The organism is Nocardiopsis rhodophaea, assembly GCF_039530945.1.
Lineage (GTDB): Bacteria > Actinomycetota > Actinomycetes > Streptosporangiales > Streptosporangiaceae > Nocardiopsis_C > Nocardiopsis_C rhodophaea.
Genome location: NZ_BAAAPC010000013.1, coordinates 115,343 through 173,013 on the forward strand (window position 1 = coordinate 115,343; position 57,671 = coordinate 173,013).

A 57,671-nucleotide genomic window follows, 5' to 3' on the forward strand; every position below is an offset into this window, starting at 1 on the left:
CGGCGCCGCGGGGCGGGCGACCGAGTGCGCGGCATCCCGGGCGAGGTCCAGGATCCGATCGACGTCGCCCTTGCCGATCTCCTCTCCCAGCTCCAGCTCGGCACTGACGAGCTCTGCCCATTCGACGAGGGTCATGCGGCGCTCCTGAATCCGTGGACGCGTGATTGGCGACAGCTCGCGATCCTACGGCCATCAGTGCCCCAACACCTCCACTCACGCGACATCGGCCGGAAGCAGGGCGGCCCGCGCTTCGCATAGCCGGAGGAAGATCGTCAATCGGACGACCACCGCAGGTCCGGAGAGGTTCACACGGGGTACCTAGCGTGCCGGGGAGGAGCCCACCGCCGTTGGGAGATACACCGTGTCTGCGTCTGTGTCCGCGTCCGTTCCCCCACCTCCCGCCGCCTCGGGACCCGCGTCCCCCCTCCGCGTCGCGATCATCAGCGAGTCCTTCCTTCCCCAGGTCAACGGCGTCACCAACTCGGTCTGCCGGGTCGCCGAACACCTCTCCTCCCGGGGCCACCAGGCCCTCATCCTCGCCCCGGGCGCCGGCCCCGCCCACTACGCCGGATTCCCCGTGGTGCGCCTGCCGGGCGTACCCCTGCCCTTCTACCGCGGTTTCACCGGCGGGCTGCCGTCGCGGCGGCTCGTTACCGCCGCGCTGCGCTCCTTCGGCCCCGACGTCCTCCACCTGGCCTCCCCCGCGCTGCTGGGGCACACCGCGGTCGACATCGCGCGCCGCTGGGCGCTGCCCACGGTCGCCGTCTACCAGACCGACCTGCCCGGATTCACCGCCCGCTACGGCCTTCCCGCGGGCAGCCTGCTATGGCCCTTCCTGCGCCGTGTCCACGCCGCGGTGGACCGCACCCTGGTGCCCTCGTCTGCGACCCTGCGCGAACTGGCCGGTCAGGACTTCCCGCGACTGAGCCTGTGGCGGCGCGGCGTGGACACCGCGCGCTTCGACCCGCGCCACCGCGACGCCGCGCTGCGCCGTCAGCTGGCCCCCAACGGCGAGGTCATCGTCGGATACGTCGGCCGCCTGGCCCGGGACAAGCGCGTCGACCTGCTGGCCCACGTGGCGAAGCTGCGCGGGGTGCGGCTGGTGATCGTGGGGGACGGCCCGGACCGGGCGCGGCTCCGGCGGCGGTTGCGCGGCACAGCGCCGGTCGCGTTTCTCGGCCAGCGTACGGGCGAGGAGCTGTCCCGGCTCTACGCCTCCTTCGACGTCTTCGTGCACACGGGCGCCGACGAGACGTTCTGCCAAGCCGTGCAGGAGGCCCTGGCCTCGGGGGTGCCGGTGGTGGCCCCGGCGTCCGGCGGCCCGCTGGACCTGGTGGTCCCCGAGCGCAACGGTCTGCTCTACGCCCCCGATTCGGTGCGCGAGCTGCGCCTGGCCACCGGACGCCTGGCGCACAACGCCGCGCTGCGCGAACAGATGGCCGCCGAGGCCCGGAGGACGGTCGAGGAGCGGACCTGGGAGGTGATCGGCGACCAGCTCCTGGGGCACTACCGGGAGGTGATCGCCCCGACGGGTGCCCAGCCCCTGGGGGCCCAAGCGGAGTCGGGCGCCCCCGGCGGCGCTCCCGCCGGCGCCGGCCTGCTGGCCCGCCGCTGACCGCCCCGCGCCCCGGCGGACCGGGACGGCAGAAGGAACGACCACGGTGGCCTCAACGGCCCCGCAGACGACGTGGAGGAGCGGGACCGGCCCCTCTCCGGTCCCGCTCCTCGCCCCCGTTGCCGCCGCGGGTCATGCGCACAGGGTGGTGCTCACTTGGTGGGTCGTCGTCTCTCCTCCCGGCCGCTCACCCGACCTCGCCGCAGGGCACTCGTTCGCGGCAGAGCAGCTGGTCGAGCACGCCGTCGAGGCGGTCCAGGTGCGCGCGGATCCAGGGCAGGGCCAGCGGGTCGTCGGCCGCGAGGGCGGAGTAGCGCTGGGCCTCGGTCTCTCCGTAGAGGAGGCTGGTCGCCACGCGCATCCGGAGCGCCCCCGCGTCCTCGCCGAACTCCGCGGCGGGCAGGGTTCCCATGCCGTAGGAGTCCAGCAGCAGGGCGCACAGCTCAGGGCCGGTGGTGACGCCGTGGTCAGCGGCCAGCGATTCCTTCAGGCCCTCGAAGTCGGGGTAAAGGTAGAACCCCCCCTGCGGCGGGGCCACCAGGGCGCCGACGCTCACGAACCGGTCGGCGACGGCGCGGGCGACCAGGCCGTGCAGCCGTCGGCTGCGGGCGATGTGGTCGGTGATCTCGGCGGGCTCGCCGAAGGCGTAGGTGGCGGCCTGCTGGACCGGCGTGGCCGGGGTGGACCAGATCTCGCTGGCCACGCCCAGCAGGTCGCTGTGGAGCCGGTGCCCGATGTCGCTGTCGGGAAGCCGGGTGACGCCGAGGCGCCAGCCGCCCAGGGCGAGGTTCTTGCTGAGCCCGGTGGTGACGACCGTGCGCTCCGGGGCGAACTCGGCGGGGCTGCGCACCACGGTGCCGGGCTCGTGTACGAGGTCGCGGTAGATCTCGTCGGAGATGATCACCAGGTCGAGCGCCCGCGCCGCGTCGGCCAGCCGCCGGATCGTCCCACGCGAGGGCACGGTCCCGGTGGGGTTGTCGGGCGTGGTCACGACGACCGCGCGGACGTCGCGGCCGCGCCTGCGGGCCCGGACCACCGCGTCGATCAGCAGGTCGGGCTGGGGCGCTCCGCCTTGGGCGGGCGCGGTCGGGACGAAGACGACGTCGTGCCCGGCCAGATGCGTCTGCGCGGCGTAGCTGACCCAGCTCGGCGCGGCGACGGCGACGTCGCCGCCGATACTCAGCAGCAGGCTGTAGAGCAGCGGCTTGCTGCCGGGCCCCGCGACCACCAGGTCGGGGTCGGTGGGCAGTCCGCGGCGGTCCCAGTACCCGGCGGCGGCCGTCCGCAGCGACTCCAGTCCGGCGACCGGACCGTAGGCGTTGGTGTCGCCCCCCGCTGCCAGCGCGTCGCGCATCGCCGGGTGCACCGGGAGCCCGGCCTCGCCGAAGCCCAGCGGAAGTACGGGCAGCCCCTGGCGCCGCCGCTCGGCGAGCGCTTCGTTGACGGCGAGTGTCGCCGACACGCTGACAGACATGAAGCGATCAACTCCGCATACGTCCGGTGACGGGTGTGCGGGCTGGGATGTGTGTTCCTCCCGCGTCCACTCTCACCCTGCCTCCCGTCATCCATCACCACAAGCGAGTCTTTTCGATGGCCAGCGTAAGATGAACTGATGCTCGATCTCCGACGGCTCAAGATCCTCCGAGAATTCACCGAGCACGGCACCATATCTGGCACTGCGCAGGCACTCGGCTACACAGCGTCAGCAGTTTCCCAGCAGCTGTCCGCCTTGGAGCGCGAAGTCGGCGCCCCCTTATTGGACCGGACCGCCCGCAGCGCCGAGTTGACCGATACCGGACGACTCCTGGCAGAGCAGGCGGAACAGATCCTGGCCCTGGTCGAAGCCGCGGAGTCGGCCCTGGCCGCGCAGACCGACGTCCCCCGCGGCCGCGTCACGGTGACGGCGTTCCCCACCGCCGCGGTCGCCTTCGCCCCGAAGCTGGCCCAGATCCTGCGTCGGCACGAGCGCATGCAGCTGGTGCTGCGCCAGGCGACGGAGGGCACGGGGGCGCACAAAGTGAGCGCCGGAGAGATCGACGTCGCCGTGGTCGACGACTGGAGCGGCCTCGCCCCTGACACCCGCTCGGGCAAGCTCCGCTACATCCACCTGCTGCGCGACCCCATGGTGCTGGCGCTTCCGGCGGACCACCCCCTGGCCGACCCGCGCCGGCCGGTGGACCTGCACCGCCTGCGCGACGCGGCGTGGATCGCCGCCCCGCACGGCGAACCCTCCCGCCAGGGCACCGACCGGCTGCTGGCCGACATCGGCGGCGCCCCCTCGGCGGCCTGGGAATTCGAGGGGCTGGGCACCATCCTCAGCCTGGTGGCGCGGGGCATCGGCATCGCGGCGGTCCCCGCCCTCGCCCTGGTGTCGGGGAGCAGCGGACTGGCCTACCGCCGCTTCCCCGAGGACGCGCCTTCGCGCGACATCTACGCCGTCATCCGGGCGTCGAGCCTGCGCCGCCCGTCGATCGACGTGACGCTGCGCGCGCTGCTCACCGCCGCCGCGGAGACGGGCGAGACACTGAGCGACACCCTGGAGAGCGACGGCCACGGCGGGATCCTCCCGCGTCCGGCCCTACCCACCGCCGACGGCGGGGATCAGCCCTCGGCATAGCCGTCGATGGGGCGCAGACGACGGCGCCGGGCCCGTTCGAGGCGGCGCCGCAGCCGCCGCGCGATGTGCAGGGCCCGGTCGCGGTCCTCGCGGGTGTTCCACCAGCGCGCGTACGCCTCTATGCGCTGCCTGCGCAGGTCTTCCAGCTCGCCCTCCAGCCGCCTCACCCGCAGGTCGAGGGCGGTGTGGTCGCGCTCGAAGACGGCCATGTCGGCCTCGTGCTCCTGGGCCTTGAGCTCGACGCTACGAAGCCGGGCGGCGACGGACTCGACGTCCCCGCGTGTTCGGCCTGCCCCCAGGAACCACACACTAGGTGTGTATCCCGATACAGGGAGCCAGCATCGAAATGTGATGCAAAAATCACGGAAAGTAGCCGTGTATGCGGGGATGAATAGGCCTATGCCCGAGTTCGCGGTGAGCTGTCCGCAACCCGCGGCCGCGAGCCCGCGGTAGGCGGCCAGGCAACGCGGCCCGAGAGCGTAGCGCCCGAGACCGGCGGCCGGGGCCCATCAGGCGGCCACCCCCTGGCGCCGCCGCGCGTCGGTCCGGCCGACCACCGAGAAGCGGCGCGCGGCGCGCGGCACCGGTCTCGGCCGGATCCCGGCGTAGATCTCCTCGAAGCGGTCGAGAGAGCGGCGGTGGTCGTGGGTCTGGGCGATCTCCCGGCTGGCCGCGCCCATGGCGGCGCGCCGGTCGTCCGACCCCAGCACGTCGAGCAGCCGACCGGCCAGCTCCTCGCTGTCCCCCGGAGGGTAGAGGTAGCCGTTGCGACCCCGGTCCACCAGGTGCGGCAGCGCGAGCGCGTCGGCGGCTACCACCGGCAGGCCGGTCGACATGGCCTCCAGCGTGGCGATGCTCTGCAGCTCCGCCACGCTGCCGATGGCGAACACGTCGGCGGCGACGTAGACCAGCGGCAGGTCGTCGTCGGGGACGAAGCCGAGGAAGTGGACGCGGTCGGCCACGCCCAGCCGCCGCGCGAGATCCAGCAGCTCCGCCTGGCGCTGCCCGGTGCCCGCGAGCGCCAGCTGCAGATCGCGCTCCCTGACCACCCGCGCCAGCGCGCGGATCAGGTCGTCGATGCGCTTCTCCTCGTCCAGGCGCCCGACGAACACCATGGTGTCGCGGTCGGGCAGGCCGAACCGGTCGCGCGCGGCCCGGCGCTCGTCCGGTCGGGGGTGGAAGCGGTCCAGGTCGATACCGCAGGACACGGCCTCCACCGGGCGGGTGAAGCCCTTCTCGCGGAGCAGCCCGGCCGCCCGTTCGGTGGGCGTGGTGACGTAGTCGGCCTCGTAGGCCACCCGGATCATGTCGCGCCAGGCCAGCGCTCCGACCGTGTCGTGCAGGCGCTCGGGTATGTGGGCGTGGGCGAACAGGTTGTCGGGCATGAAGTGGTTGGTGAGCAGCACCGGGGTACCGGAGAGGCGGCCGCAGCGGATCGCGGCGCGGCTGACGGTGAAGTGGCTCTGGGAGTGCACCACGTGCGGGGCGAGGCGGTCGATCAGGCGGGCCACATGCCCGGTCACGCCCAGCGGCACCGCGGTGCGCATCGTCGGATGGACCAGGAGGGGCGCGGAGCGCAGCCGGTGCAGCGTCACCCCGGAGTCGTGGTCGATCCCCGGCCGGCCCGTGTCCGACGCGCACACCACGTGCACGTCGTGTCCCCGATCGGCGAGGCCGGCGGCGAGCCGATAGGTGAAGTACCCGGCGCCGTTGACGTCGGCCGGATAGGTGTCGGTCCCGATCACGACGCGCATCGGGGAGTCACCGTCCCGGCCCGCTCGGCTCGCGTGAGGAAAGGGAAGGTCGTTCGACGGTGTCATGCGGCTTCTCCTGAACTGATGGTGACAACAGCGTGTCCGGACGGCCGGTACCGAAGCGCCGGGCGGCCTCGGGGTTGCGTGTCTTGGCACGGGCCAGGACTGCCGTTCCGACGATCGCCACGACGGCGGAGATCGCGGCGAGCACCTGGGCCAGCGGGGTTCCCGGCAGTCCTTCGCCGAGCAGTAGTGAACCGATGCCGACACCGGTGATGGGGTCGGCGATAAGGAGCATGGCGTAGGCGGCGGCGAAATGGCCGGTGCGGTAGGCGTTCTGCATCAGCATCCCGCCGAACAGCGCGAGCGCGACAGCGAGCAGCGTCAGCAGGCTGAAGACCGCGGCGACGTCGACGACGGTCTGCGCCGCGACCACCCGGGCGATCCCCGAGGTGGTGCCCAGCGCGGTGCCGCCGGCACCCGCGAGGAGCAGGGCGCGCAGGCCGGGCGGGACCCAGTGGGCGCACAGGTAGGTGACGACGCCGACCGCCATGACGGACCCGGCCAGGATCATGGCGGTGGTGTCGGACATGACCGGGGCATCCCGGCCGTGGGGGAAGAGCGACAGCACGCCCACCAGCCCGACCATCACGGCGACCCCCGCGAGGATCTGGCTGCGGCGCACGCGCGACCGGTTGAAGAGCGCGGAGAGCACGATCGCGAACACGAGGCCGGTCACGCCGATCGGCTGGATGATCGTGAGGGGGGCACCGCTGAGCGCGATCAGGTGGAGGGTGGCCCCCGCGCCCGCCGCCACTGTGCCGATCAGCCAGCGCGGCCGTTGGGCCAGGTGAACGAGGAAGTCCATGCGCGCGACACCGCGGCCGGGCGCGCGGACGGCGTCACGCTCCTGCAGGGCGGACCCGAGAGCCAGGCAGAACGCCCCCGCGAGCGCGATCGCGACGGACACGTAGATCACGCCGACCACGCCCTCTGGGGCCGACCGGCCGACCTCCGGTGATCCGGCACGATACTCCCCCCTCCAGGTCGTCCCGGCGCCACGGGGACGCCGTCCATGGTGTGGACGATACGGACCAGCCATTCACCCGGGCGATATGGCCAGCACCCGGATGATGGTGGTGGCGACCGCACCCTCGATTGGCGGCGTCCACCTCCTACAGCAGCCGCGCTCCTTCCTTCTTCTCTTCCGTACCCGGCGGCGGTTCCCCGGTTGACACCCCCACCGTAGATAACGCGGCTATCGGTCCGCGTCCGTCAAGAGATCGAGGAGTACGCGGAAACATTCGGTCAATAGTCGGTGGCGGACACCCACCATCGTGGGCATTGCACATGACCGGAACCGATCATCCCCCGTGCGCCACAGTTGGGGCATACCCCACCAAACACGCACGTCACAGCATGCATACATGCGATGTGACACGACATGACGGCCGACGGGCGGTGCCTCCGCGCCCATCGGGGAATCCTCCGCGGGTATGAGGGGCCGGATACGCCGGAGTAGTGCCACGCGGATTGTCAAGTCGACGTCCCGGCGGCTTCGAAGAGGACGAAAGCGATATTGGGCAGAATGAGCCGAAATCCCCCGAACGAGGTAGGTGACGATGGAGCTCGACGCCATTGATGCGGCGATCGTCCGTGAACTGCGCATCGACGGACGACTGCCCTTCGAGACCCTGGCGGGGCGCATCGGGCTGTCCCGCGCGGCCGCCCGGCTGCGGGTCCGGCGCCTCCTCGACTCCGGAAGCCTGCGCATCATCGGCGTCGCCCACCCGACCGTTCGCGGCATCGGTAGCCTGGCCCACCTGGCGATCCGCGTCCGCGGCGGCGCCGCACCGGTCGCCGAAGCCGTGGCCCGGATGCCCGAGGCGCGCGAGGTGCGACTGACCACGGGGCGCTTTCCCCTCTCCGTCGAGGTCCAGGGGAGCGACCTGCCGCGGCTCAGCGCCGCGGTCGACCGGATCCGGTCACTTTCCGGTGTCCGGGAGATCGACACCACGGTGTACACGCACGTCCTCAAGGATCCCGTGCTCGCCGCCGCCGAACCCCCGGGCATCGAGCCCGACGACGTGGACCGGCTCCTCATCGACCTGCTCGAACGCGACGGCCGCCTGTCGTTCGCCGAGCTGGCCGGGCACGTCGGGCTCTCCCCCGGCGCGGTGCGCGGCCGGGTCATGCGGATGATGCGCGAACGCGTGCTGCGCGTGACGGCGCTGCTCGACCCCTCCGCCGTCGGCCTGATCCGGCGGGGCGGCTTCGCGCTCCGGCTGGAATCCGACGGACACGACGCCGTCACGGAGGTCTCCACCTGGGAACACACCCGATTCCTCACCCGCTGCCTGGGCAACGCCGACCTCATGGGCACCGTGGCCGCCGAGTCGGTGACCATCCTGCACACCGTCTACGAGCGGTTGCGCGCGCTGCCCGGCGTACACGTCACCGAGACCTGGATCCATCTCGACGATGTCCGGCCGCCCCGCGGCCGCAACGGCGGGTCGCTCATTGGCCAGTAGTGGCCGCCTTCGTGCCCTCCCGGCGAACGCTCGGGGACATCCGGTCCGGCTCGCGGACCGGTCCGCGACGGAGTGGATCCCGGCCAAGGGCCCGCCGTCGAGACCCGCCCAGATGGGCAGCCTCTCCGTGCTCGCCCCGCCGCGCTCGAACGAATGGCAGGTCACAGGCGGCACCACGATGCGCCCGGAGTGGATCAGCGTCCCCTCTCACCCGGCCACCGCCGGGATGACGGAGCGGGGGCGGTCCGCTCCGACCGAAAGTCCCTGTTCCATTTCGGCCGCGGCGTGGCACGATGGCACCCCCCTGAACGTGACCGAATGGGAGCCCCCGCGTGCCCGACATCGCGCTCGTGCCACAGCCCGTCGAACTCACCGCGGGCCAGGAGGACGGCTTGACGCTGACCACCGCCACCCGCATCAGCGCCGCCCCCGAGCTATGGGACACGGAGGCCTGGCTGCGCGCCGAGGTCGGCGCGGCGACGGGGCTTCCCCTGCCACCCGGGGACGACGACGCGGGAATCCGGCTCCGCGTGGACCCCGCGGCGGGTCTCGGGGCGGAGGGCTACCAGCTGACCATCGACGGCGCTGGTGCGCTGATCGTCGGACACGACCCCGCCGGCGTCTTCTACGGCGCGCAGACACTGCGCCAGCTACTGCCGCCGGCGGCCTACCGCCGCGCCGCAACGCCATCGGCCGACTGGACGCTTCCCGCCGTGCGCGTCACCGACCGGCCGAGGTTCGGCTGGCGCGGCTGCATGCTCGACGTCGCCCGGCACTTCCTGCCCAAGCACGACCTGCTGCGCTTCATCGACCTGCTGGCCCTGCACAAGATCAACGTGCTGCACCTGCACCTCACCGACGACCAGGGGTGGCGGATCGAGATCCGGCGCTACCCACGGCTGACCGAGATCGGCGCGTGGCGGCGGGAGAGCCAGGTCGGCCACGCGCGGCCGGCCGTCTTCGACGGCCGCCCCCACGGCGGCTTCTACACCCAAGACGACATCCGGGAGATCGTGGCCTACGCGGCGGCCCGGCACATCACGGTCGTCCCCGAGATCGACATCCCCGGCCACTCGCGGGCCGCCATCGCCGCCTACCCCGAACTGGGCGAGGGCGCGCCGGTCGAGGTCGGACGCGAATGGGGCATCGACGAGACCGTCCTCGACGTCACCGACACCGTGCTCGACTTCTACCGGGCCGTCTTCGACGAGGTTATGGAGCTGTTCCCGAGCACCTATATCTGCGTCGGCGGCGACGAGTGCCCGAAGGCCCAGTGGAAGGCGAGCGCCACCGCCCAGCTGCGCATCGTCGAGGAGGGCCTGGCCGACGAGAACGAACTGCAGAGCTGGTTCGTCCGCCAGTTCGACGCCTACTTCGCCGAGCGCGGGCGCCGCCTGCTCGGCTGGGACGAGATCCTTCAGGGCGGCCTGGCGCCGGGCGCCACGGTGGCGTCCTGGCGCGGCACCGAGGGTGGGATCGCGGCGGCGCGGGCCGGCCACGACGTGGTGATGTGCCCGACCCGGACCTCCTATCTGGACTACCGCCAGTCGGCCTCCGCCGCCGAGCCGATCCCGGTGGGGACGGTGCTGACCGTCGCCGACGTCTACGCCGCCGAGCCCGTGCCCCCGGAGCTGGCCGACACCGGGGCCGAGCACGTGCTGGGGGCGCAGGTCAACGTCTGGACCGAGAACATGGACTCGCCGCGCACGGTGGACTTCATGGCATTTCCCCGCCTGTCGGCGTTCGCGGAGGTGGCGTGGTCCTCCGCCGAGCGCGACTTCGCGGAGTTCCTGCCCCGGCTGCGCGCCCACCTCGCCCGGTTGGACGCCATCGGCGTGGAGTACCGCCCACTGGACGGACCGCACCCCTGGCAGCAGCGTCCCGGCGTGCCGGGGTGGGGGTGAGGCGAGCGGGCGCCCGGAGGTCCGCGACACGGCGTCCCGAACCGCGGGACCACCCGAGACCATCTAGAAATACGTCGTCAGCACATCGACCACGGTGTGGTCGTCGTCGACCACCGGGATGAAACGCCAGCGGTCGAAGGCCGTGCAGGGGTGGGAGATCCCGAACATCACCAGGTCGCCGGGCTCGATCCGGAAACCGTCGGGAAGGCGGAGGTAGGCGTGGTGGTCGTTGAGCTTGGTGACCTCGATCGCCGCGGCGTCCTGCTCCCGCCCGTCGGCGCGCCGCACGACCTTCGGGACGGGGAGCCCGGCGTCGAAGTTGGCCTCGCGCTTGCCGAGGGCCGCGATGGCCAGGCCCTCCTCGGGGGCGGAGGAGATCTGCGCCCAGATCTCCAGCGCAGCGCTCAGCGGGCCGTCCGCGCCGCCGATTCTGCGGAATGGCGTCGTGTCCCGGTAGAGCCCGTCGTCGTGGGCGACGTAGGCGCCGCTGCGCAGGATCGGCCACACGTCGTCGCGGCCGCCCAGTTCTTCCGCCACGACGTCGAACCAGGCGCTCCCGCCCACCGACACGATGGGCCGCTCACCGGTGAGGCCCTCCTCCCCCATCCGCCAGGCGTCGGCGACCAGGGCGCGCACCAGCTCTCCGACGTCCTCGCGGGTCTCCAGTCCGCCCTCGTAGGCGGCGACACCGGCCACTTCCAGGCCGGGCGTGGCATGGATGGTCCTGGCCACCGCCATCATCTCCGCGCGCTCGCGGCAACCGGTCCGGCCGCCGGGGAAACCGCGTTCCACGAGCACGCGCAACGGGCGCCCGCTCGGGCGTCCGGCCACCGCCTCGGCAGCGCGGTGGTATCCGGGGTTGGAGCGGTCGATGTAGTAGAGGAAGTCGAAGTCGGGGTCGCGGTCCAGCTCGGCGACGATCCATCCGAGCGCGGTCGGGTCGAGGAGTTCGTTGGCCAGCAGCACCCGGGGGACGCCGAACCGCCGGTAGGCCAGCACCTGGTTGGCGGTGGCGGCGGTGAGGCCCCAGGCCCCGGCGTCGAACTGCGCCTGGAAGAGCTGGGGCGCCATGGTGGTCTTGCCGTGCGGGGCGAAGCTGAGGCCGTGCTCACGGGCGAAGTCGGCGAGGGCCGCGATGTTGCCCTCCAGCGCCGATCGCCGCGCCGCCATCACCGGCCAGGTGAAGGACCCGTCGAACAGGTGGGGGCGCCGGGCCGCGAAGTCCCCCGTGGGGATCGCGGGGCCGTGCCACCAGAACCCTTTGGCCCGCCAGTCGATGCGCTCCTCGGGGATGTCCAACCGAACGTGTTCCACGGCCCACTCCATCGTCGTGCCCTGTGCTGCCGCCCCTATTCCAGCAGTAGGGCGGCCCCGGACGCCGCACGGGCTCCGGGAACCGCCGCGGGGTCGGGCGCGAGGCGTCTCACGCGTCAGGGCAGTACCGGCGCGGACTTCCGCTCTTCGGCGGACCGCTCGCCGCCGATGACGTCGGCCAGGACATCGGGGCGGTCGGAGATGATGCCGTCGACGCCCATCCGGATCGCCCGGCGCATCTCGTCGCGCTCGTTGAGCGTGTAGGGCACCACGTGCATGCCGGCGGCGTGCACTTCGCGCACGTAGGCGGCGTCGATCGTCGTGTGGTTGGGGTTGATCATGTCGGCCCACGACCGGTACCTGTCGATCTCGCCCTCGTCGACCCGGCCGAGGATGCCGTGCGGGACCTGGTTCAACAGCCTCTTCGACCGCTTGGCGCTGTCCCGGTCGAAGCTCTGGATGACCAGCCGGTTCGCGCTCTTGCGACCGGTCGGGATCAGCCAGTACGGGTTGTCCCGCAGGGTCCGCGCGATATCGTCCTCGATGCCGGGGTAGAGCACCGGCGCCTTGATCTCCAGTAGCAGGTTGCGCCGGTAGTAGGCCAGCAGGTCCAGCGCCTCCTCCAGGGTGGGGACCTCCGCCCCGGCGTACCGTGAGCCGAACCAGGAACCGGCGTCGAGCCGCTTGATCTCGCTCAGAGTGAAGTCGCGGACGTTGTAGGGCGCACGCCCCGGAAAGCGCTTCTCCACGTCGGTCGTACGGCTCAGGGTGGTGTCGTGGATGACCACGAGGTGGCCGTCCTTGCTGCGCTGGACGTCGATCTCGACCGCCGTGGCGCCGAGATCGGCGGCCACATCAATGGCGGCGAGGGTGTTTTCCGGGGCGTAGGCGGACGCTCCCCGGTGGGCGACGTCGAGCACCCTGCGCTGTGCTCTTTCCCGGGTCGAGGGATCGGGGTCGGTGAGCGCGGCAGCGGTGCCACCGCCCGTGGCCAGCGCCAGCATCGTGGCGACGCTGACGATTCCGAGCCGTCGGAGCATGCCATTCCCTTCGCAAGTACCGGTTCACTGACCGCCTCCAGACTGTTCGCGCCTGGTTGCCGACAGGTGTCGGGCAGGCGAGCCCCTGGTGCCGTCGCCAGGAACACCCCCGGGTGTATCGGTATCTAGGTGGTAAACCCGCGACACGAACCACTCATTGTGAGCATTTGGACACGCGATGTGCGACTTTTGATAGTGGTTACATGTTCACAAACACAGTGTTTCCCAGTTAGGACACTATGTAGTCAAACGAGAGGTCGAAGCATGCGCAAGCACCACAAGAGGTGGATCGCGCTCGCAGGTGCCACAACCACCTCCCTGACCGCTTTCGGCGTCCTGGGAGGAGCCGTGGCGCTCGCCGCCGAAACGCCGCAGCCGGACCCGCGGGTCTTCGAGCAGACGGGCTCGCACTACGCGCTCGACGGGTTCGAGATCACCTACCTGCCGCCAGGGCTGAAGCGGTACGGGATCCGCGCGCAGACCTCGACCAAACCCACGGAACGCGTCTCCTTCATCTCCTGGATCCAGGACGCCGACGCGGTCTACGGCCACGTCGGCGTCATCCGCAACGACTCCCTCAAGACCCTCGACGACCTGCGCAGATCCAGGTATCGCCACCTGAACGACGACACGCTGGAGACGATCGACAACGACGGGCGCGCCGCCTATCTGTCGGAGGAGACCGGCAACCTCTTCTGGGTCGAGGAACCCGGTGTGGCCGTGGCGACCTACCTGCGCCCGGACCTGTGGAACCGCGAAGAGCTGACCAAGCTCGGCGCCGGCGTGCGCAAGCAGAAGTTCTCAGTCCCCGAATCGGTGCAGAACGCGCTGATAAACCTAACCGACCTGCACAAGCAGCACCCCGACACGGTCGACCAGCCCAAGCACACCCAGCCGCCCGCATCGCCGGGGGCGGGTGAGCAGCAGCCGGACGCCGAGACGCCCGAAGCCTCACCGTCTCACGGCGCCCCGGACAGCCCCGCGGTTGGGGATCCTGGGAACGGTTCCGCCGACGGCGCGGCCCCCGAGGACGAGGGCCAGACCGCGTCCGGCGGCGACACACCGGTGGCCAAGCCCGGAATGCCCCTGCCCGACGACCAGGAGAGCAGCGCCCCGGCCCTGCCACCCGGCATCACCGCCGAGAGGGTCACGGCCTGCCTCGCCCGGGATCTACTCGACGCGAAGGACGTCGACGCCACCAAGATCGGCAAGGTCGACCGGGCGACCTTCGCCAAGATCTGGCGCAACGCCAACAGGACCGAGCGCTCCCGAGCGGTCACCGACTGCGCCGAACGGCTCAACGCCGAGCGGTCGGCCCCCGAACCGGACTCCCTCGACGAACTCATCGAGGCCATCTGGGCCCTCGTCGAAGAGATCCTCGCCGACCTCGATGACATGGGAGATTCGGACGGGTCCGAAATGACCGAAATCACCACGACCGAGATCACCACAGTCACCACGTTCGACAAGCCGAGCCCGCGCAACCTCCAGTTGAGTACGGCCAACGGCTTTCCGTGGATCGTGCCGAAACTGACGATCGGCGGAAAGAACTGAACGTCGCGCAGAGACGGCCATGGGGGATCCGCACAGGCGGTCCCCCTTTTTTTCCGTCACGTCCCGTGCTTTCCCGGCTAGTGGCTGGCGGGCCGCACCGTTCCGGTGACCTCGCCCAGGCAGATGGACCCGCCGCCCATCCCCGTCGCGGTCGCCGAGATCGTGACCGTGTCCCCGTCCTCAAGGAAGGCGCGGGTGGACCCGTCCGACAGTGTCAGCGGCTCCTTGCCGCCCCAGGTCAGTTCCAACAGTGAGCCCCGCTGGCCGGACTCCTCGCCCGAGATGGTTCCCGAGGCGTAGAGGTCGCCGGTGCGCAGGGACGCGCCGTTGCACGTCATGTGCGCCAGCATCTGGTCGGGGGTCCAGTACATCGCCGCGTACGGCGGCCGGGAGACGACCTCCCCGTTCAGTTCCACCTGGAGCGCGAGGTCGAGCCCCCAGTCGGCGGTGCGCTTGAGGTAGGGCAGCGGCTCCGGATCCTGCTCGCGCCCGGCGAAGCGGGCCGCTCCCAGGGCGTCCAGCGGCACCACCCACGGCGAGACCGACGTGGCGAACGACTTGCCGAGGAACGGGCCGAGCGGGACGTACTCCCAGGCCTGGATGTCCCGCGCGCTCCAGTCGTTGACCAGCACCACGCCGAAGACGTGCTCGGCGAAGTCGCCAACCGGCACACTGCGGCCCATCGGGGTTCCCGCCCCCACGACGAAGCCCAGCTCCGCCTCGATGTCCAGGCGCGCGCTGGGAGCGAACACCGGCGCCTCGCCTCCGGGCTCGCGTCGCTGCCCCGTGGGCCGGACGATGCCCGTCCCAGACGGCACCACCGTCCCCGATCGCCCGTGGTAGCCCACCGGCAGGTGCTTCCAGTTGGGCTTGAGGGGCGCGTCGTCGGGCCGGAAGATCCGGCCCACGTTGGACGCGTGCTCGATCGAGCAGTAGAAGTCGACGTAGTCGGCGACCTCGAAGGGCATCCGCAGCTCGACCTCGGAGAGCGGGATCAGGTGCGGCTCGGCCGCCTGGCGCCCGTCCTCCGAGCCGAGCATCCCGCACAGCTTGGTGCGGACCGCCAGCCACGTCACCGGGCCGCGCGCCATGAACGGGTTCAGAGAGGAGGCGAAGAACTCCGGTTCGCCGAGGAGCCCGGCGAGATCGAGGACATACTCGCCCACCCGCACGCCGACCCGCGGTGCGGCCCCGCCGCGCGAGAACACCCCGTAGGGCAGGTTGTCGGCTCCGAACCCGGACGCGTCAGCTCCGGGTACCCACGTTGTCGTCACCTCAGGACCTCCGAGAAGGGACGGTTGTTCGCCATGGGGGCGCAGGATCGCCCTCGTGACCGATAGAACCTAAAGAGCGCGTCGCGAGGATGAGGCACGCGCGACCTCCTTGCCGTTGGTGTCGGCCGGGCCAGTTCCACCCCGGCCGGTGATGACCGGGCCGGGCTCGGCCCTTTCACCGAACTCCCGACCGGCCTGGCGCGGGATCGCCCCCGCTTCAGCCGGGGGAGGTTTTCACGTTGCTCCTTGTTTCGGTGCCGCGGCGCGCCGAGGCACTCGGCCGGCTCATATTTCCCAGGAGCCCAGCAGGCCCAGCCGTCCGGCGTCGCGCACGGGGTCGCCGGTGCTGCACGAGCCGTACCCGACGAACAGCTCCCGGGCCCGCGCGGCGGCGGTCGGGTCCAGCCGGATGATGCCCTGGGCCAGCGCTTCCGCGTCCCGTTCGGCGAGGACGGACCGCACCTCCGCGCTGCCGCCGCCGTCGGCCGCGACGGCGGCGGCCAGGAGAAGGTTGAGGTACCCGTGGTGGGTGAACCTCGTCTTCGGGTCGGTGTACCGGGCGGCGTGGTGCAGTCCGGCCGTCGCCTTGAACGGTACGTCGTTGTCGCGGCAGGCGGCGATGAAGTCGTCGAGCTCGGGGATGCTCGGGAACAGGTCCGCGCGCACCCCGCCGCAGCGGACCTTGGCCCCCAGCGGGCGCGCCCCGGCGAGAACGGCCACGGCGTCCAGCCAGCCGGGGCCGCGCTTCGGCTCGAAGTAGACCGTGCGGACCCGGCCGCCGATCTCCCCACGCCGCAGCAGATCAGCCGCCCCGCGGATATCGGCGGCGTCCGCCGGGATCTCGCAGTGCGTGACCCGGATCCGCGGATCGGGGTCGGGCAGCCTCCCGGCCACACCCGCCTCGGGCGCGAGGATGAGCCCGACGTCCATCCGCTCGCCGTGCTCGGCGGTGTCCGCGTCCCCGCCCCCGGCCGGTCGCCCGCGGCCTCCCGGCCACCCGATGTCGGTGAGCCGCTGGCGCAGTTCGTCCCAGCGGTGGGCCGGGCACAGAAAGCGGTGGGTCAGCATGGGGTGGGCGACGATCCGGTCGGAGCGGTGCCGCTCGACGGCCTGCGCCATGGGCAGGGCCGTGGGAGGGAACAGGCCGGCGTCGTCGACCAGCCCGCGCAGCAGGGTCTGCGCCGCCGTCTCCGTCGTCCCCGTCGGGCCCGTCGTCACCGCGCCCACGTCCAGGCGTAGCCGGGGTCCTCGGCCTCCCGTCCGGCCGGGCCGATGTCGAGCGGCCGGAAGGTGTCGACCATGACCGCCATCTCGCTGGTCTCGCGCGCGCCGATGGCCGCCTCGACGGCGCCGGGCTGCGGCCCGTGGGTGAACCCGGCCGGGTGCAGTGAGATGGAGCCGATGTCGATGCCCGAACCCTTGCGCGCCGCGTAGTCTCCGGCGACGTAGTACATGAACTCGTCGCTGTCGACGTTGTGGTGGTTGTAGGGGATGGGCACGGCGTCGTCGTGGAAGTCCAGCGGGCGCGGGCAGAACGAGCACACCACGAAGTTGGGGCCCTCGAAGGTCTGGTGGACGGGCGGCGGCGCGTGCGTCTTCTTCACGATCGGTTCGAAGTCGCGGATGTTGAAGGCGTACGGGTACAGGTAACCGTCCCATCCGACGACGTCGAACGGGTGGTGGGCGAAGGTCATCCGGGTCAGCCCGCCCCGCGTGCGCACGAGGACGGGGGTGGCGGCCTGGGCCTCGGGTCCGTCGACCACCGTGGGCCCGTCCGGGCCACGCAGGTCGCGTTCGCAGTAGGGCGCGTGCTCCAGGAACTGCCCGTAGTTGGACAGGTAGCGCTTGGGGGGACGGATGTGTCCGGAGGCCTCGATCACCAGGGCGGTGACGGTGCCGTCGGGCACCCAGCGGTGAATCGTCCCGGTCGGGACGGTGACGTAGTCGCCCTCCCCGGCCTCGATCACACCGTAGGTGGACTCGAAGCGCACCGAACCGGACTGCACGTAGACGGTCTCGTCACCCACGGAGTTGCGGTAGAGCCCGCTGGGGGCGTCGGTGCGCGCGAAGCTGAGGCGCACGTCGCTGTTTCCGGCGAGCAGCCGCCGCCCCTCGACCAGGTCACCTCCGGTCTTGAGGTCCTGGGTGCGGAAGTGTCGCGGCGCCAGCGGCATGTTCGGCGTCGTGTCCCCCATGTCGGCCGGGACGTCCACAGGTTCGGACGCGACGATGGCAGTGGGCAGGAAACGGTGGTACAGCAGGGAGGAGTCGGAGGAGAACCCCTCCTCGCCCATCAGTTCCTCGTAGTAGATGCCCCCGTCGGGCGTGCGGAAGACGGTGTGGCGCTTGCGGGGAACCTCACCGACCGCGCGGTAGTACGGCATCGTGAGTTCCTTTCCTTGTCGGTGTCCGCGCCGGTCCCGGCGCGGGGACGTGGTCACGGCTGGATGAGAGCGGGCGATTCCTCGCCGCAGGCGCGGCGGACGGCGGCGAGCACCCCGTCCGCGGCCTCGGCGTGGTCGGAGGCGTCGGTATCGAGGACGGCACACAAGTGGGCATCGGGCCGGACCACGTGCACCGTCCCCGCGGTACACCGCAGGGACGCGGCGAGCGCGCCGTCGATGTCGATGTCCTCCAGGGCGTGGGCGGTCACCTCCACCGGAAGCTCGGCGGCGGCGTCGGCCAGGGCGCGGGCGCGGTCCGCGCGGGCGGTGATCAGCGTGAATCCGGGGCCGAGGAGTCGGCGCAGGCGGGTGACGGCCGTCCGGCCCGGGACCCGGGCGGGACCGTCGGGGCAGATCACGCCCGGGACGGGGGGACGCGGCTGCCCGGCCTCGGTCGGGATGGGTTCCTCGATGGCGGGCGGGGTGGTCAGCGGTGACGCCGGGTACCAGAACGGCTCGGCGAGCTTGCCGGAGTCGATGCGGGCGCGGGCGGCGCGATCGGTGACGGCGCGCTCCAGGGTCTCGCGGCGGCGCCGGGTGTCGGCTTCGCCGTGGGGCACCAGGAAGCGCATCGTGTCGCCGGTGACGCGCAGGTTCTCCTGTGCGGCGGCCCAGCGCTCCGCGTGGTAGCTGCGGAGCAGTGTCTCGGCGGCCTCGGGTGCGGCGGTGCGGGCGTAGGCCAGCTTCCAGCCGAGGTTCTCCGCGTCGTGCACGCCGCTGTTGAGCCCGCGCGCGCCGAACGGAGCGTACAGGTGGGCGGCGTCTCCGGCGAGGAACACCCGGCCCTCGCGGAACGACTCCGCGCAGCGCTCGTGGAACCGGTACACCGACGACCACACGATCTCGTAGGGCTGGTCGCCGACGATCTTGCGGATGCGGGTGTCCAGGGCCCCGCTGGCGCGTTCGTCCTCGATGTCGTAGCTGTCGGGGACCTGCCAGTCGATGCGCCAGGTGGAGTCGGGGCACTGGTGGACCAGGACCTGGCGGCCGGGGTTCCACTCGGGGTCGAAGAAGAACCGGCGCTCGTTGGGGAAGGGCAGGTCGGCGCGGATGTCGCAGATGAGGAACCGGTCGGCGAAGGACTCGCCGGGGAAGCCGACGCCGAGCAGGTGCCGGACGGTGCTGTGGGGGCCGTCCGCGCCGATCAGGTGGGAGCCGCGCGCGGTGAAGGGACCGGAGGGGGTGTCGGCGGTGGCGGTGACGCCGTCGGCGTCCTGGCGCACGCCGGTGACCCGGTGCCGGTAACGGATGTCGATCAGCGGTTCGGCGTCGGCGCGCCGCAGCAGCTCCTGCTCGACGCGGGCCTGGGAGATGTTGATCCACGGCGGCAGGTGGACCTCGCCGCTCATGGCGGGGAAGGTCACCGTGCGCACCTCGTGGTGCCGGTAGTAGGTACGCGCGGTGGTCCAGGTGACGCCCTCGTCGAGCAGGGGGGCGGCGGCGCCTACCCGGTCGAAGGCGTCCAGGACGTCGCGCTGGAAGCAGATGGCTTTGGATCCGGCCCTGCGAAAATAGTCGTCGTCGCGCTCCGCCTCGGCCTCCAGCACCAGTGAGGGGACGCCGAAGCGGGCGAGGGTCAGTGCGGCGCACAGCCCCACGGGGCCGGCCCCGGCGATGAGCACCGGTGGGACCGCGCCCTTGGACGCGCTCCGGGCTCCCCTGCGGTCGCCGGTGGCGGGTTGGTGCGGGGGGCCGTCATCCGGCGCCGCCGGAGACGGGACAATGGGCGTCATGGTTGCTCCTGGTTGATCCGACTGAGGAGTGCCGCGCCTACGGGGTCCCGCTTCTTCTCCTACCCCGGGTCGGACCGCCATCCGCCCGGTCGGAGCCGCGTGTTCCCGCCGGCGCCTTCCCCGCGGCCGGTCCGCCAACCGGCCGCGGGGCTTGGTCGTCGTGGGGGCGGGTTGTGGCTGTCGCTGTCTGGTTCCTTTCCCCGCGTCAGTCCTGCAGTCGCGCCCACACCTCGCGGTCGCGCTCCGCGGTCCAGATGGTGGGCCGCTCCACGCCCTCGTACTCCTCCCACAGTCGCGCGACGTCGAAGGGGAGGCAATGCTCGAAGATCGGCCACGCGCCGAACTTCGGGGCGAGCGCGGTGTGGGCGGCCTCGAAGGCCTCCTTGAGGGTGCCGCCGCGCTTGTGGACCGCGCCGACCTGCTCGCGCATGGTGTCGAGGAACCCGCGCGTCTGATCGACGGCGGCCGCGCACGCGTCGGCGCCCCTGGCCACGGCCCCGCGCCCGCCGATCAGGGCTTCGGCGCCGAAGGCGGCCACGCGGTCGAGCGTTCCGGTCGCCCAGTCGTGGTGGAAGGCGTCGCCGGTGTAGAGGGCGGCCTGGGCCTCGACGAGGTCGCCGGTGAACAGGATCTTGTGCTTGGGCAGCCAGGCGACGATGTCGCCCTCGGTGTGGCCGCGCCCGCAGTACTGCAGCACCAGGTCGCCGCGGTCGCCGCCGAGGTCGATGGTGAAGCGGTCGGTGAAGGTCGCGGTGGGCCAGGTGAGGCCGGGGATGGAGTCGGGTTCGGCGAACAGGCGGGGCATCCGGCCGTACTCGCTGGCCCAGTCCTGCTCGCCGCGCTCGGCGATGAGGGCGCGGGTGTTCTCGTGCGCGACGATGACATCGGCGTCGAACGCGCTCGCGCCGAGCACCCGGACCGCGTGGTAGTGCGAGAGCACCAGGTAGCGGATGGGCTTGTCGGTGTGCTCGCGGAGCTTCGTGAGCCAGGCGCGGGCGGCGACGGGGGTCGCCAGCGCCTCGAAGCAGACGAGGAAGTCCTCTCCCTCGATGGCGCCGACGTTGGGGTCGCCCTCCGCCGTGAGCGCGTAGACGCCGTCGGCGAGGACCTCCAGGGTCTGCTGCTTCTCCTCCAGGTCCGCGGAGCTCGCGAACGGCTTGGCCATGCGACCGCACTCCTTGTGATCGATTATCGAACTTTGTGTTCCTATTTAGAGTCAGCGTACGTGTGACCCGCACCACCGACAAGAGGGCGGACTGAGGTTTTCCTACCCGCCCGCATCCGCGAAGGCGAAGCTCTCCCGAGAACCTTCGCGTTTTTCCGATGGCATTCCCAGGTGCTCTCCCGCCCGGACCTCCACAATCACGACAGAAAAGTGAATGCATGAACTCTCAACCTCAATCACCATTCCTCCCTGGAATTCGGACGGGTAGCCTTGCCGCACCACGTCACACGTCGGCGCGAGAGACCGGGACGCAACGCACCCGAGCCGTCGAGACACACCACGCCCCTCCGGCGGCCACGGCACACGGAAGGCGATCGCATGCCCGACTTCACCACCCGGCCCGAACTCCGCGGCGACTTCGGCATGGTGTCCTCCACCCACTGGCTGGCCAGCGCGACCGGGATGTCGGTGCTGGAACGCGGTGGCAACGCCTTCGACGCCGCCGTGGCAGCGGGCTTCACCCTCCAGGTGGTCGAGCCGCACCTCAACGGCCCCGGCGGCGAAGTCCCGATCCTGTTCCACCCGGCGGGCGGCGCCCCCACGGTGCTGTGCGGCCAGGGCCCGGCACCGGCCGCCGCAACACCCGCGGCGTTCGACGGCCTCGACCGGATCCCCGGTAGCGGGGTACTCCCGGCCTGCGTTCCCGGGGCCTTCGACGCGTGGATGCTGCTGCTTCGCGACCACGGCACGCTCGGCCCGCGCGACGTGCTCACCTACGCCATCGGCTACGCCAGCCGCGGCTACCCGGTCCTGCCCCAGATCGCCGCCAAGATCGACGAGGTCCGCGAGGTGTTCGCCCGCTGGTGGCCCGGGTCGGCCGCGCTCTACCTCCGCGACGGCCGGGCACCCCGCGCCGGATCGTTCCTCGCCAACCCCGTCCTCGCCGCCACCTACCAGCGCGTCGCGGAGGAGTCCGAGCGCGCCGCGCGCACACGTGAGGGGCGCATCGACTCCGCCCGCCGGATCTGGCGGGAGGGGTTCGTCGCCGAGGAGATCGTCTCCGCCTTGGCCGATGCCGTGCCGGACCCGACCGGCACCCGCCACCGCGCCCTGCTCGACGGCGACGACCTGGCCGCCTGGCGCGCCACCTACGAGGACCCGGTCACTACCGACTACGCCGGCCACACCGTGCACAAGACCGGACCGTGGGGGCAGGGCCCGGTGTTCCTCCAGCAGCTCCGGCTCGCCGAGGCTCTGGGCACCGGCGCCATGGACGTGCTCGGCGCCGAGTTCGCGCACGCCGTCACCGAGGCCGGAAAGCTCGCCTTCGCCGACCGCGAGGCCTGGTACACCGACCCCGCCTGGGCCGACGTCCCGCTCGACGACCTGCTCGGTACCGCCTACGCCGAACGGCGGGCCGCGCTGGTCGGTGCCGAGGCATCCGTCGAGCTGCGGCCCGGATCCCCCGGAGGGCGCACGCCCTTCGTCCCCGCACCGCGCATAGCCACCGCGGCCAGATTCGATGGCCCCGGAGCGGAACCCACCGCCCACCGCACCGGAGAACCCCTAGGAGAGGAGGTGAACGGGCGGGTGACCACCATCGCGGACGCGTCAGCCGCGGCCCTCGACGACCTGGAGCGCCGACCGGGTCCGCGCGCCTCGACCGACCAGCGCGGCGACACCTGCCACCTGGACGTCGTGGACCGCCACGGCAACATGGTCGCGGCGACACCGAGCGGCGGCTGGCTCGCGGGGTCCCCCGTCATCGCCCGCCTCGGGTTCCCGCTCGGCACCCGCGGCCAGATGTTCTGGCTGGACCCCCGCTCGCCCGGGGTCGTCGCGCCGCGCAAGCGGCCCCGCACCACGCTCTCCCCCACCCTGGTCACGCGAGGCGGAGAGCCGGTACTGGCGTTCGGCACGCCCGGCGGCGACCAGCAGGACCAGTGGTCGTTCACCTTCTATCTGCGCCTGCTGCACGGCGGGATGAACCTGCAGGAGGCGATCGACGCTCCGATGTTCCACGGCAACTCCTTCCCCTCCTCCTTCCACCCGCGGGAGATGGCCCCCGGGGAGCTGGTCGTGGAGTCCAGGGCCGGGCAACGGGTCATCGACGAACTGCGCGCCCGGGGCCACCGCGTCGTCGTGTCGTCCCCCTGGTCACTGGGGCGGTTGGCCGCCGTCGCCCGCGATCCCGCCACCGGGGTGCTGCGCGCCGCCGCCAACCCGCGCGGCAACCAGGGCTACGCGGCGGGGCGCTGAGCTGCCCAACGGCGGCTCGCGGGTGCGTTATGCCACTATGGGGCACATCTTCAGGCGGGCGGACCGGTGCCCCGACCGGCCGGCGCGACCACACGGAACCGGCGAAGAGGAGTCTGGATGACGGAAAGCGGGACCGCGGCCGACAGCGGGAAGCGGGCGGACGCTCCGGGAACGCGCTCCCAGACGCTCGACCGCGGCATCCGCGCGCTGGAGGTGCTCCACGAGGCGCCCGGCCCGATGAGTATCTCCGAGCTGGCGCGTGCTTTGGAGGTGCACCGCTCCATCATCTACCGCATCCTGCGCACCCTGGAGGACCACCGGCTGGTCAGCCGCACCCGCGACGGGACCTACGAGCTCGGCCTCGGCCTGCCCGCTCTGGCCCGCGGGGTGTCGCGGGGCCTGCAATCGGCGGCGCTGCCCGTCCTGTCCTCGCTGGCCGACGCCACCGGGATGACGGCGTTCCTGGTGGTGCCGAGCGGGGACGAGGCCATCACGCTCGCCAACGTGGAGCCTCGGCAGTCGGTCGCGCACATCGCCTACGCGCCGGGCATGCGCCACCCGCTGGACCGCGGCGCCCCGGGGCTGGCCGTACTGGCGGCGCTGCCGCCGCGCGAGGACGAGCGCGCCGAGGTCGGGCAGGTGCGCGAGCGCGGGTGGGCGTACTCGCGTAGCGAGGTGCTGCCGGGGATGTCGGCGGTGGCCGCACCGATCTCCACCGCGACGGACGTCGCCTCGGTCGCGGTGATCTACCTCGAATCGGCGTGCCCGGATGAGCGGGGTCGCCAGGAGCTCGGAGAACGGGTGCGTTCGGCGGCCAAGGAGATCATGGCCGATGTGCCGTAGGGCGGAAAGATTCGCCGTCCTTTCCGAGCGAGAACGGGGACGGGTTACGCTCTTGCCAAATCGGTCGGTCGCTGCTTTCCTAGTCCGGTAGGCCGATTCGGCTCTATTTGGGAGCCGATCGTCCGATATCCGAATACCTTCACGCAGGGCCGTTTCGCTGGCTCCCCCTCCCTCAGTGACTGCCCTGCTTCCCCCTCCTTGCCGAGGCCGACCCTCCCCCTCCCGGACGGCATCTTCGGCCAGGAGCGAAGGGGCGGTGCCGGCGCGGCACCGCCCCTTCACCCTTCGCAGCGGGTCGATTCCACCGTGGCCGGATCCGGCCACGATCCGGACCGACCCGATGCCACTCCACGCACACAACGGCGCCGGTCCCCCATCGATGGGGGACCGGCGCTGTTACGGTTTCGGCCCGCCGCCTCGCGGGCGCGGTGAGGTCAGTCCTGGACGTGCACGCGCACCACGCCGGCCATGTTCTTCATCCGGACATCGGTGACCCGCACGTTCAGCCCGGTGCGCGGGGCCTCCAGCATCTTGCCGTCGCCCAGATAGATGGCCACGTGCGAGATGTAGTCGGGGGCGGTGGGGTCGTTGCGCCAGAAGATGAGGTCGCCGCGCTGGGCGTCCTTGTACTCCAGGCGCTCCCCGGCGTACCACTGGTCGTGCGTGACGCGCGGGATGGCGACACCATTGCGCGCGAACGCCCACTGCAGTAGGCCGGAGCAGTCGAACCCGCCCTCCGCCAGGGACTCACCTCCCCAGACGTAGGGCACGCCGACCATGGACTCGGCGTCGCTGATCACGCGCTCGATAGTGGAGCCGCCGACCGCACGGCCCGCGGCGTCCGACGGCCGCGGCTCGGGGTTCTCGGCGAGCAGCTGCAGCGAGGCGTCCTCGCCCAGCGTCTTCTCCAGGTCGTCCTTGAGCTCCCACAGGTCGGCCTCGGGCGCGGAGATGATCAGCCCGTTGCCCTCGGGGAAGCCGAGTTCCTCGGCGGTCGCGCGGGAGACGATGGCGTCGATCCCGGCCACGCCGGAGGTGGCGTGCGTCCAGACCTCGCGGGTCACCTCGCCCTTGGCCCCGGCGATGTCGACCTCGCTGCCGACGTCCAGCCCGCGCTGCTTGCCGGCGTCGTCGGAGAGCGCGACGCGGCCCTCGGCGATGCCCTGCCAGATCTCGTCGGACTCAGCCGAAGGCTTGGGCGCGTAGTTGCGGAATTCCGAGGGGTCGACGCCGAGCACCGCGGTGCTCTCGCCGTCGACGTTGACCCGCGCCGCGTCGACCACCTCGACGCTCTTGACGCCGTCGAGGTCGGCGACCTCGGCGATGGTCTTCTTGGACAACGCCTTCGGGGCCACCGCGAAATACTCGCGGGAACGCGCCTTGTCGAAGGGGGCGACCTCGACGTCCTCGTCGAGCGCCGCGGTGTCGGCCACCTCGGGCGCGCCGTCCCGCGTGCGCTCGGTTCCGGTGGCCGCCGCGGTGGGAGCGGCCGCTTGGCCCCGCTGGGCGTCGAGCGGCGGACGGTTGCGGACCTGGGGTTCGGGGGCCGCCCATGCGGGAGCGCCGAAAGCGGTGAACGCGACCGCGAAGGCGGCCGTGGCTCCCACGCACGATTTCAACCGATGACCCACCGTCGACCTCTTTCCAGCGCCCTTGGTGATCGAGTGTGCAGAGGTAAAAGTATGCCGCAAAAGGATGAAGGGTGACAGTTTCCCACTACAACCGCAACTCGGTGAACTATTGACATACAACGCCTCTCTCATTCCCCTTCGGGGTGTGACCTATGCCAGGTAGCCGCTCCGCGACCTCTCAGGCGTCCGCGTAGCACTTCACAACCGCGATATCCAGCGGGAATATCACCGGCGTGGCGCCGAACAGCAGTGTGCGGGCCTCCTCGGCCGCCTCCCGCACCTGCTCGACGGCGCTCTCGGCGATCGCCAGGGGGACGTGCAGCACCAGTTCGTCGTGCTGGAAGAAGACCATCTGCGGGACGCCGTAGGAAGTGTCGAGCTCGGTGAGCCTGCGGCGCACCGCCGCCATGAACACCAGCGCCCACTCCGCCGCGGTCGCCTGGATCACGAAGTTGCGGGTGAACCGCCCCCGCGACCTCGCCTGGCGGTCGCCGTCCGGCCGCTCCCGCCCCGCGTCGGCGCCGGCCGTTTCACCGCCGAACACGATGCGCCGCCACATCGCCGACGGCGGCGGGCAGGTGCGGCCGAGCCAGGAACGGACCAACATCCCCTCCTCGCCCGCCCGCGCCGCGTCGTCGACGTACTCCATCGCGCGCGGGTAGGCGCGGCGCATGGTGCGCAGCAGCGGGGCGGCGTCGCCGCTGGTCTGCCCGTACATCGCGGAGAGCATCGCGACCTTGGCCCGGTCCCGGTCCCCGCCGAACACGTCGGCCAGCGGTGCGTAGAGATCATCGGCCCCGGCCGCGGACGCCAGCGCCGTGTCGCCCGAGACGGCGGCGAGGACGCGCGGCTCCAGTTGCCCGGCGTCGGCGCTGATCAGCGTCCAGTCGGGGTCGGCGACCACCGCCCGGCGCACCACCTTGGGGATCTGCAACGCACCACCGCCGCGGGTGGCCCAGCGCCCCGAGACCACGCCGCCGACGATGTAGTCGGGACGGAACCGGCCGTGCCGCACCCACTGCTCCAGCCACGCCCAGCCGTTGGCCGAGTGCAGCCGGGCCAGTTCCTTGTAGCGCAGCAGCAACGGGACGACGGGGTGATCGACGCGTTCAAGCGCCCACGAGCGCGTCGACTCCACCGGGCGCCCGATACCCGCGAACGCCTTGACCAGCTGTGCCGGGGAGTCGGGGTTCACCTCGCGGCCGAACTCCCCCGAGATCCGCGTGGCGAGGTCGGCCAGCACCGGGGGACGCCCCACGCCGGCGGGTCGGCGGCCGAGCTGTTCGGTGAGGATAGTGTCGTGGACGTCGGCCCGCCAGGGCACACCCGCGCGCGCCATCTCGACCGCCGCGAGGGCACCGGCCGACTCGACAGCGCACAGCAGCGCGAAGCGGGACGGGTGGGGGAGTTCGGCGATGCGGCGCTGCTGGTCGGCGTGGACCTCGATAAGCGCGGTGAGCCGGTCGACCTCGGGCGGGACGGTGCACAAGTCGGGTTCGAACAGGGCGGGCGGGGGTTCGGCCCCCTCGCCGGGACGCTGCACCGGATCGGGCGGGACCTCGCGCCCGTGCAGCCGCGCCCACGCGGCCCCCAGCGAGCGGGGCTCGCCGCAGCGGCCGTGGTAGGCGAGGAGCAGGGATTCCACCAGCGCGACGTCGTGGCAGCGGGAGACCCGCAGCGAGTGGTCCATGAGCGCCGGGTACAGCTCCTCGGTCGATGCCCAGACCCAGCGCGCCGTACCGCCGGTGTGCTCCTCGTAGTCGGCGATCGCCCCGGCGAGGTGCCCGACCCGCCACAGGCTTCCCGCCGCGGCGTCGGTGGAGGCGATCTCGCGCAGCCGTCCGCCACCGTGCCCGTCCGAAACCACCGCTATGCGCATGGCCCCAGTGTGGCGGGGCCGGACGACATTTCCCAGTCTCAGGGCCGGGTGGGGACCACGTTCCGCAGCGGCTCACCCGAGGCCCAGCGGCGCACCTGGGCGTCGACGAAGCGGCGGGCGCGCGGGTAGAAGGTCGCCGATCCCCCCGCCACGTGCGGGGTGATGGCCACGCCGGGCGCGTCCCACAGCGGGTGGTCGGCGGGCAGCGGCTCGGGGTCGGTGACGTCCAGAGCCGCGCGGATCCGGCCCTTCTCCGCGAGCAAGGCGGAGGTATCGAGCAGCGGGCCGCGGCCCACGTTGACCACGAGCGCGTCGTCGGCGAGCAGCGCGAGCTCGGCGGCGCCGATGATCCCCTCGGTCTCGGGGGTGTGCGGGGCGACCAGGACCACGATGTCGGCCGCCGGCAGCAGCCGGTGCAGATCGTCCGCGCCGTAGACGTCCTGTTCGGGGCGCGCGCTGCGAGCCACGCGGATGACCTCGCACTCGTTGGGCCGCAGCCGCTCCTCGATGGCCGCGCCGATGCTGCCGTAGCCGAGGATGAGGACCCGCGATCCGGCCAGCGACCGCGTGTAGTGCGGCTGCCAGGTGTGCGCGTGCTGGTCGGCGCACCAGCGCGGCAGTTCGCGCTGGGCGGCGAGCATGAGGGCGAGGGCATGCTCGGCCGTGCTCGCGTCGTGCAGTCCGCGCCCGTTGGACAGCGTCACCCCGCCGGGCAGCACGTCCAGCGCGTGCTCGTATCCGGCGGTGAGCAGCTGGACGACGCGCAGCCGCGGCATCCGCCCGATCAGGTCGACGCGCTGGGTGCGCCCGTAGGGCACGACGTAGAAGACGACGTCGGACAGGTCGCCGGCGGGCTCGCCGGCCCCGTCGTACACGCTGCCGCGGACCCCCTCCGGCAGGTTGCGCAGGTTCTCCTCCCACGGCACCAGCACACGATCGGCCATGCTTTTCCCCTGATCCCCTCATGCCATTGCTATCGCGCACCACCCTAGATCGCGCCGGGCGGCGCCCGCCCACTGCTGAAGCCCGTCCGACGTGGCCGTCCGCCCCGGCACCCCACCCGCGCCGAGATTCGGACATCCGGAAACGGGGGTCCGGTCGGACGCCGCCGATTACAGTGAGCGGCATTTCCACCGACGCCGACCCCCAGGGAGCGGTGGCATGATCGCCGATTCCGGTTCACCCCGGTCCGACCCTCCTGATCTGCCCGTGAATTCGTGGGCCATCCTGGGTCTGCTCTCCTTCGGCCACGGGCTGTCCGGCTACCAGCTGCGCCAGTGGGCCGGAAACATCCTCGGATACTTCCACAGCGTTCCGGCGATGAGCCAGATCTACACCGAGCTCAAGCGCCTGGAGACGCACGGGTTCGTGCGTCCGGTCGGGACCGGCGGCGGCGCCGACCACCGGTCGCGGCGCAGGTACGTGATCACCCCGATCGGGCGTTCCGCGCTCTCCGGCTGGATCCGCTCCTCCCCCGTCGAGGCCGCCACCTGCCGCAACGGGGCGCTGCTGCGGGTCTGGCTCGGCGAGCACAGCGACCCGGCGCGGCTCCGCGAGATCGTGCGGGAGCACCGCGACCGAAGCGAGGAGATGCGGGCCTCGGCCTCGCGTTCGCGCGAGGAGGCCGAGAGCCCCTACGTTCGCCACCGCTACGCCGACATCGTGATGCGCTGGGCCGAGCGCCGCTACGCGGCTGAGCGCGATATCGCCGACCAGATGCTCACCGAGCTCGACGACCTGGACCATGGCTGACCCCACGCCCCTTCCCCCGTTGATCTCGGCGATATCGACCGAATATCGCCGCCGGTTATTCAGTCGATATCGCCGAGATCAACGGGCGGATGCTTAGGACGCGGTGCGCACCAGCTCGTAGCAGGCGATCGCCGCCGCGGCGGTGACGTTGAAGGAGTCGACGTCGCGCCCGGCCATCGGGATGCGCACGCCGACGTCGGCCTGGTCGAGCCAGTGCGAGGACAGCCCGTCCCCCTCGGTTCCCAGCAGCAGGGCGATCGGCCGGTCCCGCCCGGCGCGGTCGAGCGCGTCGGCCAGCGGCAGTGATCCCGCGCCGGGGGTCAGCGCCAGCAGCCCGAAACCCCGTTCGCGCACCGTCTGGAGTCCGCCGTACCAGTCGTCGAGCCGCGTGTAGGGCTGGGTGAACACCGCCCCCATCGACACCTTGACCGAGCGCCGGTAAAGCGGGTCGGCGCAGCGCGGGGCCAGCAGGATGGCGTCGATGCCCAGCCCGGAGGCGCTGCGGAAGATGGCGCCGACGTTCGTGTGGTCGACGATGTCCTCCAGGACGACGACCCGGCGGGCCCCGCGCAGGACGTCATCGACAGCGGGCAGCGGGCGGCGGCGGAAGGACGCCAGGGCGCCGCGGTGCAGGTCGAAGCCGACCAGTGACGCGGCGACGTCCTCGGAGACGATGTAGAGCGGGGCGTCGACGGACTCCCGCACGTCGTCGAGGGCGTTGCGGCGGCGTTCGGTGAGCAGCATCGAGCGGGGTTCGAACCCCGCGCGCAGCGCCCGCCGGATGACCTTCTCCCCCTCGGCCATAAACAGGCCGTGCTCGGCCTCCAGGCTCTTGCGCAGGTTGACGTCGCGCAGCCGGACGTAGTCGGCCAGCCGCTCGTCCGACGGGTCGGGAACCTCGATGACGCTCATGACCCCCAGTATCGGCCCAACCGGAGGTGGTCGGGCTTTCCGCGAGCGCGGCTAGCCGAGCGGGTCGGTGAGCGGGCGCAGCCGCTCCCAGCGGGCCTCTTCGCAGGAGTCGGTGCGCTTGACGGTGGTATCGATCTCCACGCCGTCCCACACGCCGGTGATGGTGGCCTCCTGCGGGCCGTACTCCTTTTCCCTGCACACCGCGTCGTCGGCGACCTCGGCGAACGGGTTGCTCTCGCTGTCCTTGGCGTCGGGGTCGACCGTCAGCTTGGCGATCTCCGCGCAGGCGGCGGGGTCGGTGGCGGGGTTGCCCTCGCATGTGAGGTTCTGCACGTAGGCCTGGGTGCGGTCGGTGACGTGGACCTGGAGTCGGCCGACCGGGCCCGCGGGAACGTCCGCGAGCTCACTCACGGTGCTGACCTCGGACTCCACCGCGGTCGCCGGCACCACGGGCACGAGGGAAGTACCCACGACGAGGAGGTAGCCGAACGCTCCGGCGCAGCACAGCGACGCCAGGAGTGCGGTGCCCGCCGTCCGGGGGGATCGACGGTGGGGGTTCAGCTTGGACATGGCCGCCACTCTATGCAGTCGTAACGTTGATTTGGGCCGTATCGACGCAACGCCCCAGATGACCTTTACCTCCGCGCTACCCCCCGAGCACCGGCCACTGCGGGGATGCCGCCACGGTGGCGGCCCCCTGCGTGATCCGGAGCACTCGAACGCGAGGTTCCGGCGTGCGCCGAATCCGCATCCTAGCCACGTCTCCGCGGCCAGGTCACCTCCCGTCCTCAGTTCGATCACGTTCGCGCCTGACTCTTTCCACCCGCGTTACCAGGCAGTAATGTCACGCTCACGCACGTGCCGCGCCTACTCGGAGTTGATGTGCCCACCGGACGACATCGCATGGCCCCCGAAACCGGCGGCCCGGCGCCCGATGAGCAGCGCGGGGTACTGCGCTCCCCCCTCGGGATCATCGCGGTGGCGGCCGGGATCGTCGTCCTGCTCGGCATCGCCGTGCCCGTGGGGCTGCGCTACCTCGGCTGCGGGGAGACCCGCTACCTGCGGGTGGCCACCACGCTGAGCATGACGCCGCTGCTGCAGGAGGCCGCCGACGAGTTCAACGACGGCGAGCCGACCTACTCCGGCGTGTGCGTGTTCGCCCAGGCCAAGGAGATGGCGCCGCACCGGATCACCACGGAGCTGTCCGGTGGCGGCACCGGCCGTTCCACGCTCACCCCGGACGTGTGGGTCCCGGAGTCCTCGGCCTGGGTGGAGCTGACCCGCGTCTCGGAGGCCGGGGCGCGCGCGATCGAGACCAGGCCCCGCTCACTGGCCACCTCCCCGGTGGTCCTCACCGCTCCCGAGGGCACCAAGGGCGTCCCCGCGCCGGACCGCGCGAGCTGGAAGGAGATCCTGCCCGGCGAGCGCACCCCCGATCGGCCGATGGTGATGGTCGACCCCAACCGCGGCGTCGACGGAATGACGGCGATGTACGCGGTGCGCCAGATCCTGGGGCGAGGCGACAAAGCCGACACCGCCATGACCGACTTCGTGCACGGCGTACAGCGGGACACGGCGTTCGGCGAGATCGACCTCACCGGTGTCTACCCCAGCACGCTGGGTGTGGATCCGCTGACCGTCGTCCCGGAACAGGCGGTGATCCGGTACAACGACCGGACCTCCGACACCCCGCTCAAGGCGCTCTACCCCACCGAGGGGACGGTCGAGCTCGACTACCCCTACGTGTCCGTCGGGGACGACCCGGTGATGCGGGCGGCCGCCGACGACCTCTACGACCTCCTGCTGGGCGACGACTACCAGGACCGGCTGCGCGAACTGGGGTTCCGCGATCCGGACGGCACGGCCGCCGGCGACCTGGCCGACCGCGACGACATCATCGCCGAACCGTCCACGACGTACGAGGACCTGACCGGGGACGCGCTCCTGGGCGCGTTGGAGGACTGGAACCGGCTGTCCATGGCCACCCGCGCGCTGGTTCTGGCCGATGTGTCGAAGCACATGAGCTCCGACCTCAACGGCGGGCCGTCCCGACTGGAGGTCACCAAGGACGCCGCACAGCTGGGCCTGTCGCTCTTCCCCGACCGCGCCGACATGGGCCTGTGGCTGCTGTCGAGCGGATTCGGCTCCTCGGGCCGCGACGAGGTCCGGGGCATCGCCGAACTCGGCGGGCCCGACCGCGAGGACGCGAGCGCGACCCGGCGCGAGAAGCTCAGCGGGATCGCCGAGGACATCTCGGTCGAGGGCGGGGAACCGCGGCTGTACGACAACATCCTGGCGGCCTATGAGGAGGTGGAGGACGCCTATGACGAGGACAAGATCAACACGGTCATCCTCCTGACCGCCGGCCAGGACGGCGGGTCCAGCGAGATCTCCCAGCGGGAACTGGTGGCCGAGCTGGAGGACCGGTTCGACCCGGACCGGCCGGTGACCATGTTCATCATCGCGTTCGGCGAGCAGCCCGAAGAGAGCGGCCTGCGCGAGGTCGCCGCCGCGACCAGCGGCTCCCTGTTCGTCACCGACGACCCCGACGAGATCGGCGAGATCTTCCTCAGCTCGGTGTCGCGGCGCCTGTGCGTGCCCAACTGCGATGAGTAATCCCCCGTCAACGCACCACCGAATTGGGTCACGATGAAGTAACAGTATCTCCGCCCGAAACTGCAGAAACGCACCCGTGATCGGGCGGAAAAGCTCAGGTCACCACCGCACGGCTGACCGGGCCTTCAGAAGGCGTCGCCACGATCACCCGATCGTCGGAAACGCACCGAAGCTGCCACCGCTTCCACCTTCTCCCTCGATGCGGTCTTCAGTACCGTTCCGATCCACACCCCCCATTCGCACCACACCCCCCGTGAGGAAACCTTGGGACGCCATCGCGAGAACTACGCAGGTGACGAGGGCCGCCCGGCCCGCAGAGAGCAGAGCCGCGCCCGGCGCCGCCGGGGACGCGGCGGCGCCTTCGTCGCTCTCGCCGCGGCCTTCGCGATCATCCTCGGCCTGGCGATCACCGGCTATTACACGCTGAACAACCAGGACGGCTGCGGCGGCAAGGACATCCCGCTGAGCGTCGTTGCCAGCCCGGAGCTCGTCCCAGCGCTCGACCGTGTCGCCTCCGATTTCAACAGCGCCAAGCACGGCGTCGACGGACGCTGCGTCCGCGTCGAGGTGCGGGGGGAGGACTCCGCCAACGTCGCCTACGGCATCACCGGCGCCGGACCGACCCTCGGCGACACCGATTCCGACGTGTGGATCCCCGACTCGCGGCTGTGGCACAACATCGTCGAGAACCACAGCGGCGGAGCGGCCCTGACCGACACCGGGACGTCCGTCGCCTACTCCCCGCTGGTGCTGGCCCAGCCGGCCGCCGCGGCCGAGAAGTCCGACGCGGAGCCCTCCTGGGACGCGCTCGTCCCGACGGCCGCGCCGACCGGCGGCACCACCCACAACGCCGTGCGCGTCGTCGACCCCATCCGCAGCGCGTCGGGGATGGCCACGCTCGCGCTGATCTCCGACGCCATCGGCAGCGAGGAGGAGAAGCAGCCGCAGCTCGTCGCCGCGCTGCAGACCCTGCAACGGGGGGTGACACCCGACGAGGAGGCCGCGTTCGGTGTGCTCAGCCAGGAAAGCGACACCCCGCCCATCATGGTCCTCTCCGAGCAGGCCGCCTGGCGGTACAACGCCGACCACGAGGACGCCCCGGCCGAGGTGAGCTACCCCGAGGGCGGCACCTACACCCTCGACTACCCCTACATTGTGCGGACCGAGGACCCGATCCTCTCGCGGGCGGCCGAGACCTTCCGCGCGACGCTGTCGGGCGCGAGCGTCCAGAAGGCGATGCTCGCCGAGGGGTTCCGGAACGCCGAGGGTGCGGCCGACCCTGACGTCCTGACGTCCGACAACGGTTTCCAGGAGAAGGCGCCGGAGAGCCTGCCCGACCCGTCGTCGGGGACCGTGGAGCGGCTCGGCCAGGCGTGGAACCAGCTCAAGCTCGACACCCGCCTGCTCACCATCGTCGACATCTCCGGCTCCATGCTGGAGACCGTGCCCGGCACCGACAAGAACCGCATGGAGGTCACCACCGCGTCCGCCATCCAGGGGCTGGAGATGTTCCCACCCGAGTCGGAGCTGGGCCTGTGGGAGTTCTCCACCGCCCTCAACAACGAACTCGACTACCGCGAGCTGACGCCGGTGCGTGAGCTGAGCGCCAAGGGCGAGGGGGGCACCCACAAGCAACAGATCGCCTCGGCGCTGGGCAAGATCGAACCGAAGCCCACCGGCGACACCGGGCTGTACGACACCTACCTCGCCGCGTTCCGCGAGATGTCGCGCAACTACAAGGCCGACCGCATCAACGCCATCCTGATGCTCACCGACGGCAACAACGACGACCCCAACGGCATCTCCCTCGACCACCTCCTCCAGACGCTGCAGACGGAGGGGTCACGGGAGCGGCCGGTGCCCATATTCACCATCGCCTTCGGCCCCGACATCGACCCTGGACCCCTGGAGAAGGTCGCCAAGGCCACCGGCGGGGCCACCTACACCACCAAGGACCCCACCGAGATCGGCGACATCTTCCTCCGCGCCTTCGCCCAGCGCCTGAAGGGGCCGGAGAGCTCGGAGGACGGCGAGTAAGGGGTCCAGCGCGACAGCGGAGGGGTCGCTGGCCTTCACCGTACGTGGCCAGATCCGGCCACCCGATCGTGGTGGCCGGGTCTCCGCACGCCCAGAGAGTCCGCGCGGTCCCCGCGCACGCGCCGCGGTCGTCCCCACGCGCGTCTATGGGCCGCGACCTGCCACGTCACACGGGACCCACCTCCACCCCGTGCGCAAACCACCAGATTTCCACGCGATCGCAATCTTCACGGTCACGGAGATCCCGGCTATGGACTCGGCCGTCGTTTTGGCGTACTCAGAGTAGTGCGGCAGGTGTGCAATCGGTGAGAGGGTGGCGGCCGTGGCCAACGCGTGGATGCCAGGCGCCGGACGAATTCACTGCACGGCCTCCGGGGGCCTCTACAGAGGAGGCGCCCCACGGGCCGTATGGCTGACCACGGAAGCCGATCCCGCCACACATTCGGCCCGGGCCATCGCCGAACGCTACGAGGACAAGGAGCCCACCGCCCACCTGGTGTGGAACCCGGTGACCGGGGAGACCGTCCAGCTGCTTCCGGCCACGGTCCCCGCGATCGGCCGCCTCGGCTGCGATCCCGACCCCGCCCGCGAGGGGCGGATCTGCCTCGTCATCGAAGTGGTCGGACACGCGGAAAAACCCTTCACCGACCGCCCGCTCACCGGCATCGACCCCATCCTGTCGTGGCTGGACTCCTGGGAGGTCGCCCGTACCTGGCCAGCCGGACCGCCGCCCCCGGCGGACCAACCACCGCCCCAGCACACCGCGGCCACGCGCCTGTGGGCCCTGGGCGGGCATTTCGGCCATTCCCAGGTCCCCGGTTCCCGGGCCATCGGTCCTGGAGCGATCTCGCCTGACCGGCTCCTGGGTTCCTATCTGCCCGGCGCGCCGGGCAAGACCGAGGACCATCACGCCCCCGCGACCGCCCACGCCTTCCTCCCCAGCGGTACCACCACCGGATCGCGCCCCGCGATGGCGCACACATGAGCCCAACGCCCTGACGCCCCGCCTTCCCTTCGACCGGCTCCGGAACGCCGCCGCCCGAGCGGATCGGGGAGGCACGCACCGTCCGATGCCCGGCCACACTGGGACAATAGGCGCACCAGTGGTTATCGCCGATCCCATAACCCCTTAGTCTGTCCGCCATGGGTGGATCGATCGAACCGGGCTGGTATGCGGATCCGCACGGCCAACACGACATGCTGCGGTGGTGGAACGGCGAGGAATGGACACACCACGTCCGCTCGCTCCAGGAACTGCAACAGGCGGCACAGCCGCAACAGAGCACCGCGGAAACGGGCGACACCGAGGCGACCGCCGACCTGAGCGGCGCGTTTCCCAGCGGTGACGCATCAGGGCCAGCGGCTTCCGGCGCCACGAACAACGAACCGAGCACGGTGCGCATCGACGCCGGGCAAGCGTCGGCCCCGGCGAACGCGGGCGCGGACGACACCGAGGCGACCGCCGACCTCAGTGGCACACCCGGACCGGCCCCGTCCGTGGGCGATGAGCCGAGCACGATGCGCCTCGACCCCGGCCAGTACGGCGGACCATCCACTCCGGCCACCCCGATCGGCGACGAACCGCAGACCATGCGCGTGACGCCACCCAGCGATCCGTCGACCACCGCTCCCGTCAACGACGTCCCCGCTGCGGACGCGGGCGCGGACGGCTCGACCGTGCGCATCGACCCCGACGCCGCCCAGCGGTACATGTCCGGTTCCCCCGCCCCGGAAGACGACGAGCCCACCGTGGACGTCACCGGCGACGCGCCCGGCGCCACCATGCGCGTGGACCCCTCCAGCGCCGATGACGGCCCCACCGCCGACCTGAGCGACGACGCACCCAAGACCGCGGTGTTCGGCTCCGGGGACGCGCCCAAGACCGCGGTCTTCACCCCCGGCGACGCGACCTTCGCGGCACCCAGCGGCGGCAGCGACGACGCGCCCGAGGAGAAGGGCTCCAAGTTCAACAGGTTCCTCGGCGACCTCAAGGAGGGGATCTCCGAGATCGCCGAGGAACGAAAGCAGCACAGGGAAGAGCAGCGCAAGAAGGCCGAGGAAGAAGCCCGGAAGCGCGCCGAGGAGCAGGCCAAACAGGCTGAGGAGGCCGCCAGGCGCCACGCCGAGGAACAGCAGCGGCTGGCCAAGGAGGCGCCGGAGCGCCCGCAGCCAGGCGCCTCCGGAGCGGCGGGCGCCGCAGGAGCCTTCGGCACGCCCGCGTCCGGCCCACAACAACCGCACGGCGCGCAGCCTCCATCAGGCGGATACCCCGCGCAACCGCCGTCGGGCGGCTACACGGGCGCCCAACCGCCATCGGGTGGGTACCCCAGCGCCCAGCCGCCGTCGGGACCCCACCAGCCCTTCGGCGGTCAGCAGGCAGCGGGCTACCCCGGCCACCAGCCGCCCCCCGGCCGTCGGCCCACTGGTGGCCACCCCGGCGGAGCGCAGGCGTTCGGCCCAACGCCGTCGGGCGGATACCCGGGGCAGCAGCGGGGCTACCCCGGCCCGCAACCGCCCTCGGGTCCCCAGCACGCCTACCCGCAGCAGGGGCATCAGGGTCCTCCCCCGGGCTACCCACCGCAGCCTCCCTCGCCACCCCAGGAGCAGGGGCGCAAGCGGAAGAAGGGCCAACAGCCCCCGATGGCCCAGCCCTACCCGGGCGGCCCACAGCACGGCGCCTACCCGCCCGCGCCCCAAGGCGGCCCCGCCTACCCACCTCAGCCTCCTCAGGGCCGCGGCGGCCAGCAGTACCCGGGGTACCCCCCGCAGGGCGGCCCGGGCTGGGGCGGCCCCGCGCCCTACCCGCAGCAGCCGCCGCAAAAGAAGAAGGGCGGCTGCGGGGGTTGTGCGGGGTGTTTCCTCTTCGTCCTCCTCCTGCTGGTCCTCGTCGTCGGCGGCGCCGCCTACCTCCAGCTCTTCGAGGGCTACGACTTCCTCGGCGAGTTCGGGATCTACATCTAGCCGCAACCCCCCGAGGGCGGCCCGGTGGACGGTGCGGTCGCACGGTCCACCGGGCCGCCCCGTTTCCGCCAACGATCGCCCTGCGCTCGTTCCACCCATCCCGCTCCACCAGGCGCCGGCGGTCGCGACGCGAATCGGCACTCCGCAGACGCCCTAAGCTGACCGGTATGAATGACTGCCTGGTGTGGATCGACTGTGAGATGACGGGGCTCGACCTCGAACGCGACGCGCTGATCGAGGTGGCCTGCCGCATCACGGACGGCGACCTCAACCAGCTCGATGAGGGCATCGACGTGGTTATCAAGCCCCCGCAGGAGGCGCTTGGCCAGATGGGCGAGTTCGTCACGCAGATGCACACCACCTCCGGGCTGCTTGACGAGCTGGACAAGGGTGTGACCCTGAAGGAGGCCGAGGACCTCGTCCTGGCGCACATCAAGCGCTACGTCCCGGAGCCCAAGAAGGCGCCGCTGTGCGGCAACTCCATCGCGACGGACCGGCTGTTTTTGGCCCGCGACATGCCGCGCATCGACGAATACCTGCACTACCGGATGGTGGACGTCTCCAGCATCAAGGAGCTGCTCCGCCGCTGGTTCCCCCGGATCTACTTCGCCAGCCCGGAGAAGAACGGCGGCCACCGCGCCCTGGCCGACATCAACGAGAGCATCCAGGAACTCCGCTACTACCGCGCCGCCGCCTTCGTCCCCTCCCCCGGCCCCGACAGCGCCACCGCACGCGCGATCGCGGCCGACATCGCCGCCGGAGGCAAGGGTGTGCCGAGCACCACGGAGGACGAAACCGAGACCCCCGGGGAAAAGTGAGCGAAGCACCCTCCGATGTCCGCTAGACTCTTCAATGAACGCAGGCGCTGAAGCCACTTCAGCCCCGCGATCATGGTGGGTGTAGCTCAGTTGGCAGAGCACTTGGTTGTGGTCCAAGATGTCGGGGGTTCAAGTCCCCTCACTCACCCCAGAGCAAGAGCCCTGGTCGTCACACATGATGACCAGGGCTCTTTGTGTGTCGGACCGACGCTCAGCCGACGCAGTGCCCGTGGCCTCGGGGCTGACGGGCCAACGCTGAGCCTGGCCTAGCGGGTCCGCCCACGGACGCTCGGTCGAGGAAGCCGTTTGCCGACGGGTCATTCCTGTCCGCCGTCATCACCGTGTTGCTCTAGCGATGGCCGGGCGCAGTAGATGGCGCTGACCTAGCCCAGCCGACAAGAGCGGCTTTCCACCGCTACGCGCTATCCCCGGGACGTGCCGACACGAACGTTCCCCTCTGCGGGACGGTGTAGACGTAGCCCTCATCACGGAGGTAGCGAACCGCACGGCGCGCTGTATCCCTGGCGACGCCCCAGCGCTGGATCATCGTTGCTTCCGAAGGAATCGGCCGGTTCGGTTGCAGAACTCCACGCTCGATCTCATCAATGATGACGGCCGCAATCTGCCGGTAGGGCGGAGTCGGCGCATCGTAGTCGATCTCATCCTCGGACATGCGCCAGACGGTAGATGACTGCCTTCAAATATCCACAGATCCATACGTCGGTAGACGAGGGTATAGGAGTTGCCTTGCTGTCGATTGACAGAAGAAGACCCCGGCGACGAAGGGCCTCGTCCCGGGGCATGGCCCCACTCGTGCAAGGAGTGAGACATGTCCATCCTGCCATCGCGGAGAACCCGCCGCGTCCGCCCCTACATCAGGGGGCTAGAAGCCCGCCGCACGATCGAGGAGCGGCACTTCCGGCAGTTCGCCGCACTGACTGCCCTGCGGACCATGGAGGTCACCCGATGACCTCCAGCATCACCCGGGTCATGCGCGGTAACGTCAGCGTCACCTATGACCCCGACCTGCCTCTCCTGCTCTGCTTCACCGTGCGCGGGCTTGGCGGGCGGATCGTGCGTCTGCGCTGCCCCTACCACGAGGCTCACCGCGCCCTGGTTCGCGAATGCGGGTTCACCGAAGCGGAGGCGTCCCGGTTCCTCGACCAGGCGGTCGGAGGCCACTTGTGACCAACACGAACAACGACCCACTCCTCCGCCTGCTCCGCGAGCACTACGGCCACCAGTGGACCATCCGCCGCACCGAGAACCTGTGGGTCGCCACCGCTAAGGACCCCGAGGCCGACCACGCGCCCACGATCATCCAGTCAGACATCAACGAATTCCTCTACGACCTGGAGAACCCACCTTCACGGGCGGCCAAGCCCTGCACTGGATGAGCAGCAACTGACCGGTCCCCGTCGCTCCACCGGCGGCGGGGACCGGCTGTCCGCCCCGGACAGGCGTAAGTCGCACAGCAGCGCGAGCTGGTCGACGCGCCGGGTGGCTAGGCAGGCCGTGGTGCCGTTCCACAGCCGCCCGCGCGAGAGGGCGGGCGTTCAGCTCGGACCGAATCCGGCGGTTCGCGTCCAATACGCGTCGGAGCGGCAACGAGGACCGCGCCGCCGCAGTTCACGGCAGGTTGCGCAGACGTCGGTAAACCGCCGGATCAGCTTGCGTACGTTCGAACACTCCACTTCCACCCCAGGGGAGACACCCCCTGAACTGATGGTGCTTCGGTTCGGTGGACAGGTGTCCACCGAACCGAAGCACCATCAGTCGTATCCCTGAGTGCTGGCTCGCCGTCCGTGACCGGAAGCGGACAGGGCAGCAGCCCAGGCCGGACAGCTCCCATCTGCGAAGCGCTAGATCCCCTTAAATTTCGAGGGAAGCCGCTCCAATAGCTAGCGTCGTCCGCCGCGGCTGTCGGAAGAGGTGCGGGTTTCAGAGTTGCCGTCTCGCGAGCGGCCGGGGCGGCTCGACGGCATCTCCTCCGCGTGCGAGCAGAGCGGGAGCGCGGCACGCTGTCCGGCTCTGGGTGGGGCGGTGGTGCACAGATCGGCGTTCCCGGGGCCGGTGAGCGCCACCATGGCCACACGTGGACATGGATGTCCGATTGTGGCCGCGGGATCGGATGGGTGAATAAGCACCTACTCCTCTCCCCGGCGGACCCGCGAGAAATGATCACACGGCAGCTCACTCCTTTTCCCTGATCGCGCGCCTGATCGTATTCTCCACGGACCGGACACCGCTATTTACCACCGTCCAGCTGTCGGACGAACCCGCCGTTCTGCCTTCTCAATGATCACTTTTCACTCCCCTAGTAGTGGCTTATAGTGGCCGACGCCGTCGTGTAGCCAGGGCGACGAAGCAGCGCCCACCTTTTCAGAAAGATGGAAAGCACACTGGCCCCAGGAAGCCCCCACCTACTCAAACTTCCAAATGGGAACTCCTGGTCACACTTCGGCCTCCGCGTACCGCCGAGTTCGCCATGGGGTGGCCGCCCCTTGTCATGTTTCCGCTGTTCTCACTTCCCGCAATCCTCATGACAACGAAGAAAAACCGAAATCGACTTCTGGAGAGAAGTGCGATGTTCTCTTTGGAGATGGCGTCCGATCGTGAGGTGGAATCGTTCCTCGCCCGGGGGTGCCGACTGAGCGAACCGTTTCCCGCCGAAGGGCTAGTCCGCCGGATCCTGCAGGTAGGGAAGGATGCCCTTGACGCCCCTCTACTGAGCCGCCTGCGAGAGGTCCGCGCCACGCGGAGCGACGACCCGTGGATCACGGCGCTGCTGGACTGCGTGCTCGACAAGGATGAGGGGCGCTATGACTACCGCAGCTATCTCGCCCTGGACGTCCTCAACCCCATGCTGCCCGAATCGGGCGGCCCTGTCCCCGCCCGTCGGCTGGTCCGACTGCTCATGGCCGACGTGGTGGATTTCGAATCGGAGACAGCGCGGGGAATCGGCGACGACCGGCTCCCGATGGGACGCCCCGCCCCAGCGACCACGAACCGGCGAATCACCAAGGCCCGGCGGCTGAGCGCCGGGTGGGGCGACGCGAATCTGCTGCCGGTCCCACCGAACGACCGTGTCGAGGAAATTCTCGCGTGCAGTGTCCTTCCAGTATCGCCGCAGCATGACGAATACCTTTTCATCCGTGTCCTACAGGCGTACGAGCTCACGTTCCTGATCATGGGAGCCGAGCTGACTGACGCACTGCGCGCCTCGCAGACCCACGACATTCTCGGCGTCGCCGACCATATCGACGCCGCGGCCGCAGAATTGGAGCGTGTTTCCGGCCTGTTCAGTCTGCTGGCGACGATGCGGCCAGAGTCGTTCCAGGCGTTTCGCGCACAGACCGATGGGTCCAGCGCAATCCAGTCACGCGCCTACAAGTCCCTCGAATTGCTGTGCGGGTTGCCAACACGCGATCGGATCGACTCACCGGCCTTCCATTCCGTACCAGACGTCCGGGAACGGGCAGTGGCTCAACCGCCGCCCGATTCTCTCGCGTCCTGGTATCTGCGCGTGTGCCCCCGGCTCAGCGAGAAACAGCGGGAGGCCGTCGACGCAGCACTGACCCGTCTGGAGCACATTCACCAGAAGTGGAAGCGCACGCACCACAGCCTGGCGCGGACGATGATCGGGGACGCGGTCGGCACCGGGGACACCGACGGTGTCGAGTACCTGCGGCGTAGCCTGGACAATCGGCTCTTCTGGGAGCTCGGGCAACGGTGCCCAACCCGGAGCACGCACACGAGCGACACCCCTGGCAGGTCATAGCGTGATCGAAGCTGTAGGAGTGGGGGTCGCGCTGGGGCTCGGCGCGGGACTCAGCCCTGGCCCGCTGCTGAGCCTCGTCGTGTTGAGCAGCCTCCGCGACGGCGCGGCAGCGGGCTCCCGGCTGGCGTTCGCCCCGCTGCTCACCGACCTGCCGATCGCGCTGCTCGCTCTCACCCTGCTCTCCACCTTTCCCCCGTCGGTCGCCGCCGCCCTGTCCGCCGTCGGCGGCCTGGTGGTCATCGGCTTCGGGGTGATGTCGCTACGCGAATCACAGGAACCGGTCACGGCCTCGCCCGCGACACCCGACGGATCAGGGACCGAAGCCAGGAGTCCCGCCAGGAACTATCTCCTCCGCGGCGTCATCGTCAACATGCTCAGCCCGCACCCCTGGGTCTTTTGGATCGGGGTCGGTGCGCCGTTGACAGTGTCCGCCGCCCAGACCGGTGTCCTGGCGGCCGCCGCCTTCGTCATCGGCTTCTACGGCCTGCTCGTCGGAAGCAAGGTGGTACTGGCGGCGGTCGTGGGCGCCAGCGGACGACGGCTCAGCTCCCGTGGCCATCTCATGATCGCTGTAGGAGCCAGCGTGCTGATGATCGCCACCGGCGTGCTACTCCTGTTCAACGCCCTGCGCTGACCACTCATCTGGCCACTAACACGCCCAGCTGCACCAAGGCGGGTTCGGGGCCCTCGGTGCACGACCTCCGACCCACCAGACAGCCCGGTCCCGACCCGCTAGACGATGCCCGGAGGGGCAGGCCGATCATCCGCTTCCATCCCCCTGTCCACAGGGCGAACACACCGACTTCACACCCAGATCGGCCTTCATTACGATCAGAAGTCGATCCGCCGCACGACCCCTGCGAGATCGCGGCACTGGGAACCACCTCCGCATGACCTCGCCGTACCAAGCGCCTATCTCGAGGGGGCTTGCATGGTGACCTTCTCCCGTCCCGAGCCACCCGTCGCCGCACCGAGCCGCACGCCAGCGGGGGCCGCCGTACGCACAGGGCGCACCGCCACCGTGGCGTTGCTGGCCGATATCCCCACCACCGGACAGCTCGGGGACACGTGTGCGCGCCGCTTTGCGCTCCCTGGCGACAGCCGCCGCATGTTCTCGCCGAAGGCCACCGGAACGGTCAGCCTGGACACCAGCGCGGAGTTCATCGATTTCGCCACGGATCGGGTCGGCGCGGGGCAGAAGGTCATCGCCCTCTACCCGGCGTGGCGCGCGGAAACGGCCGAACGCACCATCCACTTCGCCCGGGGCGCACTGCGCACCGACCACATCGCCGCCGTCAGCCTGGACCTGTCTCCCCTAGCCGTGTCCCTGCTGGCCGATCAGCTCGCCTACCTCGCGCCGTATCTGTCCGCCGGTGTGACCGCGGCGATGGCCTCCGAACTCCCCAAACACATGCTCGCCGGCGCCTGGCTGCGCAGCGTCGGCTCGCTCGCCACACTGCCCACCTCGGTCAGCCAGCATCTCGGCTCCTATGTCCCCGGCGTCGCCTTCATGGCCTACTGCGCACCCGAGCAGCGCGTCATACAGGTACGCCACGGTGCCGACCTCGCCGAGAACATCCCCCACCACCCGCGGGAACCCGTGCAGCTGCTCTATACGGTTCCCGAGAGCCTGCGCACCACATTCCTGGACGACCAACTGCTCCCGGCCCTGAATCCCGACCGCTCCCTGCCCCTGCCCCCGCAGCAGCTGGCCGCCGAGTACTGGGGGACGCCGGCCCACATCGAATTCGTCGCGTTCAGCGCCCACCCGCGCGCACTCTCCGACAGCCTCACCGAACTCGTCTCCACCCTCTGCACCTGGTGCCGCGAACGGATCACCACCCGCGTGTGCCCGTTCTGCCACGCGGCCAACCGCCCACCACGTCGAGAGCCGCGGCCGACAGCCCTCCGGGTGCCGCATCCTCGCCGCCACGGTGTCGAGGTCAGCGCATCCGGCGCAGCCAGCAATGCCTATGACCCCGCACACACATCGGAGGAGCCGGAACAGCGCACACGGCTGGAACCATCACCACTGCCAGCGTGCCCACCCCCCGACGCCCCGAGTGAACCCGTTCCTGCCAGCCTCGGCGACAGGATGGACGCCATCCGCCTCCGCGCACGGGAGTCTCAGGCACCTCTGCCGTCACTGTCCGAGCGGCTCCCTGATCCCCCCGAATCCGCTCCGGCTACACACCCGCAAAACCATTCTGACCAGGCCATTCGCCACCGAATTCCTCCTTCGGCCCTCCCCATGGCCCCGAATGGCCACCGCGGATCGCACCCCCTGAACGCCGATTCCGAACCATCGGCAGCGTATGATCTGCCTGTCTCCCCCGAAAACACGTTCACGCAGCGAACTACACAGCCCTCGCCACCTGAACAACCACATGCAACCAAAATGTGATTACCTGTCCTGTATCGGCCAGGATCACACCCGAGGTCACTGTTCGACGTGAAAGTCACGTGTTTTTCCGGTAGACCATAATTCAGCGAGGCGCGCGGTGCCCCAGCCGGGCACGACGGCGAGCCCTCGCTTGGCGACTCCCTGTGATATCGCAATACGATATCCGGGGACAATCCGTCGACGGCCTTCCGCGCCCCTTTGATCGAGCACCACGCCCATCCCCCCAGGAGCTTGTGAAAGTGTCCACCGACCGTTCCAGGTCCAAGGGTGTTGTCGCCCTGCTGGCCGACATACCCACGACCGGGCACCTCGGCAGCGCGCAAGCGGAGCGCTTCGCCCTGAAGGGTGACAACATCGCCAGTCGGTCCAGTGATTTCCTCGACTTCACGGCCCGCCGCCTCAGCGAGGGCAAGAAGGTTGTGGCGCTCTACCCGAAGTGGCACGCGGAGCACGCCGAGCGGGCCATCGCCTTCGCGCGAGGGGCACTCCAGACCGACCATATCGCGCAGGTCGCTCTCGACATTTCTCCCCTAGCCTTGTCGCTGGTGGCCGATCAGCTGGCCTACCTGTCCCCCTATGTCCCGTCCGGTGTCACCGCTGCCCTGGCCGAGGAGCTCCCGCAGCACATCCTCGCCGGGGCGTGGCTGAAACGCGTCAACAACCTGTCCACGATCCCGATCACCTTCAAGCAGCACCTGGGCTCGTACCTGCCCAAGACCACCTTCCTGGCGTTCAACGCGCCGGTGAAGCGCGTGGGGCGGGTCAAAAAGGGCAACCCACGACCCAATCTGCCCAGCCGCCCGATCGACCCGGTCCAGGTACTCGTGACGCGGCCAGAGAACTACGACGTCGACGAGTTCAACGAGCAGCTCACCCCGGCGCTGCGCGCCGTGTCGCTCAGCGCCCTGCCGGAGCAGCCTCTCGGCCCCGTCTACTGGGGCGTGCGCAAGTACATCGAGTTCGTCGTCTTCAGCGCCCACCCCCAGGCGCTGCCCAGCACCACACGCACCGTCCGCCCCAATACGTGCAGCTGGTGCCGTGATCTGGTCAGCGCTTTGTACTGCCCCTACTGCGGCACCATCAACCAGCCCGCTGCGGGACGCCCACCGACACGGTCGGCCGATGTCCCGCCGCCCCCGGCCAAGCGGACCGGCGAGCACATCCGGCCCGCCTGGATCTCTCAGCAGGGCGCCCAAGCCGACCGGTCCGCGCCCTCCTCCGCCACAGGTCACCCAAGCGGACCGCAACCATCGGCCGCTACGTCCAGGGCCATGGAGCAGGCCGGGGGGCATCCCCCGACCGGGACCCGGCCCAACGCGCCGCCAAGCTGACGGATCCGTGCGGCACGCCCGCGCGTCCCACTTGTCGGCGGCAGCCGCCAGGACAACCAAATCCAGCCTCTCCCCCAGCTAGGAACGGAATCGTATGAACCCCCGTCAGCGACGCGGCGTCCTGCTGATGATCGTCGCCGGGATCGGCGCCATCGCGGTCTTCTTCACCGTGGTCTCGTATGTGAACGGCCTCAACCGCGAACTGGGCACGTACCGAACCGCGCTCCGGTTGACCCAGGATGTGGCGGCCTACCAGCCCATCACGGAGGAGATGGTCGAGGAGCACCAGGTCCCGGCGAAGTTCTTCGATGAGGAGACGTTCATCAGCGACCTCACCGACGTTCTCGATCAACCCGGCCGGCAGGCGGTGTCGTCCACCTACATCGCCGAGGGCTCCCTACTGCAGACCAGCATGGTGATCCCCGCGCCGGAGCTGGAGGCCGGAGAACGCGAAATCGCGATCATGGTGAACGCCGAGACGGGTGTCGCCGGCAAGGTGAACCGGCAATCGCGCGTCGATATCTACGCCACGTTCCCCTCTGACGGTGAATCCGACAGCTGCGCCACGCGTGTCCTCACCGACGTCGAGGTCCTCGAAATCGGTCAGATCGGCTCCTCGACCGACGAGAGCGGCCAGGTCGCCTCAGTCGTGCCCGTGACCTTCCGCCTCGACCCCCAGGACACCCTGAAGCTCACCTACGCCGAGGCCTTCTCCGGTTCCCTACGTCTGGGCCTCATCAGCCCCGAAGGCTCCGGTGACCCGGGCGACATCCAGTTCTGCAGCAGCGACCAGGAGAACTTGGAGAAGGACAAGCAGAACGACGACGAAAGCACTGACCAGGGTCAGGACAACTGATGAACCACAGGGTGATGATCGGCGTTCCCAACGCCGACCTGGAGACATCGCTTACCGTCCAATTCGATGAGCTGAGCGACTTTGAGGTCGTGAGCGTCCACCACTCCTACGCGGAGCTCGGTGACACGCTGCGGAACATCCCCGAGCTCGACGTTCTCCTCGTCCACGAGGGGCTCGGCCCGCTCCCGGCGGTGGACCTGATCCGGGACGTCACCCGGAACCACCCGCAGCTCGGAGTTCTTCTCCTCGTTGATGAGCCAAACCCGGACACCATCACACGCGCCATGGAGGCCGGCGCCCGAGGCGTTTTGTCGGCCGACGCAACGATCGGGGAGCTCGACGCACGCGTCACGAACGCCGCGGAGTGGTCGCAGACCCTGCGTCGCCACTTCGAGGAGGCTTCGGCCAACGTCCCGGTCTCCGGCCGACGGGGGTCGATCATCGCGCTCAACGGCGCCAAGGGCGGGATCGGCACCACAGTGCTCGCGGTCCAGCTCGCGCGCGCCGCCGCCCAGGTCGGGCGCTCGGTCTGCCTGGTCGACCTCGACCTGCAGATGGGCGACATCCCGGGCTACCTCGATCTCAAGCACCGGCGCAGCATCGTCGACCTGGTCCCGGCCGCGGACAACATCAGCGCCTCGATGCTCTCCGAGACGCTCTACGTGCACCCCGAGGGCATGCACATCCTCCTCGCGCCGCGCGACGGCGAACGCGGGGAGGACGTGACGGAGATCGTCGCGCGGCAGGTCCTGGCCGCATTGAGCTCCCGCTACGAGCTCGTTATCGTCGACTGCGGCGCGTACATGAACGAGGCGACGGCGATGGCGGCCGAACTCGCCCACACATCGGTCGTGACCGTGACGCCCGACCTTCCCGCGCTCCGCGCCGCCCAGCGTCTGATCGCCATGTGGGAACGCCTGCAGATCCGTGAGAAGAAGAACGTCACCACACTGCTGCTGCGGCACAGCCGACAGAACGAGATCCAGCCCGACTTCGCCAAGAAGCTGCTGGGCATCGACATGCTGCCGACACCCGTGCCTTCGCTGTTCCGGAGCCTGGAAGAGGCTTCCAACACGGGGGACCCCCGACGGATCACCGACGAGAACCTGCTCAAGGCCTACAGCCGAGTAGCAGGCGACCTGGGGATCCTGGAGGCCCCCACGCCACCGCCCACTGCGGATGCCGAATCTGGCGACGCGGCCGGTTCGGAGTCGGAGCAGATGACGGTGCCGCCCCGGAAGGGCGGGCGGCGCTGGCGACGCAAGGACCGCAAGGCCAAGAAGGCGGACAAGGGCGCGCAGCTCGTCGAGTTCGCCGCGGTCTTCCCCCTCCTCGTTCTGTCAGGACTGCTCGTCTGGCAGATGGTGCTGTTCGGCATCACCAGCATGTACGCCGGTCACGCCGCCAACGAGGGCGCCCGCCAGGCGGCGGTCAGCCCCAACGACCGGGGCAAGATCGTCGGCGAGGCGGCCAAGCGTATCCAAAAGCCGTGGAACTCCAACGGCACCTTCGCCCTCGACATCGTGCAGCGTAACGAGGGCTCGTTCGTCAAGGTCACGATGGCCATGCCGGTCGTCTTGCCGAGCACCACCAGCCCGTGGGATGTCGTCGGAGAAGCCAGGATCGTCCACGAATGACGCGGCATAGTGCGCCCCTAGCAGCGCCACCGCCCGGATTAGAAGCCACGAGGAGGCAGGCGATGAAGTACCTCAGACCGATTCGCCGTGGTCCGCTCGACGAACGGCGCCGCCGCGATGACCGAGGATCGCAGTTCATCGAGTTCGCCGCGTACTTCCCGTTGCTGCTCATCGTGGCGGTCATGGTCATGGAGCTCTTCCTTGGCTTCCTGGCCATGGAACGTATGGGGAACGCCGCGCGCAACGGCGCCCGCGTCGCGGCCGAGTACGGCACCGAGCGCGGGCAGTCGGCAGCGCGCGATTCGCTGCCCGGCTGGCTGGACAAGGCGGAGGTCACCACCGGACGGGCCGGGAACGGCTACTACGTCGACGTGGAGGTGAGGATGCCGATCATGTTCCCGGCGACCGGACTGGACATCCCCGTCAGCCGCCGCGTCAACATGCCCAATCTCTGATCACCGACCAACCCGACCTGTCCCTTGCCTACTCTCCCGGAGTCATCCCAGCATGAGTCTGCGCAACCGCCTCGACGACAACTCGGCCCTCGCCCGGGACGGCCTGGGCACCGAAGGCGTGTCGCACTGGCGCCAGCGACTGCTCACCGAGGTGAACCTCGACGACCTCGCGCGGCTGACCACCCAGCAGCGCCGTACGCGCCTTGAAAAAGTGGTCGGCCACCTTCTTTCCCGTGAGGGTCCGGTGCTCTCGGACCGCGAACGCAGTGCCCTGATCCGCCGGGTCGTGGACGAGGCGCTGGGGCTCGGCGTACTGGAGCCGCTCCTCGCGGACGACAGCGTCACCGAGATCATGGTCAACGGACCGAACGACATCTACGTCGAGCGCGCCGGCCGAGTGGAGCGCATCAACACCACCTTCGCCAGCGAGAACCAGCTCATGCAGACCATCGACCGGATCGTGTCCCAGGTCAACCGTCGCGTGGACGAATCCAGCCCGATGGTCGACGCTCGGCTGCCCACCGGCGAGCGTGTCAACGTCATCATCCCACCGCTGTCCCTGACCGGCCCCACGATCACCATCCGGCGTTTTCCCAAGCCGTTCACCATCCAGCAGCTGGCCGCCAAAGGCAGCCTCGACGAACACACCGGCGCACTGCTGGCCGCCCTGGTGCGAGCGCACTTCAACGTCATCATCGCGGGCGGAACCGGCAGTGGGAAGACGACCTTCCTCAACGCGCTCTCCGCGTTCGCGCCGAACAGCGAACGCATCGTCACGATCGAGGACTCCGCCGAGCTGCAGCTGCAGCAGGAGCACGTGATCCGGCTGGAGTCGCGGCCGCCCAACATGGAGGGCTCCGGCCAGATCACCATCCGCGACCTCGTCCGCAACTCCCTGCGAATGCGGCCCGACCGCATCATCATCGGTGAGGTCCGCGGGGCCGAGACCCTCGACATGCTTCAGGCCATGAACACCGGCCACGACGGCTCGCTGGCCACCGTGCACGCCAACTCGGCCGACGACGCCGTCTACCGTCTGCTCACCCTGGCGTCGATGAGTGAGGTGAAGATCCCCTTCGAGGCGATCCAGGACCAGATCAACGCGGCGGTCGACGTCATCGTGCACCTCTCCCGGTACGCCGACGGCAGCCGACGGGTCGGTGAGATCGGCGTGGTCACCTCGACGCGCCGCGAGGAGTTCCGGCTCACGCCGGTGCTGCGCTTCGACGCCAAGCCGATCGACGCCACCGGCAAGGTCCCCGGCGAGTTCCACCGCTTCCCCCTCCCCGATCACATCGCCGAGCGCATCACCAACGCCGGAGAGACCGTCCCCCCGGTGTTCACCGAAGCACCGTCTCGCGCACCCCTGGGAGCCGCCCTGTGAGCCTCGATACGATCGCCCTGCTGATCGCCGCGATGTCCCTGGGCATCGCGGTCTGGGGCTTCCGCGAATGGGTCGAGGGCACCTACCAGCGCCGCCAACTCGCCGGCCGCAGCGCCCTGGAAGAGGTGGAGCGGCGCGCCAACAGCCCTCTCGCCCGGCTGGACGCAATGCTTCGGCCCACGGACATCGGCGGAAATCTCGAGCGTCGCCTGCGCGCCGCGGGCATGAAGATGAAGCTCTCGGTCTTCCTCATGCTGATGGCGGGGGCGGCACTCGTCGCAGTGATCTTCCTCTGGCGCGCGCTGGCCCCGATGTTCGGCATCGTCGCGGCGATCGGCGTCGTTGCTGGCTTCTTCGCCTATTTGAAGCGCCAGGAGGAACGCCGTCTGGAAGCGTTCACCGCCCAGCTCCCCGAACTCGCCCGGGTGCTGTCCAACGCCACCCAGGCGGGCCTTGCCCTGCCGACCGCCATCGACATGGCCGCCGACGAACTCGACGACCCGGCCGGTGGAGAACTGCGCATCGCCGCCCGGTCCATGCAGCTCGGCCAACCCTTCGAGGAGGCGGTGGCCGACATGCGCACTCGAATGCCGTCCCGCGAGATCGGGGTGCTGATCAGCACCCTCCTGGTCGCCTCGAAGGCGGGCGGTCAGCTGGTCACGGCGTTGCGCAACATCTCCGACACCTTGGAGAACCGCAAGGAGACCCGACGCGAGGTCAAGACGATCCTCGGCGAGAGCACCGCGACCGCCTGGGCCCTGCTCGGAATGGGCCTCGGTTCGTTCTTCCTGGTCAACACCATGATGCCCGGCTCCATCCTGGCAATGACCGAGAGCACGGTGGGCCTGATCCTCTTGATCGTCGCGCTGACCCTCTTTACTGCTGGATTTTTCGTCGTGCGACGCATGACCAAGATCGACTTCTGATCCCTTTACGGAGTATCCCCATGACACTGTCCTTCCCGGCCATCCTCCTCCTCGGCCTCGCGGGTGCGATGTGCGTGGGCCTCTTCGTGTGGGGCTTCTACTTGATGACCTCGAAGGCTCAGGTCGCGGCCGACCTCACCTCGGCGGCTCCCAAGCGCTCGAAGGATGAAGAGGAGATCTTCATCCTGCACAGGATCACCGCACAGCTCGGCCGCCCCTTCCTCCCATTGATCGAATCGAAGCTGAGTTTTGATCAGCGTCAGCGCCTACAGATCCGAATCGACGCCGCCGGACGCCCCGACAATCTCACTGTCGAGCGCTACCTGAGCCGTAAGGCTGGAGAGATCCTCCTGTACGGCGGTCTAACCGTCTTCATGCTGATCAAAGGCAACATCCTGTTCGCGTTCCTGGCACTGGGGTTCAGCTTCATGACCGACCTGAATCTCTACACGGAGAAGTCCAAGCGGCAGGACCAGATCCAGCGCCAGCTGCCTGACTTCCTCGACGTACTCGCCGTCACGGTCGGCGCCGGCCTGTCCTTTCGACAGGCGCTCAGCCGGGTCGCAGACTCCATGCCCGGCCTGCTAGCCGACGAGTTCCGTATGACCCTGCGGCAGATGGATCTCGGCACCAGTAGGCGTGACGCCTTCAAGGCGCTGCGCGCCCGCAACAAGAACGAATCCTTGGGACGGTTCGTCAGCGCGCTGCAGCAGGCCGAGGAACTCGGTGCCCCGCTAGCCGACGCGCTCATGACCATCAGCCAGGACATCCGGCGGGACGACGCGCAGTACCTGCGGCGCAAGGCACAGAAGATCGCGCCGAGGGTCACCGGTATCACCGCAGCGACCATGCTTCCGGGTCTGCTAATCGTGATCGGCGGAGGCATGTTCATGGGGACCGACATCGACATGAGTGTGTTCAGCGGAGAGTGAGTGGCACGTGAACAAGGTCGCCCCTGAAGCGTTACCCCGTCTGGCTGCAGTGGTCCGTCTGCTGCTTCAGCTGCGGATGTTGCTGGCGGCCATCGCTCTCCTACTGATCCCGGCCGAGCGCCTCACAGCTGCGACCTTCACCCTTATCCTTGCCTTCGCTCTTCTTTCGGGCTTAGCAGCGCGCTTTTGGGAACGCTTTGTTCCCTACTTGCGCAGCCACCCGCTACTGGTCACCCTGGACGTCCTCGTACTCACAGCCATCCTGGTGGTCGAAGGGCCGTCCGGCCCAGCTTTTATCATCACCGTCCTCACCGCTGCGATATCTGGCACGCTGTTCGGTGAGCGGGGCATGGCCGCCGTAACCCTGCTACAAATACTTTGCTACGTCGTCGCCCTCGTCTCCTACGCTGCCATGTCTGCGGCGGCGAGCCCCATCCAGGTCTTCACTATCCAAGTGCTGCTCGTTCACCCGCTCCTCTATCCGATCTCGGGCTACTGTGGGTTGAAGATCCGCGACGTCTTGGCCGAACTCGCCTCTGAACAGGCCGCTCGTCAGGCGGCGGAGCGCGCTGCAGCCGCCGCCGAAGAGCGCGACCGGCTCGCCAGAGACATGCACGACTCAGTTGCCAAAACCCTTCGAGGAGCCGCATTGGCGGCTCAGTCGTTGCCCATGTGGCTGACGAAGGACCCACAACGCGCAGTGAGGACCGCTGCCCAAGTCGCCAATGCGGCCGAGACAGCAGCGGCAGAAGCCCGAGCTCTGATCTCGGATCTGCGCGCCCCATCCGTCGACTCAGTGTTCGGGAAGGCCATCAGGGAAACTGCGGCCGAGTGGAGCGCTCAGAGCGAAATCGACATCACAGTAAGCGCCCCCGATGGAGACGTCGGGCTGTTCACCTTGGTCCAGCAGGAGAGTCTGGCGATCCTGAAGGAGGCCCTGGCCAATATCGAGAGGCACGCCGAGGCACAGCGCGTCCACGTCTCCGTCGAGCTCGAGGGAGACCACTGCACTCTCACGATCACCGACGACGGCAAGGGCTTCACAAAGCAGCCGAACGCGCTATTAGAAGAGGAACGCACCGGAAACGGACACTATGGTCTCCTTGGCATGGTGGAACGTGCTGAACGGGTAGGTGGAACCCTCGGCTTCGAATCCTCACCCAACGAAGGAACGAAGGTGCTGATCCGTGTCCCAGTCGCTGATCCGCACTATGAACGCGTGGCCAAACCCGGTACTTGACGACTGTCCACAAAACCAAACAAGATCCACGCACGTCTGAGTGAGCGAGTCGATTCGCAGAATCCCCAGGAGAACCAAAGTGCCGCTCTCAGCTCCCGACGCGAGCCTCCCCTCTTCCCCCGCCCCAATCAGTGTCCTCGCTGTAGACGACAACGTTGTCGTCCGCGCCGGGCTCGTTTCGCTCCTGGAGACCTCCGAGGACATCAGGGTGGTGGGCGAAGCAAGCAACGGCATCCAGGCTCTTAATGAGACACGCAGACACAGACCCGATGTGGTGCTACTGGATGTCCGAATGCCGGTAAAGGACGGCGTAAGCACCGTCGAAGAACTGTCTGCAATGACAAAGGTCATCATGCTTACCCACACGGAAGACGCTGACGTCATCCGGACTGCGCTGCGCCGTGGTGCGTCCGGATACCTCGTCCATGGCCACTTCTCGGTCGAAGAACTGAATCGGGCTCTCCGTGACGTCACGAGCGGGGATGGAACACCGTTGTCTCCTGTCGCCGCCACTGTGGCACTCAAGGAGATGCGTTCCACCCCCCTCCTCCAGCCTCCAACTCCAGCGGATCCCACTGCCCTCGGACTGACCCAGCGTGAGGGCGACATCCTGTCTGCAGCCGCCCGTGGACTCCCTAACAAAGCCATCGCCAGCGAGCTGTTCCTGACCGAGAAAACGGTAAAGAACCATGTCAACCGGATCTTCCGAAAACTCGGCGTCACCTCGCGCACCGAAGCGATCGCCCGGTGGAACGGTGTCGCACCAGCCGATATGAGCAATCTCGGCCGATGAGAGGGCCCAACTCAGCTCAAGGGAAGCTTGGGCCCAGACGTGTACAACTTGGGCCCCCGGACCCTATGCGCCCAGGGCCGGATCCTCTAACTTAATAACCATCGCAAGCGCAGCTGATGAGCCCACAGGGAACGTGGGTTGATCCCGAGGAGTAATAAATGTTCATTGCGTTTTCCGACCGTCTAAAGGCTTTCCGGCAGCGTCGCAACCTCAAGAAGTCCGACAAGGGTGCCGGTTTCATTGAGTACGGCGCTATCCTTCTGCTAATCGCCGCAATCGCTGGCGCCGTCTGGGCCCTCGATGTCAAAGGCACTGTCTCGGGATGGATCGACGACAGCCTGACGGAGATCGGTGAGGGACCGGACGGCGGCGGGGATCCCGAGCCCAGCGCTAGCCCCCAGAACTAAATTGATTCATCTTCTACCACGAGCCGAGGCGTAGGCTTGCGAGTTGCAGCCGGGGAGGGACTCCACCTTACCCTCAGGGGAGCCCTCCCCGCCCCCGAAAAAGACTCATGAGCGTTTCACTATGAAACTGATACTGACGTCGCGTTATGCCGGCGAGCAGGGACAGGCGAGCCTGTTCTTGCTCGTCGGCTTGACGCTTTCGCTCTTCGCCTTGGCTGTGCTGTTCCTTAGACTAGGTGAAGCAAACGACATGCGGACATCGACACAATCCGCTGCCGACGCTGCTGCACTCGCCGCGGTCGGTGACATCCAGCGCCGAGCCGCTGAAACCATCGCTAGTGGGAGCCTCCCGTGGGGTGTCAGCTGGAAGGCTAGCAGCGGGAAGGCTGCTGCCGTAAAGTACGCCGAACAGAACAACGCCAAGCTCGCCGACATCCGTGCCAGCGACGACCAGCAGGGCCAACTTGGCAACATCGTCCGTGTCGAAGTCCGAGGGAACTCGTGTCAGCGAGAACTCCAGGAGGATGGAAGCGTTCCCTGGAACCAGCGCGACTGCCCGGACAAGAAAGAGCTAGAAGAAGCCAAAAAACGCGGAGAGACCATCCCCGTCACCATGGGTAACGCGGCCGCCATCGCCGAGGTCAAGATCCCTGAATGCAAGTCGTTCTCAATCTTCGACGTCTTCGGTGTCGAGATCGGCAGTTACATCGGGTGCAGGCCTGCGGACAGTAATGGCTCGTACTCGAGAATCTGGACATATTCGCAGGCCAAGAGCATGACCAAGGTCCATCTTGTCGACCGTGAAGGCAAGTGGATCTATTCGGAACTCACCGGCGGTCCTGGAAGCGGTCGTTATCCTTGCACTGCTGTCGGGGGACAGAACATCACTCGCCAAATGTGCAAGACCCATGAAGCTATCATGGACGAGTGGGGCTCCGTCTTCGAGAAATACGGGGTCGGCTGCTACCGCTCACAGGAAGATGGGGGCGAGCACCCTCGAGGTCGCGCATGCGACTACATGGTCTCAGCTGGCGGCGCCCTTCCCAGTCCTGATCTTAAGCGTGGATCCGACGCCGCAGCCCAGTGGATGATCGATAATCATAAGGAACTTGACATCAAGTACATCATGTGGGACCACCACATCTGGAACCCCAGCCGCGATCCCATTGGTAAGTGGGACAATGTGAAGCGCCATGTCCCCAACCGGGGCGGTAACACTGTAAATCATAAGGACCACATCCACGTGTCCGTCAACTCATAACCAAACCCAGCCTCCTTCCTCGTACGTAAGAGGTGCTTCCGTTGGAGGACCTCCAGTGCACAGGACGCGCGAAACTTTGCGAGGGCGAGTATGAATATTTCTCACACTTCAACTGCTGCGCGAATGACGTGGGGACCTTTCTATCCAGCCATTACGGTTGTTTTGGCCACGCTCCTTCTAACCTCATGCGTCGCGAGCGAAGACAGCGGAGATGAGACATCTTCTGACAACGCTTCCCCTAATAAGAATGGAACATCAAGCGAAGGTTCTGGGCCAGTCGCAAGCGCGACGACCACAGGGACAGAACTCGGGGACAAGCTGGACGTAGACATCACGTCATTGGGACGGACGGACGATGGAAAAGCACTTCTGGAGATTTCCGTCACCAATAATGGCGACATCAAGGCCTACACTAATCGATACTTCACCGCACACAGCAGGTTTGGCGGAATCCTTAGCACAGGGATGGGCGTAACTCTGATCGACACCAAGAATGGGAAACGCTACTTTTCACTCATGCGGGATGACAATGATAGCTGCCTGTGCTCCTCATGGGATGGGGAATCAATTCTCGAGAAGGGCGATACGCTCGACTTTTGGGTCGCATATCCAGAACCCCCTAAAGATGTAGATAGAATGACCGTCACAACACCCATAACGCCCGATATAGTCGATGTACCACTTTCGAGCTCGATTAATATGAAACGCAATTTCGAGGACATCCCTACCAAGGAGCCTAAGATCCTCGATCTCACCTCTATCCAGGAAGATCTGGATGGTGATTCATCGCGGTCTGACACAGGCGATGAGACGAGCATTATGCTTTCCTCTGATGTTCTCTTTGACACGAATGAGTCGAAGTTAACATCAAAAGCCAACAAATCATTAACTCGAGTCGCCAAAGAAATCGACTCCAGCTCATCGACGACTGTCCGTATCGACGGATACACGGACAGCACGGGTAACGACTCTATCAATAAGCCCCTCTCTAAGGATCGGGCTGACTCCGTCCGCAAGAAGCTCGAAGAACTCGTTACTCGCAGCGGAGTCACCTTCGAAACTGCAGGACATGGCTCAAGCGACCCTGTAGCCGACAACTCCACCGAGGAGGGAAAAGCAAAGAACCGCCGGGTCACGGTGACATTCACGAAGTAGAGGAGGCATCAATTGTCAAACAATGCAAGCAAGCACGCTGCTATTCCTGCAGCGGCAGTGATAGCTATCGCCACCTTAAGCATTCCACAGTCTGCTTCGGCAGAACAGGAAGGGCTCGAGGTCGTCGCAACTTCGAAGGGAGAGGCGGGGAGTGGCCTCGAGAACTCTTCACTTGAAGTGCATACCCCACAGCGCTCCAAAGGAAGTGACTACGTAAGCATCTCCTGGACAGTAAAAGCCCAAGGTGGTGTCTTCAAGAGTGGCCAGATCCAGAGCAAAACATATAAGTACTTCCAGGCTGGAGTAACTGGCGTCACAGCAACCGACGAGAAATCAAAAATTCGCTACTACCCCTTGCAAGATACCAGGAAGGTCTGCCTGTGCTCGGGAATCCATAAACCCCGCGGCTATATTCTAAATGTGGAGTCTGGAAATTTGTCAACTTTCTGGAACTCC

Annotated in this window: 50 protein-coding genes and 1 tRNA gene (2 of these 51 running past the window's edge); 33 read left to right on the forward strand and 18 right to left on the reverse strand. The window is 69.1% G+C overall.

Going from position 1 to position 57,671, the window contains the following annotated elements; genetic code table 11:
* A protein-coding gene (locus ABD259_RS15785) for a DUF6457 domain-containing protein (RefSeq protein WP_344104768.1) crosses the window boundary here: on the reverse strand, positions 1 to 135 show its 5' portion. The gene continues 117 nt to the left of window position 1, outside the view; the window shows 135 of its 252 coding nt (coding positions 1–135); its start codon is at positions 133 to 135; its stop codon lies beyond the left edge, outside the window.
* Between the two features lie 226 nt (positions 136 to 361).
* Between ABD259_RS15785 and ABD259_RS15790 the strand changes: the two genes are divergently transcribed.
* Entirely contained in the window at positions 362 to 1,615 is a 1,254-nt protein-coding gene (locus tag ABD259_RS15790) for a glycosyltransferase family 4 protein (RefSeq protein WP_344163386.1), read from the forward strand.
* 187 nt (positions 1,616 to 1,802) lie between these two features.
* On the opposite strand, the gene ABD259_RS15795 is transcribed toward ABD259_RS15790, so the two are convergent.
* The gene (locus ABD259_RS15795) at positions 1,803 to 3,089 is read right to left on the reverse strand and encodes a pyridoxal phosphate-dependent aminotransferase (protein WP_344163389.1); all 1,287 of its coding nucleotides are present in this window, start codon (positions 3,087 to 3,089) and stop codon (positions 1,803 to 1,805) included.
* Between the two features lie 138 nt (positions 3,090 to 3,227).
* Here ABD259_RS15795 and ABD259_RS15800 point away from each other — a divergent pair, with 138 nt between their 5' ends.
* Positions 3,228 to 4,232 (forward strand): LysR family transcriptional regulator, encoded by a 1,005-nt coding sequence (locus ABD259_RS15800; RefSeq protein ID WP_344163392.1) that lies wholly within the window; start codon positions 3,228 to 3,230, stop codon positions 4,230 to 4,232.
* Here ABD259_RS15800 and ABD259_RS15805 read toward each other — a convergent pair.
* From ABD259_RS15805 to ABD259_RS15815, 3 genes are all read right to left on the reverse strand, one after another.
* Positions 4,217 to 4,540 carry a hypothetical protein gene (locus ABD259_RS15805; RefSeq protein WP_344104777.1) on the reverse strand — a complete coding sequence of 108 codons (324 nt, stop codon included), beginning with the start codon at positions 4,538 to 4,540 and terminating at the stop codon, positions 4,217 to 4,219. The two genes, ABD259_RS15800 and ABD259_RS15805, sit on opposite strands and share 16 nt — an antisense overlap.
* A 201-nt stretch (positions 4,541 to 4,741) precedes the next feature.
* A complete protein-coding gene (locus ABD259_RS15810; RefSeq protein WP_344163395.1) occupies positions 4,742 to 5,986 on the reverse strand; it encodes a glycosyltransferase in 1,245 nt (414 codons plus the stop codon).
* 7 nt (positions 5,987 to 5,993) lie between these two features.
* Entirely contained in the window at positions 5,994 to 6,965 is a 972-nt protein-coding gene (locus ABD259_RS15815) for a DMT family transporter (RefSeq protein WP_344104780.1), read from the reverse strand.
* A 643-nt stretch (positions 6,966 to 7,608) separates the two neighbouring features.
* Between ABD259_RS15815 and ABD259_RS15820 the strand changes: the two genes are divergently transcribed.
* Together ABD259_RS15820 and ABD259_RS15825 are read left to right on the forward strand one after the other, a co-directional pair.
* Complete coding sequence (locus ABD259_RS15820) at positions 7,609 to 8,517, forward strand: Lrp/AsnC family transcriptional regulator (protein ID WP_344104782.1); 909 nt, start codon at positions 7,609 to 7,611, stop codon at positions 8,515 to 8,517.
* Between the two features lie 332 nt (positions 8,518 to 8,849).
* Positions 8,850 to 10,421, forward strand: coding sequence for a beta-N-acetylhexosaminidase (locus ABD259_RS15825; protein WP_344104784.1), 1,572 nt, complete (start codon positions 8,850 to 8,852; stop codon positions 10,419 to 10,421).
* Between the two features lie 63 nt (positions 10,422 to 10,484).
* On the opposite strand, the gene ABD259_RS15830 is transcribed toward ABD259_RS15825, so the two are convergent.
* The gene (locus ABD259_RS15830; protein WP_344104787.1) at positions 10,485 to 11,747 is read right to left on the reverse strand and encodes a type III PLP-dependent enzyme domain-containing protein; all 1,263 of its coding nucleotides are present in this window, start codon (positions 11,745 to 11,747) and stop codon (positions 10,485 to 10,487) included.
* Between the two features lie 104 nt (positions 11,748 to 11,851).
* Entirely contained in the window at positions 11,852 to 12,775 is a 924-nt protein-coding gene (locus ABD259_RS15835) for a glycerophosphodiester phosphodiesterase (RefSeq protein WP_344104789.1), read from the reverse strand.
* A 264-nt stretch (positions 12,776 to 13,039) separates the two neighbouring features.
* Between ABD259_RS15835 and ABD259_RS15840 the strand changes: the two genes are divergently transcribed.
* Positions 13,040 to 14,329, forward strand: a complete 1,290-nt coding sequence (locus ABD259_RS15840; protein WP_344104792.1) for a hypothetical protein — start codon at positions 13,040 to 13,042, stop codon at positions 14,327 to 14,329.
* A gap of 77 nt (positions 14,330 to 14,406) precedes the next feature.
* Here ABD259_RS15840 and fahA read toward each other — a convergent pair whose 3' ends face one another.
* From fahA to ABD259_RS15865, 5 genes are all read right to left on the reverse strand, one after another.
* Positions 14,407 to 15,603: a fumarylacetoacetase gene (fahA, locus tag ABD259_RS15845; RefSeq protein WP_344104794.1), complete on the reverse strand. Its 1,197-nt coding sequence runs from the start codon at positions 15,601 to 15,603 to the stop codon at positions 14,407 to 14,409.
* A 285-nt stretch (positions 15,604 to 15,888) separates the two neighbouring features.
* Complete coding sequence (locus ABD259_RS15850) at positions 15,889 to 16,821, reverse strand: hypothetical protein (RefSeq protein ID WP_344104796.1); 933 nt, start codon at positions 16,819 to 16,821, stop codon at positions 15,889 to 15,891.
* Entirely contained in the window at positions 16,818 to 17,987 is a 1,170-nt protein-coding gene (locus ABD259_RS15855; protein WP_344104798.1) for a homogentisate 1,2-dioxygenase, read from the reverse strand. Before ABD259_RS15855 ends, ABD259_RS15850 begins: the two co-directional genes overlap by 4 nt.
* 53 nt (positions 17,988 to 18,040) lie before the next feature.
* Positions 18,041 to 19,780, reverse strand: a complete 1,740-nt coding sequence (locus ABD259_RS15860) for an FAD-dependent monooxygenase (protein ID WP_344104801.1) — start codon at positions 19,778 to 19,780, stop codon at positions 18,041 to 18,043.
* A gap of 205 nt (positions 19,781 to 19,985) precedes the next feature.
* The gene (locus ABD259_RS15865) at positions 19,986 to 20,945 is read right to left on the reverse strand and encodes an MBL fold metallo-hydrolase (protein WP_344104802.1); all 960 of its coding nucleotides are present in this window, start codon (positions 20,943 to 20,945) and stop codon (positions 19,986 to 19,988) included.
* A gap of 378 nt (positions 20,946 to 21,323) precedes the next feature.
* On the opposite strand from ABD259_RS15865, the gene ABD259_RS15870 reads away from it, so the two are divergent.
* Complete coding sequence (locus tag ABD259_RS15870; RefSeq protein WP_344104804.1) at positions 21,324 to 23,204, forward strand: gamma-glutamyltransferase family protein; 1,881 nt, start codon at positions 21,324 to 21,326, stop codon at positions 23,202 to 23,204.
* A gap of 117 nt (positions 23,205 to 23,321) precedes the next feature.
* On the forward strand, positions 23,322 to 24,047 hold the full coding sequence (locus ABD259_RS15875; RefSeq protein WP_344104806.1) for an IclR family transcriptional regulator: 726 nt from the start codon (positions 23,322 to 23,324) through the stop codon (positions 24,045 to 24,047).
* Between the two features lie 434 nt (positions 24,048 to 24,481).
* On the opposite strand, the gene ABD259_RS15880 is transcribed toward ABD259_RS15875, so the two are convergent.
* From ABD259_RS15880 to ABD259_RS15890, 3 genes are all read right to left on the reverse strand, one after another.
* Positions 24,482 to 25,678: a C40 family peptidase gene (locus tag ABD259_RS15880; protein ID WP_412759413.1), complete on the reverse strand. Its 1,197-nt coding sequence runs from the start codon at positions 25,676 to 25,678 to the stop codon at positions 24,482 to 24,484.
* A gap of 178 nt (positions 25,679 to 25,856) precedes the next feature.
* Positions 25,857 to 27,557, reverse strand: coding sequence for a bifunctional 3'-5' exonuclease/DNA polymerase (locus tag ABD259_RS15885; protein WP_344104810.1), 1,701 nt, complete (start codon positions 27,555 to 27,557; stop codon positions 25,857 to 25,859).
* A gap of 38 nt (positions 27,558 to 27,595) precedes the next feature.
* A complete protein-coding gene (locus ABD259_RS15890; protein WP_344104812.1) occupies positions 27,596 to 28,501 on the reverse strand; it encodes a 2-hydroxyacid dehydrogenase in 906 nt (301 codons plus the stop codon).
* Positions 28,502 to 28,718: 217 nt separating this feature from the next.
* On the opposite strand from ABD259_RS15890, the gene ABD259_RS15895 reads away from it, so the two are divergent.
* Positions 28,719 to 29,309: a PadR family transcriptional regulator gene (locus ABD259_RS15895; RefSeq protein ID WP_344104814.1), complete on the forward strand. Its 591-nt coding sequence runs from the start codon at positions 28,719 to 28,721 to the stop codon at positions 29,307 to 29,309.
* Between the two features lie 93 nt (positions 29,310 to 29,402).
* On the opposite strand, the gene ABD259_RS15900 is transcribed toward ABD259_RS15895, so the two are convergent.
* Together ABD259_RS15900 and ABD259_RS15905 are read right to left on the reverse strand one after the other, a co-directional pair.
* Entirely contained in the window at positions 29,403 to 30,221 is an 819-nt protein-coding gene (locus ABD259_RS15900) for a TrmH family RNA methyltransferase (RefSeq protein WP_344104816.1), read from the reverse strand.
* Positions 30,222 to 30,272: 51 nt separating this feature from the next.
* A complete protein-coding gene (locus ABD259_RS15905; RefSeq protein WP_344104818.1) occupies positions 30,273 to 30,791 on the reverse strand; it encodes a subtilase-type protease inhibitor in 519 nt (172 codons plus the stop codon).
* A 333-nt stretch (positions 30,792 to 31,124) separates the two neighbouring features.
* On the opposite strand from ABD259_RS15905, the gene ABD259_RS15910 reads away from it, so the two are divergent.
* The 6 genes from ABD259_RS15910 (at position 31,125) to ABD259_RS15935 (ending at position 38,804) form a co-directional block, all read left to right on the forward strand.
* Positions 31,125 to 32,837 (forward strand): substrate-binding domain-containing protein, encoded by a 1,713-nt coding sequence (locus ABD259_RS15910; RefSeq protein WP_344163397.1) that lies wholly within the window; start codon positions 31,125 to 31,127, stop codon positions 32,835 to 32,837.
* A 264-nt stretch (positions 32,838 to 33,101) separates the two neighbouring features.
* Positions 33,102 to 34,874 carry a substrate-binding and VWA domain-containing protein gene (locus ABD259_RS15915; RefSeq protein ID WP_344104822.1) on the forward strand — a complete coding sequence of 591 codons (1,773 nt, stop codon included), beginning with the start codon at positions 33,102 to 33,104 and terminating at the stop codon, positions 34,872 to 34,874.
* 322 nt (positions 34,875 to 35,196) lie between these two features.
* Positions 35,197 to 35,859 carry a hypothetical protein gene (locus tag ABD259_RS15920; RefSeq protein ID WP_344104824.1) on the forward strand — a complete coding sequence of 221 codons (663 nt, stop codon included), beginning with the start codon at positions 35,197 to 35,199 and terminating at the stop codon, positions 35,857 to 35,859.
* Between the two features lie 158 nt (positions 35,860 to 36,017).
* Positions 36,018 to 37,835: a DUF2510 domain-containing protein gene (locus ABD259_RS15925; protein WP_344163399.1), complete on the forward strand. Its 1,818-nt coding sequence runs from the start codon at positions 36,018 to 36,020 to the stop codon at positions 37,833 to 37,835.
* A 167-nt stretch (positions 37,836 to 38,002) separates the two neighbouring features.
* Positions 38,003 to 38,653 carry an oligoribonuclease gene (orn, locus tag ABD259_RS15930; protein ID WP_344104827.1) on the forward strand — a complete coding sequence of 217 codons (651 nt, stop codon included), beginning with the start codon at positions 38,003 to 38,005 and terminating at the stop codon, positions 38,651 to 38,653.
* A 75-nt stretch (positions 38,654 to 38,728) separates the two neighbouring features.
* Positions 38,729 to 38,804 (forward strand) — tRNA-His (locus ABD259_RS15935).
* Between the two features lie 264 nt (positions 38,805 to 39,068).
* Here the strand turns inward: ABD259_RS15935 and ABD259_RS15940 are convergent.
* Positions 39,069 to 39,326: a GntR family transcriptional regulator gene (locus ABD259_RS15940; protein ID WP_344163402.1), complete on the reverse strand. Its 258-nt coding sequence runs from the start codon at positions 39,324 to 39,326 to the stop codon at positions 39,069 to 39,071.
* Positions 39,327 to 39,482: 156 nt separating this feature from the next.
* Here ABD259_RS15940 and ABD259_RS15945 point away from each other — a divergent pair, with 156 nt between their 5' ends.
* From ABD259_RS15945 to ABD259_RS16035, 19 genes are all read left to right on the forward strand, one after another.
* A complete protein-coding gene (locus ABD259_RS15945; protein WP_344163404.1) occupies positions 39,483 to 39,623 on the forward strand; it encodes a hypothetical protein in 141 nt (46 codons plus the stop codon).
* Positions 39,620 to 39,841 (forward strand): hypothetical protein, encoded by a 222-nt coding sequence (locus ABD259_RS15950; RefSeq protein ID WP_344163406.1) that lies wholly within the window; start codon positions 39,620 to 39,622, stop codon positions 39,839 to 39,841. Before ABD259_RS15945 ends, ABD259_RS15950 begins: the two co-directional genes overlap by 4 nt.
* On the forward strand, positions 39,838 to 40,050 hold the full coding sequence (locus tag ABD259_RS15955) for a hypothetical protein (protein WP_344163409.1): 213 nt from the start codon (positions 39,838 to 39,840) through the stop codon (positions 40,048 to 40,050). Before ABD259_RS15950 ends, ABD259_RS15955 begins: the two co-directional genes overlap by 4 nt.
* Before the next feature lie 1,205 nt (positions 40,051 to 41,255).
* Complete coding sequence (locus ABD259_RS15960) at positions 41,256 to 42,434, forward strand: tryptophan 2,3-dioxygenase family protein (RefSeq protein ID WP_344163412.1); 1,179 nt, start codon at positions 41,256 to 41,258, stop codon at positions 42,432 to 42,434.
* Position 42,435: 1 nt separating this feature from the next.
* Positions 42,436 to 43,068, forward strand: a complete 633-nt coding sequence (locus tag ABD259_RS15965) for a LysE family transporter (RefSeq protein WP_344163415.1) — start codon at positions 42,436 to 42,438, stop codon at positions 43,066 to 43,068.
* Between the two features lie 297 nt (positions 43,069 to 43,365).
* Positions 43,366 to 44,838, forward strand: a complete 1,473-nt coding sequence (locus ABD259_RS15970; protein ID WP_344163418.1) for a hypothetical protein — start codon at positions 43,366 to 43,368, stop codon at positions 44,836 to 44,838.
* 239 nt (positions 44,839 to 45,077) lie between these two features.
* Entirely contained in the window at positions 45,078 to 46,169 is a 1,092-nt protein-coding gene (locus ABD259_RS15975) for a hypothetical protein (protein ID WP_344163421.1), read from the forward strand.
* A gap of 94 nt (positions 46,170 to 46,263) precedes the next feature.
* Positions 46,264 to 47,025: a Flp pilus assembly protein CpaB gene (gene cpaB, locus ABD259_RS15980; protein WP_344163424.1), complete on the forward strand. Its 762-nt coding sequence runs from the start codon at positions 46,264 to 46,266 to the stop codon at positions 47,023 to 47,025.
* Complete coding sequence (locus ABD259_RS15985; protein ID WP_344163427.1) at positions 47,025 to 48,662, forward strand: CpaE/TadZ family protein; 1,638 nt, start codon at positions 47,025 to 47,027, stop codon at positions 48,660 to 48,662. Before cpaB ends, ABD259_RS15985 begins: the two co-directional genes overlap by 1 nt.
* Before the next feature lie 62 nt (positions 48,663 to 48,724).
* The gene (locus ABD259_RS15990; RefSeq protein WP_344163429.1) at positions 48,725 to 49,117 is read left to right on the forward strand and encodes a TadE/TadG family type IV pilus assembly protein; all 393 of its coding nucleotides are present in this window, start codon (positions 48,725 to 48,727) and stop codon (positions 49,115 to 49,117) included.
* Between the two features lie 52 nt (positions 49,118 to 49,169).
* Positions 49,170 to 50,501: a TadA family conjugal transfer-associated ATPase gene (locus tag ABD259_RS15995; protein ID WP_344163431.1), complete on the forward strand. Its 1,332-nt coding sequence runs from the start codon at positions 49,170 to 49,172 to the stop codon at positions 50,499 to 50,501.
* Positions 50,498 to 51,427, forward strand: coding sequence for a type II secretion system F family protein (locus ABD259_RS16000; protein WP_344163434.1), 930 nt, complete (start codon positions 50,498 to 50,500; stop codon positions 51,425 to 51,427). The genes ABD259_RS15995 and ABD259_RS16000 overlap by 4 nt, the downstream gene beginning before the upstream one ends.
* Before the next feature lie 20 nt (positions 51,428 to 51,447).
* Complete coding sequence (locus ABD259_RS16005) at positions 51,448 to 52,359, forward strand: type II secretion system F family protein (RefSeq protein ID WP_344163436.1); 912 nt, start codon at positions 51,448 to 51,450, stop codon at positions 52,357 to 52,359.
* 7 nt (positions 52,360 to 52,366) lie between these two features.
* Positions 52,367 to 53,599, forward strand: coding sequence for a sensor histidine kinase (locus ABD259_RS16010; RefSeq protein ID WP_344163439.1), 1,233 nt, complete (start codon positions 52,367 to 52,369; stop codon positions 53,597 to 53,599).
* Between the two features lie 79 nt (positions 53,600 to 53,678).
* On the forward strand, positions 53,679 to 54,392 hold the full coding sequence (locus ABD259_RS16015; RefSeq protein ID WP_344163504.1) for a response regulator: 714 nt from the start codon (positions 53,679 to 53,681) through the stop codon (positions 54,390 to 54,392).
* A gap of 158 nt (positions 54,393 to 54,550) precedes the next feature.
* The gene (locus ABD259_RS16020) at positions 54,551 to 54,799 is read left to right on the forward strand and encodes a hypothetical protein (protein WP_344163441.1); all 249 of its coding nucleotides are present in this window, start codon (positions 54,551 to 54,553) and stop codon (positions 54,797 to 54,799) included.
* Positions 54,800 to 54,920: 121 nt separating this feature from the next.
* Positions 54,921 to 56,060, forward strand: a complete 1,140-nt coding sequence (locus ABD259_RS16025; protein WP_344163443.1) for a VldE C-terminal domain-containing protein — start codon at positions 54,921 to 54,923, stop codon at positions 56,058 to 56,060.
* Between the two features lie 123 nt (positions 56,061 to 56,183).
* The gene (locus ABD259_RS16030) at positions 56,184 to 57,215 is read left to right on the forward strand and encodes an OmpA family protein (RefSeq protein ID WP_344163445.1); all 1,032 of its coding nucleotides are present in this window, start codon (positions 56,184 to 56,186) and stop codon (positions 57,213 to 57,215) included.
* A 12-nt stretch (positions 57,216 to 57,227) separates the two neighbouring features.
* Positions 57,228 to 57,671, forward strand: partial view of a hypothetical protein gene (locus ABD259_RS16035; RefSeq protein ID WP_344163447.1) — the 5' portion only. It continues 81 nt past the right edge of the window; the window shows 444 of its 525 coding nt (coding positions 1–444); it begins with the start codon at positions 57,228 to 57,230; its stop codon lies off the right edge, out of view.

Coding starts and splice junctions, on each gene's coding strand:
- ABD259_RS15795 (WP_344163389.1), bottom strand. CDS start 3,089: ATGTCTGTCAGCGTGTCGGCGACACTCGCCGTCAACGAAGCGCTCGCC.
- ABD259_RS15800 (WP_344163392.1), top strand. CDS start 3,228: ATGCTCGATCTCCGACGGCTCAAGATCCTCCGAGAATTCACCGAGCAC.
- ABD259_RS15810 (WP_344163395.1), bottom strand. CDS start 5,986: ATGCGCGTCGTGATCGGGACCGACACCTATCCGGCCGACGTCAACGGC.
- ABD259_RS15820 (WP_344104782.1), top strand. CDS start 7,609: ATGGAGCTCGACGCCATTGATGCGGCGATCGTCCGTGAACTGCGCATC.
- ABD259_RS15830 (WP_344104787.1), bottom strand. CDS start 11,747: ATGGAGTGGGCCGTGGAACACGTTCGGTTGGACATCCCCGAGGAGCGC.
- ABD259_RS15835 (WP_344104789.1), bottom strand. CDS start 12,775: ATGCTCCGACGGCTCGGAATCGTCAGCGTCGCCACGATGCTGGCGCTG.
- ABD259_RS15840 (WP_344104792.1), top strand. CDS start 13,040: ATGCGCAAGCACCACAAGAGGTGGATCGCGCTCGCAGGTGCCACAACC.
- ABD259_RS15855 (WP_344104798.1), bottom strand. CDS start 17,987: ATGCCGTACTACCGCGCGGTCGGTGAGGTTCCCCGCAAGCGCCACACC.
- ABD259_RS15860 (WP_344104801.1), bottom strand. CDS start 19,780: ATGACGCCCATTGTCCCGTCTCCGGCGGCGCCGGATGACGGCCCCCCG.
- ABD259_RS15865 (WP_344104802.1), bottom strand. CDS start 20,945: ATGGCCAAGCCGTTCGCGAGCTCCGCGGACCTGGAGGAGAAGCAGCAG.
- ABD259_RS15870 (WP_344104804.1), top strand. CDS start 21,324: ATGCCCGACTTCACCACCCGGCCCGAACTCCGCGGCGACTTCGGCATG.
- ABD259_RS15875 (WP_344104806.1), top strand. CDS start 23,322: ATGACGGAAAGCGGGACCGCGGCCGACAGCGGGAAGCGGGCGGACGCT.
- ABD259_RS15885 (WP_344104810.1), bottom strand. CDS start 27,557: ATGCGCATAGCGGTGGTTTCGGACGGGCACGGTGGCGGACGGCTGCGC.
- ABD259_RS15890 (WP_344104812.1), bottom strand. CDS start 28,501: ATGGCCGATCGTGTGCTGGTGCCGTGGGAGGAGAACCTGCGCAACCTG.
- ABD259_RS15895 (WP_344104814.1), top strand. CDS start 28,719: ATGATCGCCGATTCCGGTTCACCCCGGTCCGACCCTCCTGATCTGCCC.
- ABD259_RS15900 (WP_344104816.1), bottom strand. CDS start 30,221: ATGAGCGTCATCGAGGTTCCCGACCCGTCGGACGAGCGGCTGGCCGAC.
- ABD259_RS15905 (WP_344104818.1), bottom strand. CDS start 30,791: ATGTCCAAGCTGAACCCCCACCGTCGATCCCCCCGGACGGCGGGCACC.
- ABD259_RS15910 (WP_344163397.1), top strand. CDS start 31,125: ATGGCCCCCGAAACCGGCGGCCCGGCGCCCGATGAGCAGCGCGGGGTA.
- ABD259_RS15925 (WP_344163399.1), top strand. CDS start 36,018: ATGGGTGGATCGATCGAACCGGGCTGGTATGCGGATCCGCACGGCCAA.
- orn (WP_344104827.1), top strand. CDS start 38,003: ATGAATGACTGCCTGGTGTGGATCGACTGTGAGATGACGGGGCTCGAC.
- ABD259_RS15940 (WP_344163402.1), bottom strand. CDS start 39,326: ATGTCCGAGGATGAGATCGACTACGATGCGCCGACTCCGCCCTACCGG.
- ABD259_RS15945 (WP_344163404.1), top strand. CDS start 39,483: ATGTCCATCCTGCCATCGCGGAGAACCCGCCGCGTCCGCCCCTACATC.
- ABD259_RS15950 (WP_344163406.1), top strand. CDS start 39,620: ATGACCTCCAGCATCACCCGGGTCATGCGCGGTAACGTCAGCGTCACC.
- ABD259_RS15960 (WP_344163412.1), top strand. CDS start 41,256: ATGGCGTCCGATCGTGAGGTGGAATCGTTCCTCGCCCGGGGGTGCCGA.
- ABD259_RS15970 (WP_344163418.1), top strand. CDS start 43,366: ATGGTGACCTTCTCCCGTCCCGAGCCACCCGTCGCCGCACCGAGCCGC.
- cpaB (WP_344163424.1), top strand. CDS start 46,264: ATGAACCCCCGTCAGCGACGCGGCGTCCTGCTGATGATCGTCGCCGGG.
- ABD259_RS15985 (WP_344163427.1), top strand. CDS start 47,025: ATGAACCACAGGGTGATGATCGGCGTTCCCAACGCCGACCTGGAGACA.
- ABD259_RS15990 (WP_344163429.1), top strand. CDS start 48,725: ATGAAGTACCTCAGACCGATTCGCCGTGGTCCGCTCGACGAACGGCGC.
- ABD259_RS15995 (WP_344163431.1), top strand. CDS start 49,170: ATGAGTCTGCGCAACCGCCTCGACGACAACTCGGCCCTCGCCCGGGAC.
- ABD259_RS16005 (WP_344163436.1), top strand. CDS start 51,448: ATGACACTGTCCTTCCCGGCCATCCTCCTCCTCGGCCTCGCGGGTGCG.
- ABD259_RS16020 (WP_344163441.1), top strand. CDS start 54,551: ATGTTCATTGCGTTTTCCGACCGTCTAAAGGCTTTCCGGCAGCGTCGC.
- ABD259_RS16025 (WP_344163443.1), top strand. CDS start 54,921: ATGAAACTGATACTGACGTCGCGTTATGCCGGCGAGCAGGGACAGGCG.
- ABD259_RS16030 (WP_344163445.1), top strand. CDS start 56,184: ATGACGTGGGGACCTTTCTATCCAGCCATTACGGTTGTTTTGGCCACG.